34 protein-coding genes, 1 tRNA gene and 1 pseudogene are annotated in these 40,626 nt (G+C 34.0%); 18 read left to right on the top strand and 18 right to left on the bottom strand.

Going from position 1 to position 40,626, the window contains the following annotated elements:
* Nucleotides 1-5 precede the first annotated feature (5 nt).
* Together BM088_RS17510 and BM088_RS17505 are read right to left on the bottom strand one after the other, a co-directional pair.
* Nucleotides 6-81: transfer RNA gene (locus tag BM088_RS17510), tRNA-Phe, on the bottom strand.
* A 447-nt stretch (nucleotides 82-528) separates the two neighbouring features.
* Entirely contained in the window at nucleotides 529-1,074 is a 546-nt protein-coding gene (locus tag BM088_RS17505) for a YkvA family protein (RefSeq protein ID WP_091987427.1), read from the bottom strand.
* Nucleotides 1,075-1,331: 257 nt separating this feature from the next.
* On the opposite strand from BM088_RS17505, the gene BM088_RS17500 reads away from it, so the two are divergent.
* The gene (locus BM088_RS17500; RefSeq protein WP_091987424.1) at nucleotides 1,332-2,198 is read left to right on the top strand and encodes a DUF4097 family beta strand repeat-containing protein; all 867 of its coding nucleotides are present in this window, start codon (nucleotides 1,332-1,334) and stop codon (nucleotides 2,196-2,198) included.
* 28 nt (nucleotides 2,199-2,226) lie between these two features.
* Nucleotides 2,227-4,440, top strand: coding sequence for a tetratricopeptide repeat protein (locus BM088_RS17495; protein ID WP_091987420.1), 2,214 nt, complete (start codon nucleotides 2,227-2,229; stop codon nucleotides 4,438-4,440).
* Nucleotides 4,441-4,484: 44 nt separating this feature from the next.
* On the opposite strand, the gene BM088_RS17490 is transcribed toward BM088_RS17495, so the two are convergent.
* The gene (locus BM088_RS17490) at nucleotides 4,485-4,760 is read right to left on the bottom strand and encodes an oxidative damage protection protein (RefSeq protein WP_091987417.1); all 276 of its coding nucleotides are present in this window, start codon (nucleotides 4,758-4,760) and stop codon (nucleotides 4,485-4,487) included.
* Between the two features lie 51 nt (nucleotides 4,761-4,811).
* Nucleotides 4,812-5,858 carry an A/G-specific adenine glycosylase gene (mutY, locus tag BM088_RS17485; RefSeq protein ID WP_091987413.1) on the bottom strand — a complete coding sequence of 349 codons (1,047 nt, stop codon included), beginning with the start codon at nucleotides 5,856-5,858 and terminating at the stop codon, nucleotides 4,812-4,814.
* Between the two features lie 139 nt (nucleotides 5,859-5,997).
* Between mutY and trmB the strand changes: the two genes are divergently transcribed.
* The 5 genes from trmB (at nucleotide 5,998) to arcA (ending at nucleotide 10,910) form a co-directional block, all read left to right on the top strand.
* Entirely contained in the window at nucleotides 5,998-6,723 is a 726-nt protein-coding gene (trmB, locus tag BM088_RS17480) for a tRNA (guanosine(46)-N7)-methyltransferase TrmB (RefSeq protein WP_091987410.1), read from the top strand.
* A gap of 5 nt (nucleotides 6,724-6,728) precedes the next feature.
* Complete coding sequence (locus tag BM088_RS17475) at nucleotides 6,729-7,778, top strand: methyltransferase (RefSeq protein WP_091987407.1); 1,050 nt, start codon at nucleotides 6,729-6,731, stop codon at nucleotides 7,776-7,778.
* A gap of 97 nt (nucleotides 7,779-7,875) precedes the next feature.
* Complete coding sequence (locus BM088_RS17470) at nucleotides 7,876-9,495, top strand: HAMP domain-containing sensor histidine kinase (protein ID WP_091987403.1); 1,620 nt, start codon at nucleotides 7,876-7,878, stop codon at nucleotides 9,493-9,495.
* 1 nt (nucleotide 9,496) lies between these two features.
* Complete coding sequence (locus tag BM088_RS17465; protein ID WP_177208091.1) at nucleotides 9,497-10,045, top strand: YfiR family protein; 549 nt, start codon at nucleotides 9,497-9,499, stop codon at nucleotides 10,043-10,045.
* 148 nt (nucleotides 10,046-10,193) lie between these two features.
* A complete protein-coding gene (arcA, locus tag BM088_RS17460; protein ID WP_091987396.1) occupies nucleotides 10,194-10,910 on the top strand; it encodes a two-component system response regulator ArcA in 717 nt (238 codons plus the stop codon).
* Between the two features lie 75 nt (nucleotides 10,911-10,985).
* Here the strand turns inward: arcA and arcB are convergent, their stop codons facing one another.
* Both arcB and BM088_RS17450 read right to left on the bottom strand, forming a co-directional pair.
* Nucleotides 10,986-13,316: an aerobic respiration two-component sensor histidine kinase ArcB gene (arcB, locus tag BM088_RS17455; protein ID WP_091987392.1), complete on the bottom strand. Its 2,331-nt coding sequence runs from the start codon at nucleotides 13,314-13,316 to the stop codon at nucleotides 10,986-10,988.
* A gap of 76 nt (nucleotides 13,317-13,392) precedes the next feature.
* On the bottom strand, nucleotides 13,393-15,198 hold the full coding sequence (locus BM088_RS17450) for a type 1 glutamine amidotransferase family protein (RefSeq protein ID WP_091987388.1): 1,806 nt from the start codon (nucleotides 15,196-15,198) through the stop codon (nucleotides 13,393-13,395).
* 252 nt (nucleotides 15,199-15,450) lie between these two features.
* Here BM088_RS17450 and BM088_RS17445 point away from each other — a divergent pair, with 252 nt between their 5' ends.
* The 4 genes from BM088_RS17445 to BM088_RS17430 are packed head-to-tail and all read left to right on the top strand — an operon-like array spanning nucleotide 15,451 to nucleotide 18,599.
* Nucleotides 15,451-16,041 carry a DUF2726 domain-containing protein gene (locus BM088_RS17445; protein WP_091987383.1) on the top strand — a complete coding sequence of 197 codons (591 nt, stop codon included), beginning with the start codon at nucleotides 15,451-15,453 and terminating at the stop codon, nucleotides 16,039-16,041.
* A 55-nt stretch (nucleotides 16,042-16,096) separates the two neighbouring features.
* Nucleotides 16,097-16,804: a 5'-methylthioadenosine/S-adenosylhomocysteine nucleosidase gene (mtnN, locus tag BM088_RS17440; protein WP_091987379.1), complete on the top strand. Its 708-nt coding sequence runs from the start codon at nucleotides 16,097-16,099 to the stop codon at nucleotides 16,802-16,804.
* Nucleotides 16,805-17,791 (top strand): cobalamin biosynthesis protein CobD/CbiB, encoded by a 987-nt coding sequence (locus tag BM088_RS17435; RefSeq protein ID WP_091987373.1) that lies wholly within the window; start codon nucleotides 16,805-16,807, stop codon nucleotides 17,789-17,791. It begins immediately after the preceding gene.
* Nucleotides 17,775-18,599 carry a cobalamin-binding protein gene (locus tag BM088_RS17430; protein ID WP_091987369.1) on the top strand — a complete coding sequence of 275 codons (825 nt, stop codon included), beginning with the start codon at nucleotides 17,775-17,777 and terminating at the stop codon, nucleotides 18,597-18,599. The genes BM088_RS17435 and BM088_RS17430 overlap by 17 nt, the downstream gene beginning before the upstream one ends.
* 57 nt (nucleotides 18,600-18,656) lie before the next feature.
* Here BM088_RS17430 and tyrS read toward each other — a convergent pair whose 3' ends face one another.
* Entirely contained in the window at nucleotides 18,657-19,859 is a 1,203-nt protein-coding gene (tyrS, locus tag BM088_RS17425; protein ID WP_091987365.1) for a tyrosine--tRNA ligase, read from the bottom strand.
* A gap of 184 nt (nucleotides 19,860-20,043) precedes the next feature.
* Here tyrS and BM088_RS17420 point away from each other — a divergent pair, with 184 nt between their 5' ends.
* Both BM088_RS17420 and BM088_RS17415 read left to right on the top strand, forming a co-directional pair.
* The gene (locus BM088_RS17420) at nucleotides 20,044-21,375 is read left to right on the top strand and encodes an OapA family protein (protein WP_091987360.1); all 1,332 of its coding nucleotides are present in this window, start codon (nucleotides 20,044-20,046) and stop codon (nucleotides 21,373-21,375) included.
* 111 nt (nucleotides 21,376-21,486) lie between these two features.
* Nucleotides 21,487-23,610 (top strand): DUF6351 family protein, encoded by a 2,124-nt coding sequence (locus tag BM088_RS17415; RefSeq protein WP_091987357.1) that lies wholly within the window; start codon nucleotides 21,487-21,489, stop codon nucleotides 23,608-23,610.
* Here the strand turns inward: BM088_RS17415 and BM088_RS27300 are convergent.
* The 10 genes and pseudogenes from BM088_RS27300 to prmB all read right to left on the bottom strand — a co-directional run bounded on the left by BM088_RS27300 (nucleotide 23,602) and on the right by prmB (nucleotide 33,049).
* On the bottom strand, nucleotides 23,602-23,778 hold the full coding sequence (locus BM088_RS27300) for a hypothetical protein (RefSeq protein WP_177208090.1): 177 nt from the start codon (nucleotides 23,776-23,778) through the stop codon (nucleotides 23,602-23,604). The two genes, BM088_RS17415 and BM088_RS27300, sit on opposite strands and share 9 nt — an antisense overlap.
* A gap of 175 nt (nucleotides 23,779-23,953) precedes the next feature.
* Nucleotides 23,954-25,084 carry a sodium ion-translocating decarboxylase subunit beta gene (locus BM088_RS17410; RefSeq protein WP_091987354.1) on the bottom strand — a complete coding sequence of 377 codons (1,131 nt, stop codon included), beginning with the start codon at nucleotides 25,082-25,084 and terminating at the stop codon, nucleotides 23,954-23,956.
* A gap of 9 nt (nucleotides 25,085-25,093) precedes the next feature.
* Nucleotides 25,094-26,869, bottom strand: a complete 1,776-nt coding sequence (gene oadA, locus BM088_RS17405) for a sodium-extruding oxaloacetate decarboxylase subunit alpha (protein ID WP_091987350.1) — start codon at nucleotides 26,867-26,869, stop codon at nucleotides 25,094-25,096.
* Between the two features lie 12 nt (nucleotides 26,870-26,881).
* Complete coding sequence (locus BM088_RS17400) at nucleotides 26,882-27,145, bottom strand: oxaloacetate decarboxylase subunit gamma (protein ID WP_091987347.1); 264 nt, start codon at nucleotides 27,143-27,145, stop codon at nucleotides 26,882-26,884.
* A gap of 626 nt (nucleotides 27,146-27,771) precedes the next feature.
* Complete coding sequence (locus BM088_RS17395; RefSeq protein WP_091987343.1) at nucleotides 27,772-28,590, bottom strand: substrate-binding periplasmic protein; 819 nt, start codon at nucleotides 28,588-28,590, stop codon at nucleotides 27,772-27,774.
* Nucleotides 28,591-28,868: 278 nt separating this feature from the next.
* On the bottom strand, nucleotides 28,869-29,144 hold the full coding sequence (locus tag BM088_RS27740) for a YfcL family protein (protein WP_245763852.1): 276 nt from the start codon (nucleotides 29,142-29,144) through the stop codon (nucleotides 28,869-28,871).
* A gap of 18 nt (nucleotides 29,145-29,162) precedes the next feature.
* Nucleotides 29,163-30,287 (bottom strand): annotated as a pseudogene (locus tag BM088_RS17390) (ATP-NAD kinase family protein); the annotation flags it as partial.
* A gap of 8 nt (nucleotides 30,288-30,295) precedes the next feature.
* Complete coding sequence (locus BM088_RS17385; RefSeq protein WP_091987339.1) at nucleotides 30,296-30,820, bottom strand: elongation factor P hydroxylase; 525 nt, start codon at nucleotides 30,818-30,820, stop codon at nucleotides 30,296-30,298.
* 114 nt (nucleotides 30,821-30,934) lie between these two features.
* On the bottom strand, nucleotides 30,935-32,038 hold the full coding sequence (aroC, locus tag BM088_RS17380) for a chorismate synthase (RefSeq protein WP_091987336.1): 1,104 nt from the start codon (nucleotides 32,036-32,038) through the stop codon (nucleotides 30,935-30,937).
* 81 nt (nucleotides 32,039-32,119) lie between these two features.
* A complete protein-coding gene (gene prmB / locus BM088_RS17375; RefSeq protein ID WP_091987331.1) occupies nucleotides 32,120-33,049 on the bottom strand; it encodes a 50S ribosomal protein L3 N(5)-glutamine methyltransferase in 930 nt (309 codons plus the stop codon).
* 185 nt (nucleotides 33,050-33,234) lie between these two features.
* On the opposite strand from prmB, the gene smrB reads away from it, so the two are divergent.
* On the top strand, nucleotides 33,235-33,777 hold the full coding sequence (gene smrB / locus BM088_RS17370; RefSeq protein WP_091987468.1) for an endonuclease SmrB: 543 nt from the start codon (nucleotides 33,235-33,237) through the stop codon (nucleotides 33,775-33,777).
* Between the two features lie 156 nt (nucleotides 33,778-33,933).
* Here smrB and sixA read toward each other — a convergent pair whose 3' ends face one another.
* The gene (gene sixA / locus BM088_RS17365) at nucleotides 33,934-34,407 is read right to left on the bottom strand and encodes a phosphohistidine phosphatase SixA (RefSeq protein ID WP_091987326.1); all 474 of its coding nucleotides are present in this window, start codon (nucleotides 34,405-34,407) and stop codon (nucleotides 33,934-33,936) included.
* Nucleotides 34,408-34,674: 267 nt separating this feature from the next.
* On the opposite strand from sixA, the gene BM088_RS17360 reads away from it, so the two are divergent.
* From BM088_RS17360 to BM088_RS27295, 4 genes are all read left to right on the top strand, one after another.
* Entirely contained in the window at nucleotides 34,675-37,356 is a 2,682-nt protein-coding gene (locus BM088_RS17360; RefSeq protein ID WP_091987465.1) for an insulinase family protein, read from the top strand.
* 97 nt (nucleotides 37,357-37,453) lie between these two features.
* Complete coding sequence (locus BM088_RS17355) at nucleotides 37,454-39,691, top strand: EAL domain-containing protein (RefSeq protein WP_091987322.1); 2,238 nt, start codon at nucleotides 37,454-37,456, stop codon at nucleotides 39,689-39,691.
* 120 nt (nucleotides 39,692-39,811) lie between these two features.
* A complete protein-coding gene (locus BM088_RS17350) occupies nucleotides 39,812-40,075 on the top strand; it encodes a DUF2999 family protein (RefSeq protein WP_091987317.1) in 264 nt (87 codons plus the stop codon).
* Nucleotides 40,076-40,306: 231 nt separating this feature from the next.
* Nucleotides 40,307-40,465, top strand: coding sequence for a hypothetical protein (locus tag BM088_RS27295; RefSeq protein WP_177208088.1), 159 nt, complete (start codon nucleotides 40,307-40,309; stop codon nucleotides 40,463-40,465).
* Nucleotides 40,466-40,626: the final 161 nt, after the last annotated feature.

Raw genomic sequence — 40,626 nt, 5'->3', positions numbered from 1 at the left:
ATAAATGGTGCCTCGACGCGGAATCGAACCACGGACACGAGGATTTTCAATCCTCTGCTCTACCGACTGAGCTATCGAGGCAGTACCTAACAAACTAAACAGCTCGTCTTGGTGTGCGGCGTATTAAACTGGTTTTGCCTGTTCAAGTCAACTTTTTTTTCACTCTATTTTTTGTTTGCACAGTTTTCAAACAAGTTAATGATTTAAAGCTTAATAAGCAATCAAACCAGCGCTAACAAAACCCTATTTCAGAAACTAAAGCCAAATATTTAAAGATATTATTATTTTAAGTAAAGTTAAAAAGTATCACTTAAAAAGGCTTTAAATCAGAAGGTGGAAACTTTTTATACAAGCAAGCTAAATAATTTTATCAAAAACTAAAAAGTATTCATCTTACCTACTATTTTTTAGCGTTTTTAAATGCAAAAGAAATATATATTAAATTTTAACGATATTTTGATACGAGAAAGGAATTGAAAATATTTAAAGATAAGCATGGCTCACCTTTAAATATTTATAAGGTTCTAATTAAAAAACCCTAAATGAAAAGCCTCTTCCACCTCGGCTTTTACGACGGGATCGCATTCGACTGTGTAGCTCTTTACGTTTTGACTCTAACCATTCATCACGGGTAATTGTTTCAGGGTCTTTTCGAACTTCTTCACGTGAGCGATATTCACAAAACTCAATAAACGCTTCCATATCATCTTTAAGTTCGGCAACAACAAGCTCAATCATGATAGCATCATCTAAAAAGCCTAATACGGGAATATGATCTGGTATCAAATCTTCGGGTTCACTAAAATAAGCTAAAGCACTGATCACATCTTGACGCTCTTCATCCGGTATTTTCCACTCAGTATCTTCAATCATTTCAACTAAAGTTTCTAATTGTTTCAATCTGTGAGAAACAAATTCGGGCACACCTGTTTTAATTTCATTTGATAAGGCACGTACTTTATCCAAAATATCTTTTTCATCTAAATTACCGACTCCTGACTGTGCTTTGCGCATCACGTCACGAAAATAATCTAAATCACTGTCTTGAAGGTTAAAAGTAATGTCTAACGACATAAATATTACTCCTTAAAATCCATCTTTGATTATTATTTATAGAAAATAGTCAGCAATGCAGCAAACTAATTTCTAAATTAGTTTCATTTTATTAAATATTGTTTAACAAAAGTAATCAATGTTTAATTGAATACAAAGGTAATTTTTACTTAAGTGATTCATAACAAACTGCTGAAACATCTGTTAACCGTTTTGCTCTTTTATTAGACGGTTTTTTTTGTATACTTAGAAACATGTTTTATGTGTGGAATTTATTTTTGAAACAACTATTTTTACTTTTATCTTTAGCCTTCATGTCTACAATTCATGCGGGAGAATTAATCAATAAAACCATTGAGGTTCAGTCACCTAAAAATATATTAATTGACAACTTAAGAGGTGATATTGAAATTTTTGGCTGGGACAAAAATAAAATTGTAATTAAAGGTGAATTAGATGACTCTGCAAAATCTCTTGTTGTTAAAAATAAAGGCCATAAAGTTTATATTAAAGTAAAAATGAAAGGCGACTCTCATTCTGGAGATGGCTCAGATTTAAAAGTTTATATTCCCGCTTCAACTTCTTTATGGTTCAAAGGGGTTGATACTTCCTTTAGTTTTAATGATTTAAATGCAGGTATAGAAGGTCGTACTATTAATGGTGATTTAGTAATAAAAAATGTTAAAACCAAAATAAAAGCCTCAACGGTTAGTGGGGATGTAAATATTATTAATTCAAATGGTTACGCGCATATAGAATCAGTTACTGGCACGATAGTTCTTTCAGGGAAATACCAAGAAGCTTATATAAAGTCTATGTCTGGCGAAATCAAATCCACTATTGACCAAATACAAAACTTAACAACTGAAAATGTATCTGGTCATACAGCTATTCAAGGGATACTGCAAAACAAAGCCCAAATAAAATTATCCAGTGTGAGTGGTGCAATAAAATATAAATCTAAGGGCAAACTAAATGCGGCTTGTGAATTGAAAAGTCAATTTGGAGGCCAGATAAAAAATAAAATTACACAAGATCAGCCCAAACGTTCTATGTTAAAACAAGAACTAAACTTTATGTCTGGCGATGGTTCAGGCAATTTAATTATTAGTACAGTAACAGGCTCAGTCTCAATCGAAGATTAATATTCTCAAATCGAAATATGGAGCATAAGTGAAAAGTCTCACTGAACAACTAAAGCAAAGACAAGTATTTAAAGTTGCAACTATTTATGCTGTATCTGCTTGGCCTTTGATCCAAATAGCAGATTTAAGCGTACCTGCTTTAGGCCTACCTGACTCGTTTATGACTTTATTGCTTATTATCTTTATTTCGGGTTTTCCAGTCAGTTTAGTTTTTGCCTGGCTTTTTAACTTTACCGAAAGTGGTATTGTATGGGCTTCAAAAGATTTACATCAAAAAAGCTCCCCACAAACAAATTTGCAAACAACGCTTGCGATTGTAGGTTCGCTCTTGATTGTTTTTATTGCCACAGCTGGTAGTCAACTTTATTTCGAAAAAGATTTAGACGATATTGAATTTAGCACTGAACCTACAAATAGCACTACAACCACTCAAGAAATAAAAAAAGAGTCTATAGCTATTTTACCTTTTATCGCTTTTAGTAATGATCCTGAAGATGAGTTTTTTGCCGATGGTATGGTTGAGGAGTTATTAAATTTATTAGCAAAAATCCCTAAATTGCAAGTGACTGCTCGAACCTCATCTTTTGCTTATAAAGGAGTATCAAATAAAACAATCACAGAGATAGGTAAAGAACTCGGTGTTGATACGATTTTAGAAGGCAGCATTCGAAAGAGCGATACAACAAATCAAATTAGAGTAACTGCGCAGCTTATTAAAGTAAGTACTGGTGAACACCTTTGGTCTGAAACTTATAATCGGGAATATAAAAACATTTTTCAAATCCAAGATGATATCGCCACTTCAGTCGTAAAGAAAATGACAGCAACTTTATTAGGGCAAAGCAGCCAGCATCAATTTATTGCAGAAACAACGAATGTCAATGCAATGATTGAGAATGGTAAAGGTCAAAATGAATTAAGCCATAGAACATCAGCATCTATCACTAAAGCACTTAAACATTTTCAACATGCAATTAATTTGGATAATCAATATGCTAGAGCGTATGTTGGTATTGCTGATGCGAATATATTGCTGACTCTCTATGGTAATTTAGATAAAAAAACGGCCAGTAAAAATGCCACCCAGGCAATAAATAAAGCATTAGAAATTGATGAAAATTTAGCTGCTGCTTATGCGTCTAAAGGTTTATTACTTTCCGCAATGGATAAACAAAAAGCTGAAGCCTCATTTAAAAAAGCATTACAACTCAATTCAAACTATGCAATGACATACATGTGGTATGGATCTTTATTAAAGGAAAAAGGTCAATTAAGAGCCGCTCATGAACATTTTGAAAAAGCGTTAGAGTTAGACCCTAAATCATCTGTTGCGGCTTTCAATGTAGCTTGGGGGTTCTATGAAGCAGGTTCAGAAGATAAAGCAATGGCATTATTTTCACAGATTATCGCTAATGACCCATACTATCCCGGCGCATACAATCTTGTTGGTAAAATTTTATTCGAAAGAGGCCGTTTAGATGAATCAATAGAAATGTATGATCGTGCTCTAGCAATCGACAAAAATAATAAATCCGCACTGAAGGGCTTGATAATATCTACAATTGACTTAGGTAATATTCAAGCTGCTAACCTTTGGTTAGAATACGCAAAATCAAACCAAGAAATACTTTCTAATAATGAAATTGATTTTTTAACCTCTCGATTATATGCCAGTCAAGGAAAGTTGAGCGATGCAATAACCCTTTTGAGTAAAATTAAATTTGAACATACAGAAATGGGATTTAATGATTATATTCAAGGTGAAATATCATTTTTTGAAAAGGACTATTCAACTGCAATAATGGCATTCGAAAGACTGTATCAACAAAAAAATAGAACCCCATTTTATTATATGGTTAAGGGTCAAGGTGTTGCCCACTTAGCTTATGCATATAAGGCTAATGGAAATGATCAAAAAGCTGAAAAGATAATTTTAGAGTTTGAATCCTTTTTACAAGAAGGTATGAGTAAAAAAACAAATAATCCATCCTACTTTTATAACATGACCTTATTAAAGTCATTGCAAGGTAAAAAAGGTGAGGCATTTTATTATTTACAAGGTGCGATTGATGTTGGTTGGGTTTCTGTTTGGCGTGCTCAAGCAGAGCCTATTCTGACCTTATTACAAAAAGACACCCAGTTTTCACAGATGATGGGCGGAGTAAAAGCTAGATTAGCAACTATGCGCGCAAAAATGGAAGTTAAAGATGAGTTTTCATTCGCTGAATTTCATGATCTCTAAAAATTTACACCACTCCTGATATTTAGGAGTGGTTCATATACAAATTATTTTTTTTCTTGTGGTTTATAACCTTCAATTTCAACGTCTTTATTTTCAAATAAAAAACCTGTCATTTGCTCTTCTAAAAACAGACGGTGTTCGTTGTCCATCATATTTAAGTGCTTTTCATTAATTAACATCGTTTGTTTATGTTGCCACTGCTGCCATGCTTCTTTTGAAATATTATTAAAAATTTTTTCACCCAGCTCACCTGGATACAATTGATAACCTAGACCTTCTGCATCTTTTTGTAGTTTTTGACAAAATACGGTACGTGCCATTTTATAAATTCTCTTTAATGTTCAAAATATGAGATTATTTTAATGTGTAGCTCAAAATAATTCTATTAGTTTTTTGGTGGGGGCAGCTAAACCGACTTCTGATTTTTGTTTTAAGTCATACCAAATAATTTGATTATCATACATCACATCAGGATGAGCATTTAATTCAACTACAACAGGGTTAATTGTTAACTTAAAATGGGTAAAAATATGAACAAATGAACTCAAGTACTCAAGGTTACTTTTAATCCCTTGTTGAGCAAGATATGTATTGAGTTTTTTATCATCATCAAATTGTAAAAAGGCGTGTAACCCTCCCCAAATTCCCTGACTAGGTCTTTTTTCTAGTAACAATTGCTGCCCTACTTTAATAATAAGCATATGACAACTACGTTTTGGCACTTCTTTTTTGGGTCTTGGGTGTGGATACTGCTTTACTAGACCATTTTCATAAGCTTTACAACGCGTATTCAAAGGGCATGGTTCACAATCAAATTTAGCCCTTGAACACAAGCTAGAGCCTAAATCCATCATAGCCTGATTAAATTCAGTCACTTTATTTTTAGGTGTCAGTTGTTCACTATGTTTCCAAAGTCTCTGCTCTACGGCTTTATTGCCGTACCAACCTTCTAGCATAAAAAAACGAGCCAATACGCGTTTTACATTACCATCTAAAATGGCATGATGTTGCTGCAATGAAAGAGATAAAATAGCGCCTGCAGTTGAGCGACCAATACCTGGCAATGCAATCACGTCATTAATATCGGTGGGAAATACACCTTTATACTGCGTATGTATAATTTTGGCTGATTTTTGTAAATTACGTGCTCTAGCGTAATAACCAAGACCAGTCCATAAATGCAAGACTTCATCTTCACTTGCATTTGCTAAAGAAGCAACATCAGGAAACCTTTCCATAAACCGTTCAAAGTAAGGAATGACAGTGATCACTTGAGTTTGTTGTAACATGATCTCTGATACCCACACTTTATAGGGTGTTTTATCTATTTGCCAGGGTAATGTTTTCCTACCATATAGGCTATACCAGTCAACGACCTTAGATGAAAACCATTTACTTTGTGATACTGTTAATTCCAACTTAATTAAACCCCATTCAAAATTATTCTCGCCAGTCTATTACTCAATATAAAAAGGTCAAGAGATTACTTGTGCCAGAGGAGTCTTATAGGGATAATACGCCACCGTATTTAGGCAGATGACATGGTTGGTAGTAAAAATGAGTGAAAAAGATCAAACTCGATTAGAGCAAGCAAAAGAAAGTGGCAAATATATTCGAACGATTCGTAGCTTTGTAAAGCGCGAAGGTCGCCTTACAAATGGTCAAGCGAATGCCATTGAACAAAGCTGGCCAACCATGGGTTTAGTGCATGAAAACGGTCTGCTTGATTTTAAACTCACATTTAATAATGATAATGATGTTGTTCTAGAAATTGGTTTTGGAATGGGAAAATCATTGGTTGAAATGGCAACTCAAGCTCCCGACCAAAATTTTATCGGCATTGAAGTACACCGACCAGGGGTTGGAGCATGTTTATTAGATGCAGCTCAAGCCGAAGTAACAAACTTAAGAGTATATGAACATGATGCGGTAGAAGTTTTAGCTGACTGTATTGCTGACAACTCATTATCGAGAGTGCAATTATTCTTCCCTGACCCTTGGCATAAAAAACGCCATCATAAACGTCGTATCGTTCAAGCAGAGTTTGTTGAAAATTTACGTACAAAATTAAAAATTGGCGGCGTATTTCATATGGCAACCGATTGGGAAAACTATGCAGAGCACATGCTTGAAGTTATGAATTCTGCAACAGCATTCAAAAATCAGTCTTCAAATAATGATTATATGCCTCGCCCAGACTTCAGACCGTTGACTAAATTTGAGAAAAGAGGACATCGCCTTGGTCATGGTGTTTGGGATTTAATGTTTGAGAGAGTGGAGTAAATAAAATGGGTCAGCTTACCAATCCTAGTAAATTGTTATTGCGCAATGAGCACTGCCTTGAAGCTGACTCAATTTTAATTATAAATTTTAGCCAAGATGGTTTTTTGCAGCAATTAGATACGTTAAATATCCATCAAAACATTACAGCTTTCACTAACAATTTTGCAACCAAAAGTTCAGAAGAAAAAATATCGAAAGGCGATATTATATTAGATGTTGAATTGCCTAAACATGATAAAGAACATAAACCTTTTGATTTAATTGTTTATTATTATCCAAAAGCAAAAGCTGAAGCACTCATGATGCTCGACAACATTCGTGCAATTTCATCGCAAACAACACGCTTATTAATAGTGGGTGAAAATAAAGGCGGCGTAAAGTCATCTGAAAAACAACTTAAATCACTATGTAAAACTTCAAATAAAATAGACTCTGCCAGACACTGTCTTTTATATCAATTTAACGGGTTAGAAGTAAAATCAGGTTTTGAGATTGAACACTACTTAAAAACTTTTGAATTAGACATCAAAGGAAGCAAAGTAAAAGTTGTTAGCCTTCCTGGTGTATTCAATCACGGAGAGTTAGATTTAGGCACTAAATTATTATTAGAAACAATGACTGTACCAAGGTCAGGACATATTCTAGACTTTGGTTGTGGTGCGGGTATTATCAGTGCGTATCTTGGTATTCAAAATCCAAAGCTTAATTTTACCTGTTTAGATGTAAGCTCACTTGCAACTAAAGCGACACAGCTTACTCTTGCAGCTAATAATGTGTCGGGAAAATGTGTATTAAGCGATGGCTTAAGCAAAATAAATACTCTGTTTGATCATATTGTCAGTAATCCTCCTTTTCATACCGGTCTTGCTACTGATTATGATATTAGTGAGCAGTTTATAATTAAATCGAAACAACATATATCAGCCAAAGGTAGTCTCACTATCGTTGCAAATAGCTTTTTAAAATACCAACCATTTTTAGAACAAAGTTACCAAGAATATATAACCGTTTCAAAAACAAATAAATTCACCGTTTACCAGTGCATTAAAAAATAAGAAAGCTGACTAATTTCGTTTTTTTATTGCCTATTTTTAAGTTAGATCTTAACATCAAAGAAGATATTTTTTTTAAATAGACCTAACTTAACTAAATATGCCACGATACGGCCAAATAATTAGTATAAAAAAAGCCCTAATCAGAACAGTAATGCTCATTACTGTTCTGAGTCTTACTCTATCAGTTTCAGTTTCAACCTATCTTGATATCAGAAAACAACGCATAATTACTTTAAATAAATTAACAACTTTTGCCGATATTATTGCATTTAATGCTCAAATCAGTTTGCTATTTGATGATGATGAAACTGAACAAACACGGCTAAAAGCATTTAAAGCTGTAAAAGAAATCAAAAACATCCATATTTATAAACTCGATGATTTTAGTAATGAAACCATTTTTTTCACAAGTTTCAATGCCCCTAACACCCCCCCTGTACCTACTAAAAAAAATAAACTAAAAGCCCCCTTTGAACCTGAATACAGTGGCAATTATGTCGATGTTATTAGACCAATAATGTTTGAGGAAATTATCCAGGGCTACGTATATATTCGTGGTGATTTATCAACCTTAAATGCGTATATCAAAGATAAACTTATAATAGATTTCTTAGTTGCATTTATTGTATTGTTTGTCGTTTTTCTATTGAGTATTAAAATTCAACGCCGCTTGGCTAAACCCATTGAAGGCTTAAGTGCTTTGGTACAAGATGTTTCTAAAAATAAAAATTACGATATCAGGGCACCCCATGTAAATGTATTTGAACTAAACCAACTAAGTCATAGCTTAAATGTATTATTTTCAAGGACTCAGGCCCAGTTAGAGCGACAAAAAAAAGATGAACAAGAAATAAGATTATTAAATCAGAATTTAGAAGAGAAAGTAAATCACCGAACTATAGCGTTAAAAGAAGCAAATCAAGAGCTACTAAATACACTTGAACGTATGCACCAATATCAAAATCAAATTGTTGAAAATGAAAAAATGGCCTCCTTAGGGCAAATGGTTGCTGGTGTTGCCCATGAAGTAAATACACCAATAGGCTTAGGGATCACCGGTTCCACCTTGCTTAAAGATAAACTTTTTGAAATTAAAGGTGCTTTTGATAAAAAAACATTAACATCAAAACAGCTGTCTAAATTTATAAATGATGGCATTGAAAATTTAGAGCTTGTTTATCGTAGCCTAAATAGAGCCGCTGAATTAATATCAAGTTTCAAACAAGTTGCAGTAAGCCAAGACACAGAATCTTCATTAATGATTAATTTAAATAAATTAGTCAATGAAGTTTTACTTTCAATGAAAGCGGAAATAGGACTTACCTCACACAAAATTCAAATTGATTGCCCTGAAACATTAAACATTCAATCAAAAGCAGGACCATTGCATCAAATTTTTCAAAATTTAATTGAAAACTCCCTGATCCATGCTTTCGATAAAAATACTTCTGGAAATATTCAGATTAAAATTACAATGATAGGAAAAATATTCAGAATTGATTACAGCGATGATGGAAAAGGTGTGCCCGCAAATATAAAAAATAGAATTTTTGATCCATTTGTTACTACTCGCCGTGGCGAAGGTGGCAGTGGGTTAGGCATGCATTTAGTTTATAATTTAGTAACACAAGCGCTAAAAGGACGAATAGAACTTGAAGAAAACAAAAATGCAGGTGTTCATTTTATAATAACCATTCCACTTGATGGGGATTTATAAAATGAATAAATCTCTCATTTATCTTAATAGGCTATATATATTAATTTTTGTTATTAGTATTTTTACTTTTTCATCTTTTGTTAACGCAAAAACATTAACTGAAGTGCGATCAGCATTTATTTTTCAAATGTCTAAATTTATTGAATTTCCTCCCCCCTCACTCAATACTATTAACTTTTGTTTTTTTGATAATGAACAAGGGCCAGGAAAACTACTACACAGTAAAAAAGGTTTATATTCTCAAAAATTACCAGTAAAAGTTATTATTTTAAATAAAGTTGAAACAACAAGTGAACTAAATCAACAATGCAACATCATATATTTAGATGAAAAGATACAAAGTCAAGTAAACCAAGAATGGATCAACAAAATAAAACCAAGTATTGTTGTTATTGGTGAAACAATAGAATTCTTAAATCTTGGTGGACTTGCTGCTTTAATACAAAAAGGTAATAAAATTAGACTTTATATAAATAAAGATAAATTATCTCAAAGTCAGGTGAAAATAGAATCCAGATTACTTGCCTTAGCCAAATTTCATCCTCAGTAGCGGATTAATGCTTTTTCGATATTTGTAATATCTTCTCGTGGGTTTTACTTGTTAACAAATCGATAAGCACCTATAATCGCTAGATATTCGCACGATTAACATTTTTACTATTAATTGTAAATAAAACATTTCCAAAAGGTTACAAATGATGCAAACGCCTGTCATTCTAATCGTAGAAGACGAAGATGTCACAAGACTGAATCTCGTTAGTTTATTCCAAGCTGAAGGATACAAAGTTGTCGAAGCCATTAATGGTGAAGATATGCACGACAAACTTTCAGCAAATGATGACGTTAACTTAGTTGTAATGGACATTAATTTACCCGGTAAGAACGGCTTAATATTAGCTCGTGAATTAAGACAGCAAAAAAATGTTGGTTTAATTTTTTTAACGGGTCGTGATAATGATGTTGACCGTATTTTAGGTTTAGAAATTGGTGCTGATGATTACATCACAAAACCTTTTAATCCACGTGAATTAACGATTCGTGCTCGCAACTTATTAACTCGTACATCTACTTCAGAAGATGAAAATGAATTAAGCACTGATGGTATAGTTACATTTAATGGTTGGGAACTAGATGAAAACAGTCGTTGTTTAACTTCTCCGGCTGGTGACTCTAAACGCTTACCTAAAGGTGAATATCGTGCTTTACGCTTGATGTTAGACTCACCAGGACGCATTTTCAGTCGTGAACAGCTAATTAAGCAAATGACTGGTAGAGAATTACGTGCTAATGATAGAACTGTTGATGTTACTATTCGACGTATTCGTAAACATTTTGAAAGTGATGAAACAACACAAGAGTTGATCAGCACAATTCATGGTGAAGGCTATCGCTTTATTGGCAAATTAGATAAGTAAATTAAGTTAAGCACTTTCAAACTTAATCCAAAACCCGTTACTATATTTTATAAATAACGGGTTTTTTAATACACTTTAAAAAGCGTGCAACAAGTACTCTTCTAAGTTTTCAAGGCCCTTTGAAATACTTTCTGGTAATTCATCAAGCCAAATTTGTAATTGCTCTAGGGGCTCACTATGAGTTTTATCTTCCATCTGTTTAGCTGATAACTGAACTGACTTTAAACCAACAGAGCCCGCAGCCCCTTTTAATTTATGTGCAACCGACTGATACTCATCCAAATCATTTTCATCAAGCGCTTTTTGCATTTCAGTAATATATAAAGGGCCTAATTTTTCTAATAATTTACTACTTTTAATAAATGGTTCAACCCCCATAGAGCCAACAAAGTCATTAATTGTTTCTAATTCGAGTAATTTGATATATGTTTTGTCTTCTTTTCCTGCTCGTAAAGACATTATTTTAGGTTGAACTTGAGACTCTTCAGATACAGCTGAGTGTGGAAATAGTTCTGCGAGCATACGATCTAATCGACCGGTATTTATTGGTTTAGCTAACGCTCCTTGAATCTTAATATCTGCTAAATCAGCTTCAGCGCGTCTAACATTAGCTGTTAAGGCCACGATAGGGAGTTTATCAAAAAAGCTATCTTCTCTGATAATACGTGCAACTTCATCACCATTAATATCAGGTAATTGCATATCAAGTAAAACTAAGTCTAAATCATCTTCAGTTTCAACAAAAGAAAGCGCATCTTCTCCTGTTTCAGCCCAAATGACCTCATGTCCTCTTTGTTCTAATAAATTAGTCGCTATTTCAGCATTAAGAGGAACATCTTCAACTAATAATATATTTAATCCTCGACCATCATAAATCCTTTGTTCTGGTGCTTTTGTTAATGTAAGCGGGATCTCCATTGTAAAGCAACTTCCTCGGCCTTGTTCACTTTCAACACTAAGTTTACCGCCCATAGCTTGAACAAGCGCCTTAGTCACGGCAAGACCAATACCTGAACCTAAAGCATTACTGCCATTAATATCTGGGACTTTATAGTACATATCAAATATTCGATTAATCTCATTAGAAGCGATGCCAATACCACTATCAGCAACCTCAATCACAAGCCAAGGTTTACTATTATGGTACTCTCTAAAACAACTAAAGCTGACACCGCCTAAATCAGTAAATTTAACTGCATTATTAATTAAATTCCACAAAACTTGACGTAAACGAGTAGGATCTAATTCAACAAATACATCTAACTCTCCTTGCTGTTCAACTTTAAATTCAAGTTCTTTTTGTTGCGCAATAACCCCGCCAAAATTAATAACATCATTTAAAAAGTCGGATAAATTAATGCTTTCACAAGCAATATCCAACTGCTCACGATCAATTTTGTCCAGATCAATTATATCGTTAAATATATTACCTAAGGTTTCGGCACTTGAAAAAACAGTATTACACCAACTTTTTTGCTCTGTACTTAAATCTGTATCTAATAGCATGCGGGTTAGGCCCACAATACCATTTAAAGGTGTTCTTAACTCATGGCTCAAGGTTGCTATAAATTTACCTTTATCTTTATAGGCTGTTTCTAAGGCTTGCTCAGCTTCCTTACGGCTTGTAATATCACGACCAAAGCCTAATAAACCTATATACTCTTTTTTATCATTAAAAAATGGTACTTTTCGCATTTCAAACCAACGACTCTCATCATTAACCACATATTCCACATCTAAAGTTACCGCAATATGTTTTTGCTGTACTTCTTTATCAGTATTTAAAACTGAAGGTAAATGTTTTCCGGTGTAAATTTCACTTGCGTGTTTGCCTATTAAATTTTCAGCTGCGATACCAATGACTTGCTCAAACATGCGATTACATCCGGCAAAACAACCATTTTTATCTCTGTAATAAAATAAATCTGGAGATGAATCAACAATAGATCTTAATAAAACACCTTGTTTAGCAAGCTCTTGCTGAGTCTTTTTACGCTCTGCTATTTCACGCCTTAACTCATCTATTGCACGGCGTTTAGCCTGAAAGGCCATTTTTCTTTCATCTATTTCGCTATTTAAACGTTGAATATTATCTTTTAAAGTTTGATTAAGCAGTTTTTCTTGCTGAGTTGCACTTTCTAAAAAATCATGGGATGCATTTAGATGTAAAATGAGGTTTATGGTGACGTAAACTAAAACAGGGGAGAATACAGCAGTTAAAATTATGTTTTCTAATAAATCAAGCCAAGCAATTGACCCAAAAGCAACATAATAATAAGTACAAGACAATATTAAAGCAAAAACTAAAAATAAAGAATATAGAATAGCGCTTGCTTTACTGTTACCCCAGCGAGTAACAAAAGAAGATAAAATACGAACCCAAGGGGTAAATGATGATTCAATCATAAAAATAAAAGGAGCCCTGAATTAAATAACCCCTCTATTGTAATAAACTCATCACCATTTGTACTTATAAATTAGACTAATTAAGTATTTTTATTTGGCTTGATATACTTGCAAAAGAACAAGTACTTAAGTTTTTATTATCTAAAGTAATTAAGCCTTTACGAGATGTACTTGAAGCATCTTTTTTAAGTAATAAGGTATACTCCAACCCTTGGATATCACCAGAGCCTTTGGCCTCTAATGCTCCAGTATTACATAACATCTTATTCAATTTATAGAAGTTATACCTAGCAAAAGGTTGTGATGATGTTACTGTAGGGCTTTGAGTGTTTGTATTATTTGTATATTTCCAGCTTGCAAAGTCAACTGTAATTGCTTTATTTCGCAAAGTCATTTTATCTTGATGCGTTAAATAATAACTTGTAAATTCATCTGTTATTAGTTCCTGTTTGAGACTATCAGTCAAAGCTATTTTTGAGGTATCAAAAACCCAAAAACCACCTTTACCTAAAACAGTAAATTCAACAATGTCACCATTTTCAGTTTTATCACTCGTGATAGCAATACTCGTTAATTTATCTAACCCAAAAGCAAAACGGTTATCTGTTTCTAATGCAGTTTTTATTAACCTTGGTTGGCGTGCCAATGAGCTAATTTGAGTATCAAACACACCCCAAGGAAAAACATTTAAAATTGATTTGTTTAAATATCCTAAGTTACGTTCAGCCTCAAGTGAAATACAATCGAGACCTAGGCTACACGCTTCATTACCTGAACTCATTACAGTAGAAGGCGTTAACATTACCTGAAGTCCATCACCAGAAAATATCGTTGACCTATTACTTAAGGCGTGAATACTATCACCTTCAAGCCCTAAAATTATCTGCTTATTCTGTAACATTTCTTCAAGTTTTAGAAGTACATCCGACTTTTCTCCTGTCGGTGTATAAAAGCTATGAAATGAAAGTAATGCACTACCATCCGCAATGAAAAGTGCGTCAGATTTTTTTAAATTATCAACTATTTCATTTTTCTTTTTACAACTAGCTAACTGCTGCTTAAAAAGATCCGGATAAAGAATTTTTCTTCGATAGCTGGCTAATTTTTTGATTTGAAATTCTTCAAGACTATCACATGCTGTCAAATCGTATTGTTTTGCGGCTAGTGCAGTTTGCATGGCTGCATCAACAGGCAACCAAGTCGCTTCAAAACCTAAATCTTCAAATAATGCTTTTAAATAATCAACTCTTTTATAAGGGTCCCTATCGTTTCCGGTGATAAATGCAATGCGAGGTTTTCTTTTTTTCCCGGCAATTTTCACTGCCGCTTTATAAAATGCATTGTAAGCTAATAAAGAAGATTGATTTTCAGTGGCTTTAATATCAACAGCTGTAATAAGACGTTTACCAGAGCTTAGAGATTGTTTTTGTTCTAATAAATCAAATAAGTTTCGCTTTTCAAATTCAAACAAATTTGACCAAATATCTCTTCCTTTTAGCGGTTCATTTAAATAGGTGAGGTTCTCACGCCTAAGCAATCTCACGAATAACCTTTCGTTTAATTTTTTTCCATCTAGCTTAGGTTTAAGAACTTTTAATAAAGCGATTGTTTGTAACTTAAGTTCAGGTTGTTCTGTCCAGGGAAACTCACTTAGCCTTGTAAGGGCATCATCAGTTATACTATAAATGGCTGGTTGCTTTGAATTATCGGAAAAACCTGACTCTTTTTTTTCTTTGCTACAATCTTGCATATTGTCACTGGCACAAAAAGATAAACCTTGACCAAATAAAAATAAATCAGGTGTTGCTGCAATACTAGAGGCCATATCAACTAAGGAAAATAAACCAACAAAAATACCGATTTTAATTTTACGCAAACTCATACTAATACCGTTTTATTATTCTTTTAAAGAAACCAATGTTTTTCTATAAGTTTTAACTTAGAGAAATTAACCTTTGGGCAGCATTCTAGCAATAACACACAGCAATTGCATTTATTGTTTCATCCTAGGAAAGAGATATTACTTACAGCACTCTTTTATAACAAGAAAAACAATTGGCATACATCATGCTTCTTAGTAATTAATTCGCTATTTAAGTTTATGAGCGTCAAATTATTGATGTAGGAGTTAGTTATGGAGTTTGTATTATTATCTATTTTGGTATTAGTTGTTATTGCATCTATGGTCGCAAGTAAGCTAACTGACAGCGGAAACCCCTACCCTTTCACAAAAAAAAATAATATTTATACTCAGGTAGAAAAAGGATTTCTAACATTATTAGAGCGAGCCATAGGTAACGATTATAAAGTTGTAAGCCGTGTGATGCTAATAGATATCATTGATTTTAAATCTGGCATAACCAGTAAATCGAAACGTATTGCACTTACTAAAGCAAAAAACAAACAATTAGATTATGTGTTACTTGATAAAGAAACCATGAATATAGTGGCTGCAATAGATTTAGTGAATAATAATAATAAACAAGGTCATAAAGCTCAAAAAGACTGGTTTGTTAATGGTGCATTAGAATCTGCTGGTATACCTCATATCAGAATGAAAGTTAAAGCAGGCTATAAACCTTTAGAAGTTCGCCAAGCAATTATGTTCAAACTAGGTAAAACTATGCCTAAAAAACCTTTAATAAAAGCACGTACATCTAGCAAACCAGCCGTTTTATCCCCTTCTCAAATAAAAACTCCTTCGACAGGACTTGTTCAAGCTTAGCATTTTTGTATTTAAGCAGTATAATAGCTAAAAATTCAACATTAGAGCTAAGCATATGAAAATTGGTATTATTGGTGCGATGGAACCTGAAATCGCAATTTTAAAAGGTGCAATGCAGCAAAGTAAAATAACACAAAAAGCTGGTTTCACTTTTTATGAAGGCATACTTGCAGGGCAAAACATTATATTAGTACAATCAGGAATTGGAAAAGTTGCTTCTTGTATTGCAACAACCTTATTAATTGAATTGTTTTCACCAGATTGTGTTGTTAATACAGGTTCAGCAGGTGGTTTTGAACCCAGCTTAAACATAGGCGACCTTGTTATTTCATCTGAAGTACGTCATCACGATGTTGATGTTACTGCTTTTGGTTATGAAATGGGCCAAGTTCCAAATATGCCCGCTGGTTTTAGCGCTCACCCGGCACTTATCGATGCAGCAACTGAAGTTATTTCTCAAATGCAAGATATCAAAACAATGACTGGGTTAATTTGTACTGGTGATTCATTTATGTGCGATCCTATCCGCATTGAAAAAACACGCAGTCAATTTCCAAATATGTTAGCAGTTGAAATGGAAGGTGCGTCTATAGCTCAAACTTGTCATCAACTTGAAATACCTTTTGTTGTCATACGTTCTTTATCGGATATAGCGGGTAAAGAGTCTCCTGAGTCTTTTGATAGTTACTTAGTTAAAGCTTCTGAAAATTCATCAAAAATGGTTATTGCATTGTTAGAAAAACTTCAAACGGTTTCTCTATAAGTGATTGAGGTATTTGAACAAATATTCCTGACAAATTCAGTAATTTCACATGAGTTTTCAGGAATATTTATTTTTATATTAGCACTTTGTGCAGAACGTTGGTTAACATTACCCCACTCATATCACCCTAGTACCTTATTATTTGTTATTTTTACCAATCTACAAAAACGCATCTATAAAAAAAATGATTCCGATAGTTACCAGCTATTATCTGGGTGGTTGGCCATTATTTTTCCTTTATCTGTTATTTTAATACTCTGTTATGGTTTATTAGAATTTGCTTCTTATCCCGAACTCTTATCAGGACTAATTCTTTATTTATGTCTTGAAAGCCAAAAGTTAGAGCAATCTATAAAACGACTTCCTTTATTACTTAGACAAAAACAAAAATCAGCAGCTAGAGATTTACTACGGGTATGGTTGAGACGAGAAACAAAAAATTTATCTGAGCCTGGCTTAATAAAAGCAGCAATTGAAACATTAACCCTTCGCAGTAGCAGACTTTATTTTTCAGTATTATTTTTTTACTTACTTGGCGGCCCAATAGCCGCTTTAAGCTATCGAATTTTAACCATAATGCATTCAAGTTGGAGCAAATTGTATTTACCAAATACAAAATTTCTTCAACCAATCAAAAGCCTCACTTATGCATTAGAGTGGCTACCTTCACGACTTGTTGCAATTTGCATTGCCCTAAGTAAAGAAACAAAAATGAGTTTTCATTTTATTAATCATTATGGTAATCATTTTTATCAGAAAAACACAGGTTGGTTATTAAGCTGTATGAGTGCTGCCTTAAAGGTACAACTTGGAGGTCCTGCTTTTTATTCAGGACGGCGCTTTGCCAAAATTAGAATAGGGCAATACCCACAGCCATCCATATATAGCATTAAATTTGCGTTATCTCTTATAAACCGAGTCAAAGTTTTATGGTTTTGTTTTATTATTTTATCCAAAGTGAGTATTTACATTGCGTTTAATCTTTAAGTTCATTTTTTTTGCTATATTACTTAAAAGCTTTAGCAGCCATGCTGTTGAACAAAATAAATATCAAAAAATTGCTACTTTAGCCCCTCATCTAACTGAATGGGCCTATAGTTTAGATTTAGGTGAGAAAATTGTTGCCGTAAGCGCTTATAGTGATTTCCCTGAACATGCAAAAGAACACCCTATCGTCTCTGATGTAAATGGTATTAATTTAGAAAAATTAATTGCGCTACAACCTGATCTCGTAATGCTCTGGAAAAATAGCCAAATACTAGGACAAGTAGATAAATTAGAAGCGCTAGGTATAGATATATTTATATCAGATCCTAAAACATTAGAAGATATAGGTAGCGAAATATTACGATTAGGGAAAGTTACGAATAAACAAATATTAGCAAACAAAATTGTTGATCAATATTTATCAGATTTAACTAATTTAAGAAAGAAATTCATCAAGATGCCAAAGAGAAAAGCTTTTTTTCAAATTTGGCACTCCCCATTGATCACAGCCAATGGCGATACTTGGATCCAAAACCTAATGGATGTATGTCAATTTGAAAATCCTTTTTTTCAACATGAAGTCCCTTATCCTACAGTAAATAAAGAGCAAGTTTTATTACACAACCCCGATATCATTATTATCTCAGAAAAATCAGAAAATAGCGCTCAGCTTTCAGGTTGGCAATCTCTTTCGATGATCAATGCAGTTAAAAATAATAAAGTTTTTAATATTGACCCCGATCACTTGCATAGATTTACAAGAAGAGTTCTATTTGGTATCGAAGCGCTATGTGAGATAAGTCAATAGGCATAAAAAAGCCCTGTTAATTCAATAGCAAGGCTTTTTCAATCTAACTTGAATTATCTAGATTAGACTAATTTTTGCAAATTTTCGTTTACCAACTTGATAGATTTCTTGTGTGCCTTTAGAAACCATAAGTTTAGTATCGGTTATCTTATCTTTACCGTTTAATTTTACCGCTCCTTGCTTAATCATACGCATAGCTTCCGAAGTACTTGAAACTAAACCAGCATCTTTTAATAAATTTGCAATACCAATTTCATCGTCATTAATTGTAATGCTTAATTCTGGGATTTCATCTGGTAATGCTTTCTTTTGAAAGCGTTGAATAAAATCTTGATGTGCGGCTTGTGCCGCATCTTCACTATGAAAACGCGCTATCATTTCTTTAGCAAAGTCAATTTTGATATCTCTAGGGTTGGTTCCTGCTGCGATTTTAGCTTTAAGAGCTTCAATTTCAACTAATGATAAACTACTTAGTAACTCATAATAACGCCACATTAAGTCATCAGATATTGACATGATTTTACCAAACATGTCAGTTGGTTTATCCGTAATACCAATATAGTTACCTAAAGATTTTGACATTTTTTGAACGCCGTCAAGACCTTCAAGCAGAGGCATCATCAATACTGTTTGTGGCTTTTGCCCCTCATCTTTTTGAAGCTCTCGCCCCATAAGCAAATTAAAACGTTGGTCTGTACCACCTAATTCAACATCAGCTTCTAATGCAACAGAATCCCATCCTTGTACTAAAGGGTATAAAAATTCATGTATCGCAATCGACTGATTATTTGCATAACGCTTCTTAAAATCATCACGTTCTAACATGCGTGCAACAGTCTGACGAGCTGCAAGTTTAATCATACCCGCAGCACCTAACTTTTCCATCCAAGTAGAATTAAAAGCAACGGTTGTTTTAGCAGGGTCCAAAATTTTAAAAATTTGCTCTTTATATGTTTCAGCATTTGCTAATACATCTTCACGGGTTAACGGCTTACGTGTTACATTTTTACCCGTTGGGTCACCTATTAACCCGGTAAAATCACCAATCAAGAAAATAACTTCATGACCTAAGTCTTGAAACGTTTTCATTTTATTGATTAAAACGGTATGCCCTAAATGTAAATCTGGTGCAGTTGGATCAAAACCTGCTTTTATTTTTAATTTTTTACCTGATTTTAATTTTTCAAGTAAATCATCTTCAATTAATATTTCTTCAGCACCACGTTTTATCTCAGCAAACGCAGCTTGCAAATCAGTCATCAAATACTCCAAGTATAATGTTAGCTCTATGGCCTATAACGCTATGACTCGATTCTAGCTTATTATAAGTTCAGATTATACGCCTTACATACCATTATATTCACAAAATTCTGGTATCTGAGCAAAAATCATTATATGCTGAAATATTGTTATAAAATATCATTTAGGCTGATTTAAGAAAATGATGGTCAAAGCGGTGCAAAAGCTCCCTAAAAAACACAAAATGTTCATATTAGGTTTCTCTTCTTTAATGCTAGGTTTAACCTTGATCCCAGCAGAAAAAGCAACTGCTTCAAAAGATACTAATGCTGATATATTAAGAGTCGGACAAAGATATGACCTTGATATGAAGCTTGAAAAATCAGTTAATAAAACATCAATAATAACAACTGACTTACAACCTAAGCTAACAGAAATAACACCCCTTATTAATTTTAATCATTTTAAAGTTAAAAAAGGTGACAATTTAGCTAAAATTTTTAAGCGTGCAGGCTTCTCAGCTAAAACCCTACATAAACTTATCAATAGCGATAAAAATACCAAACAATTAATTGAAATACACCCAGGTGACACTTTAAGTTTTGCAAAAAATAAAAAAGGTGAACTGAGTCATTTAAAATATATTTTAAATAAAACAGATACTTTATTTGTTTCCTTAACTGATGATGGACAATATCAGTCTGATATTCAATCAAAAACAATTGAAACTCGTACTAAATCTTCAACAGGACAAATCACTTCAAATTTCTGGAATGCAGGCATAGAGGCGGGATTAAACGATAAACAAATAATGAATTTTGCCGATATTTTTGGTTGGGATATTGATTTTGCAAACGATATTCGTAAAAACGATCTATTTACTGTTATTTATGAAACGCTTCATATTGAGGGTGAGTATATTGGTACAGGTAAAATTCTCGCTGCTGAGTTTATCAATCAAGGGGAGCAATTTAACGCAATTTTACATACTGATGGTAATTTTTATACTGCACAAGGACGTAGTATGAAAAAAGCTTTTTTGCGTGCACCTGTCAACTTTAAATATATTAGTTCTAGCTTTAACCCTCGCAGAAAGCATCCTGTAACAGGCAGAGTTAAAGCACATAGAGGTATAGACTATGCAGCAAGAACTGGTACTCCAGTTGTATCATCAGGCAATGGTAAAGTCATAAAAGCGGGTTTCAGTAGATTCAATGGGAATTATGTCTTTATCCAACATGGCTCAAAATACGTTACTAAATATCTCCACTTACATAAACGTAAGGTAAAAAGAGGGCAAAAAGTAAAACAAGGGCAACTTGTTGGTACTGTAGGTGCAACTGGACAAGTAACGGGCGCTCACTTACATTACGAGTTTTTAGTTAATGGTGTTCATCGTAACCCTAGAACCGTTAAATTACCTAAATCGCAGTCTTTGCCTAAATCAGAGCTGGCTAAATTTAAACCTATTGCAAATGACTATCTTGCAAAGCTTAACCGAAATAAAGAACTTCAACTTTCTATGGTTAATCCATAAAATAGTTCAGAATCATTTTAGGATATTATTTTAATATTCTAAATTTATATTTATATTTCACAGCGAAAATAAAACCACCTCCTATAATTAAAATTATGACAGGAGGTGGTAATGAAATTACTTAGTAGATCCTTATTATTTATATTCATAGTGAGCTGTTTAGTCACTTGTAGTTTTAATCCTTATGAAAATCAACAAGTACTCACTATCGCACCTGACGTTATAGCGCCTCTCTTAAAAGTCAAAAAACATATCAGAAATACCCCCAGACCTGAAGACCCAATAAGCTATCCAATAAAACTAGGTGAAGTTGGCCCAGTACAACCATTATTTTCTGGAAATTTACATTACCCCTTTTCTTGCCATGTACAATCTTCCGGATTAGGGCAACCCTTAATTGATAATCAAGAGCTATTAGGAACACCTGTTTTTGCACTTGATGAAAACGGAAAAAAAACACATAAAGTAATAGGCTTTAGTAAAGACTGTTTAATTGTGTCACAACTAAGATATTTCAAAGTAGATATCAAAGATAATATAAGTGAAGTCTTTATTCCGTTTGATTTAAAAAGTACAGATCTTCTTCTTAGGATAGAGCAAGGTACAATCAATCGGTATATATACGCAATTGTAATGCCTGTAGAGCGAAATGAATTAAAAAATAGATTACTCCATTCTAAATGGAATAAGAGGCTTATTTATCAATTTGCAGGAGGTGTTGGAATAGGTTTTCGACAAGGTAAGCTTAATCCAATGAAACTAATAAGCCGACGCACACCACAATTAAGAAAAGGTTATGCAGTCATCACAAGTACAGCAAATAAAACAAGCTTTAGCTATAATATGTTACAAGCTGAAGATACCGCTCTTAGAGTTAAAAGACAGTTTATTTCTTTGTACGGAAAACCCCTATACACCTTAGGTGTTGGCGGTTCTGGTGGCGGTCTAGCACAATATATTTTGGCTCAAAACTCTTCTGAATTATTAGATGGTGCTCTACCCCTTTACTCCTATCCAGATATGATCAGCCAAACCTTATATGCATTAGACTGTGACTTATTAAATAGTTATTACACCTTTAAAAGCTCACTAGAGAGCTGGGATAGTCCAGAAAAAAAGCAAGCGATTGAAGGCTTTAATAATTCAAATATAGAGCATAAGTCTTGGTTTTATTATCCCTTTAATCAACTTGCTCGCGCTAAAAAAGTTTATATTCCTAAAAATTATAGCGAGTGCATACATGGTTATTTCGGTTTAAGCTCTTTAATTAACAACCCAGATCAGGGCTTCATAAAAAAAATATTTTCACCCGAAGTAAAACAAAAAGCCCATTGGAGTTATTGGCAAGACTTAACCAATATTTTAGGCATAGATAACAATGGATTCGCAAATTCAGTATGGGACAACCAAGGCGTTCAATATGGATTAACTGCATTACAACAAGGTACAATTTCACCTAAAGAGTTTATCCATTTAAATTACCATATTGGAGGTTGGAAGCCGCAACAGGAGATGCGACAAGAACAACTTTTGTTTTTACCTTTCACTAAAATACCCATTTGGATGACTCAGTGGAGCACTCATAATATTTACCCTGCAGATAAAGGCCCTGCAAAACGGACAAAAGCTTCAACCAAAGCCATAGAGAATGCTTATCGTTATGGACAAATATTTATAGGCTTTAATGATGTTCCAACAATAGATATTCATCATTATTTAGAGCCAGAATTAGATATGCACCATATATCCACTTCTTTTGCCACGCGATTGCGCATATTATCACAAGCTAAAAATCTAAATAATCATAAAATATGGATTGCTCATCCAGATCATACACCTCTTGAACAAGCTTTTTTAGCAATGGATGAGTGGTTATTAAAAGGAAATTCAAAACAACTTAAAATGAAAACCAGTGATCGTTGTTTTGATAAAAATGGCAAAGTTATTGCTCAAGGAGACCAGGTCTGGAATGGTAGTTGGAATAAAAAACAGCTTGGAACATGTGCTCAAACTTATCCAATATACACAAATAGTCGTATCCAAGCAGGAGGACCTTGGCAGGGGAGTATTTTTAAATGCCAAATGATGTCAGTAAAAAAAGCAATGAGTTCAGGTTTATATGGCAATATCGATATGACAGTATATCAGAATGAGTTAGAGCAAATCTTTCCTGATGGTGTGTGCGACTATAACTTTACTGATACCGCAAAACCTCTAGATTTAACTTTAAATTAAGGTATATATTAACTGCGTTACTAATAGAATCATCAATAAAGGCCATATAAATTTTTGATAACGACTTAATTGCTCAGGTGAGAATCTTGGACCAAATTTCTCAATAAGTGGCACCAATACAATAAGTGCAACAAATAAGCTTAATAATAATATTAAAACGGGAGGCATTTTGTTTCCTTTTTTAAAGGGTTTTATCCTACCACTTTTAAGAATAAAAAAAACGCGCAACATCTAAAAAGAATATTGCGCGATAAAGGTCGGGAGGTTGAGCCCTAAAAAATTCATATCCAAATCACTTCAACTTTTGATTTAAGTATCTTTAACTGACTTGGATAAAGTTAAATTAACCTACAATTGCAAGTAGAATACCAGCGGCAACAGCACTGCCTAAAACACCAGCCACATTTGGTCCCATAGCATGCATTAACAAAAAGTTATGCGGATTAGTCTCAAGACCTACTTTGTTCACAACTCGAGCAGCCATAGGCACAGCAGAGACACCTGCAGCCCCAACTAAAGGATTAATTGGTGTTTTAGAAAAGTGATTCATTGCTTTAGCCATCATCACACCAGATGCTGTACCGATAGAAAATGCAATAGCACCTAAAGCTAAAATACCTAATGTTTCAATTGTTAAAAACTTATCCGCAGCCAACTTTGAGCCAACACCTAAACCTAAAAATATCGTAGTAATATTGATTAGTTCATTTTGAGCAGTCGAGCTTAAGCGTTCAACAACACCACTTTCACGCATCAAATTACCTAAGCAAAACATACCAACAAGCGGAGCTGCTGCTGGTAGCAATATAATAATTAACGCTAATACCAATAGTGGAAAAGCAACTTTTTCAGACTTTGAAACATGACGAAGTTGCGGCATTGCAATGCTTCGCTCTTCTTTAGTCGTTAAAGCTCGCATGATAGGAGGCTGTATCAATGGGACTAATGCCATATATGAATATGCTGCTACCGCAATAGCTCCAAGTAAATCAGGTGCTAATTTTGAAGCAAGAAAAATAGCCGTAGGCCCATCAGCACCACCTATAATTGCTATTGCGGCTGCATCTTTTAGCGTAAATTCAAACCCTGGAATAAAATTAAGTAAAATAGCACCAAATAAGGTAACAAAAATACCAAATTGGGCAGCTGCGCCTAATAATAACATTTTAGGATTTGCAATCAGCGCACTGAAATCAGTTAACGCACCGACTCCCATAAAAATAATTAATGGGAATACGCCTGAATCTATGCCTATTTTATATACATAGTACAGTAAACCTCCTGCGTCTGATAAACCCGCTAATGGAATATTTGTTAATATTGCACCAAAACCTATAGGTAATAGCAAAAGAGGCTCAAATTGCTTCATTATCGCAAGGTAAAGTAATACACCCCCTACCGCCATCATGATCAATTGTTCAAACTCAAAATTAGCAATCCCAGTGGATTGCCATAAACTTAACATACCTTCCATATCAAACTCCTAAGCGATTGATAGCAAGGCATCACCAACTGAAACAGCATCGCCTTCCGAAATATAAACTTCACTAACAGTACCTGCTTTAACGGCACGGATCTCTGTTTCCATTTTCATCGCTTCAAGAATAATAACCACTTCACCTTCAACGACTTGTTGGCCGGCTTTAACTTGAACTTTAAAAATATTACCCGCTAACGGTGCAGTTAAGTCTTCAGCATCATTTGAAACTGGAGTAGATTTAAGGTTCTGAGGTTGTGCTGGTTGGACATCTTTGAGTTCACCATTTGGCGCTACAACAACGTTATATACTTTACCATCGACCTGAACACTATAGTGCTCTGTTTTACCTGAAGCTGGCGCTGGTGCTTGCTCTAACACAGCAGGCGCAGCTTCTAATGATGGGGCTGGCTCAAAAGCATTCGGGTTTCCTTTATTTTTGAGAAATTTCAACCCAATTTGTGGAAATAGAGCATAAGTTAAAACATCATCAATTTGATTATTGGCAAGTGTAATATTATGTTCTTTTGCTTCTGATAATAGTGTTGTTTCTAATTCTGAAAGCTCAGGTTTTAATAAATCTGCAGGTCGACATGTGATCGCTTGCGCTCCGGCTAATACTTTTTGTTGTAACTCATTATTTACCTGAGCTGGCGTTGCGCCATATTCACCTTTTAATACTGCAGCAGTTTCTTTACTAATTGATTTATAACGCTCTTTAGTCAATACATTTAATACTGCCTGTGTACCAACAATTTGTGATGTAGGTGTTACTAAAGGAATAAAGCCTAAGTCTTCGCGTACTTTAGGAATTTCTAATAGTACTTCATCAAACTTATCAGCGGCGCCTTGTTCTTTTAACTGACTTTCCATATTCGTTAACATGCCGCCAGGCACTTGCGCTAATAATATACGGCCATCAACCCCTTTTAAACTACCTTCAAATTGTGCATATTTCTTTCTCACATCTCTAAAGTACGAGGCTATCTCTTCTAATAAAACTAAATCAAGTCCTGTGTCTCTGCCTGTACCTTCAACAATCGCAACCATCGTTTCTGTCGCACTATGTCCATATGTTCCGCTCATAGAAGAAATAGCAGTATCAAGCATATCTATGCCCGCATCGATTGCTTTTTGATAAGTTGCGGTGCTTAAACCTGTTGTCGCATGACATTGCATTGCAATAGGCACTGAAACCGCATTTTTTAAACCAGTAATAAGTTCCTGCGCTTCATAAGGTCTAAGTAGACCCGCCATGTCTTTAATACAAATCGAATGACACCCTAAATCTTCAAGTTGTTTAGCCTGGGTTAACCACATCTCTAAATTATGAACAGGACTTTGAGTATAAGAAATCGTGCCTTGAGCATGAGCGCCAACTTTAACTGCTGTTTTTATTGCTGTTTCAAGATTTCTGACATCATTCATTGCATCAAAAATTCGAAATACATCTACCCCGTTTTCATGGGCACGCTCAACAAACTTTTCAACAACATCATCTGCGTAATGACGATATCCTAATAAATTTTGACCCCTTAATAACATTTGCTGTTTTGTATTCGGCATTGCTTTTTTTAAAGCACGAATACGCTCCCAAGGATCTTCACCTAAATAACGAATACATGCATCAAAGGTAGCTCCACCCCAAGATTCCATTGACCAATAGCCTACTTTATCAAGTTTTTCAGCAATTGGGAGCATATCTTCTAAACGAAGTCGAGTTGCCAAAATTGATTGATGCGCATCTCTTAATACTAACTCAGTAAGTTTTAATTTAGACATAGATAAACCCTTTTATGTTTTCTTATGATCGTATTTTTGTCTGTGCTGATGAATAGCGCCTGCAATAGCAGCAATATGTGCATCAGGTACAGCTGACGATTTAATGGTGACTGTATTTTTAGCTTTATTATTTGTGACTGACTCACCAGTACTACTTGCTAAAAAAGACGACATCAACTTGACGACTGAAATTAGCAAAAGCAAAAAAATAAAAACGACTACCATGCCCGTAAGCATTAAATTTGCAGCCTGTAATAATAAAGATGTTATATCCATCTTTTTTCCTCATTCCCAACAACTAGGTCTGTTTAAATCCGCTTAATGAATGCCAATCACTACAGCTTTTTAATTAAAAGTTAAAGTAAACACTCAAACTTATTGAGTTTATGTGCACATCATTTAGCAAATATAATAATTCCCCCACCAGCATTGTCAATTGGTAAAACCAATTAATTTTTTAATAACAGTAAAAAACAAAAAATTCACATTAGCTTTTTGCATAAATATTAAACCTTATAAATCATAACTTTAAATTATAACGACCATTAACAAAAACAATGTAACGTTAACGTTAACGTCAACTTAACTGATCATTTTTAGCTAAATCACTGACTATATTGATTAAAAAAATATTTAAAAACACAATTGGTAAAACCAAGGTAGATTTTTATCTATCAATACTTTGATACTTATATCAAGAGTTATAAATAAGAACGTGCTTCAAAAGAACATAAATTTACTTTATATACCGATTAGTTCTTCAAAAGATTTAATATGCGAAATTTTCATGTTTGATGATAATAGACTAGATAAGCGTTTTATGATTAAAATCTATTCAAATTTGGGCCGTAATTTCCCTTAGCTGATTTTTATAAATCATCATATATTTAGAATAGATTTAATCATTCAAGAATAATATTTTGATTTTCCCACTGATTAATTATAGCTTGGTATTCGCCATTGTTTTTTATTAACTTAAGTGCAGCATCAAACTGTTCTGCGATCCCTGAGCCTAGTAAGTACTTTGAAAAAACCAAATAACTTGGTGTACTTTCAATGTCAGGAGATAACCTTTTGATAGGATCTAGCTTTTTTATATCCTTTATTTTTTTAAAAACGTAAGGAAGGCCATATTTGTCTCCTATCACTATATCAATATAATTTTGATTTAACATTCTAAGTAAATGTTCAGAATCAACGTTAGAAACTAGCTTTTTAAACTTTCCTTTTTCTCTTAATTCATCAAATTTAAAACCATAACTAAAGTCTTGCCTTACACCAATAACATAAGGTGTTATCTCCACTAAATTGCCAGTATAAGGAATATTAACCATACTTTTTGTAAATAAAGATGCTGTTTCATTCATGAGTATTTCTTTGCAATATTCAGCATATCTAGTACGCTCTTTTTTCCATAGGACTTCAAATAAGCCATCTATTTTATTTTCTTTTAAATATAACAGAGCCCGAGACCAAGGTAACTCTATCAGCTCTATTGGTTGATCTATTTTTTTAAAGACAGCCTTAACAATACGAACACTAATACCATCAATGCGATCTCCTTTTTTATATTCATAAGGAGGAAAATCAAACATTGCAATCACCAGCTTTTGTTCACTGGCTATCACTTCCAACTGCATAAATAATGCGTATACTAAAAATAAGTATACACCTACAAAATTGATTCTTTTGCAATTTAGATATGGCGAAAAGTAACTCATTAAGTCTTCCTTAATATTTAATCATTAAGGTAAGTTGTACCAAGCATCATAAATTATCCATCAGATATATTGATAATGTTGATTAGTATAATCACTATTTTATATATAGCTGACAGTTATAAATAATGAAAGTTGCTTTGATTGTAATATCCGCATAAATATTACAAGAGTGAGGTTTTATAGAGTTAATAATAAGTGATATGAGTCATTCAACAAGCGATCTAAACTAATTTACAATTTCAGTTTAGATCACTAATAAAGCCAGGATGGAGGTATATTTATAAAACTTTTTTTAGTTTTTCCCAAACAGTAACAACATGCATTTTATCTTCATCTGATAACTCACCATTTCGATATGCTTTAACGAGTGATTTTTCAATATTAGCATTTAACTCATCGATACTTAGCTCTAGTGCTTCAACTTCAGCATAACCTACAGCTAAATCAAAGTGGCCCTGAATATAGCTCCCAGCAAAAAGTTCATCATCAGAAGCTGTTTCAACTAAATGTTCAAAAAATTGCTGTGCTTGATCTATATACTCTTGAATTGTCATTTTTGTTCCTATCGATTCTTGATGGCCAACACCATACATCACATGATCATTATATCCAGTGATCACTCTTATATATCCACTAAGCTCATCATCTAACTTGCTATCACCCGTATCGCAGATCAGAGGACGATTATTAAGTGCCTGTAATTTAGTTTTGGTGGCAACTAAAATAATATTATCTCTTCCAACTAACCTGATCAATTCAGGGCTTAATTGTTGATTACCACGGCCAAAAATATGACCTTGCCCACCAATTAAAGTAATCACTAACTTTGTTTTTAAACCTTTATTATTATGCTCTGTTATCAATTTAAAAAGCTGAGTAGCCGTAACATCTGATGCAATGAGTTCATGATCCTCAATGACATCAACACCTAGTAAAGTATTCTTTAATCCCACTTCTTCCATTATGGCAGCAACTGTAGAACCAGAACCTATTATATATCTTTCATCATCTTCCATTTGAGATGCGACAAAGGCCGCGATATCAACCAGTACTAATTCATCTGTTTCTTTACCACCATTTTTAACACTTTGAATATATCGAAGTTCTGACGGTACTTGCATTTCACCATAGCGTTTCGCTTTTACACTTCCTTCACGAAACGCAACTTCATCTATATCCATCACATCAGCATCTTGCACTGTAACTAACTCACCTTTTATCAATAACTCAACAACACGGCCAGCCGCTTTTGGTGTAATAGCATAAACCCCAGAGTGAATTTTACAGCCAGCAGGTATACCTAAAACAACAATAGAGTCCTCTATTGCATGGCAAATATTACGTGCAGTACCATCACCACCAGCAAATAGAATTAAATCAACGTCTTGTTGTTTTAAAATTTGAGCCGCATTCTCAGTATCTTTTGCCGTCGACTCAGGTCCACACGCATAAACAATATGAGTTTTAAATCCTAATTCTCTTGAAACTTGTTCACCCATAAGCCCATTTACAGTATAAATTTCTATTTTTGATTGATAGGGTTTTAGTACTTCAAGTGCGGCGCGAGTACGCATATTTGATTTAGCAATTGCACCTAATTCAATCGCTTTTTGACTCATGCCATCACTGCCTTTTAATGCAACGCTACCGCCGAGCCCCGCAACAGGATTTATTATTAAACCTAATTTAAATTTCATTACATTTACTACCAATCAAATTTTTCTATTATTAAAGGCCAAGGAGTTTTATAAAAGTCACACAATGCTTTAAGTAAGGCCTGTGTTCTATCACTAAAACCTGTGTTCAAATACGCCAATACCTGTTCATGTACCTTTGTTTGAAAAGTGACGCGACAAGGTTGCTCACCATTGAGGTTATCCGCAGAAACATTAAATTTAAACCCTGCTGCAATACATAACGCCCATTCTATAGCTTGTGGTTTTATTTCTACTTTTTCAAATTCGCTTTGTTGATCTGCATTTCTACCATCGGGGCAATACCAGTAGCCATAATCTTCTAATAACCGACGTTTTTCACCTGCAATTAACCAATGCGCAATTTCATGCATACCACTGGCATAATAACCATGAGCAAATATAATGCGGTGATAATTATTCTCTTCATCTGCAGGTAAATATACAGGTTCATCATCCCCTTTAATTAAACGCGTTTGATGACTGTGATAAAAAGTATTATCAAAGATGGAAATTAAATCGGATATCTGATGCATAAAAAATATATTTTATTAACCACTAAAAATGAAACTTAATTTTACGAAATTGTAAAAGCAAAAAACACCACAGATATCAAAGTAAGTGGTGTTTTCAATTAATTTAAACATTCTCTATTTATTGTTACTTCCAGGGATTGCGCCATGTACTAAATTTACATGAGGGTTTTGCCCTCTTTGACGCAACAAATGATCCATTAAAGTAATTGCCATCATAGCCTCAACAATGGGGATCGCTCTAATGCCAACACAAGGGTCATGTCGTCCTTTAGTGATCATATCTACCGATTCATTATTGATATTTAAGCTTTTTCCAGGGATCGTAATGCTTGAAGTGGGTTTTAAGGCTATCGAAGCAATGATATCTTGCCCAGTAGAAATCCCAGCTAATACACCTCCGGCATGATTTGAAGTAAAGCCTTCAGGTGTTAATTCATCTCTATGCTGCGAACCTTTTTGTTCAACAACCTCAAAACCATCACCAATTTCAACACCTTTAACCGCATTGATGCTCATTAAAGAGTGGGCAATTTCAGCATCTAAGCGATCAAAAACAGGTTCACCTAAGCCAACAGGCACATTTGATGCAATTACTTTTACTTTTGCACCAATTGAATCACCTTGTTTTTTAAGGTCGCGCATATAGTCATCTAATGCATCTAATTTTGATGCATCAGGAAAAAAGAATGGGTTTGTTTCAACACACTGCCAATCAAAAGATTCGGCTTTAATAGGACCTAACTGACTTAAGCATGCTTTAATTTCAATACCATGAATTTGTTTCAAATATTTCTTAGCGATACCACCTGCGGCGACACGAATTGCTGTTTCACGCGCTGATGCACGACCACCACCTCGATAATCACGAATACCGTATTTATGCCAATAAGTATAATCACCATGGCCTGGGCGAAATACCTCTTTTATTTTACCGTAGTCTTGAGAACGTTGATCGCCATTCTTAATAAGCAAACCTATGCTAGTGCCCGTTGTTTTACCTTCAAATACACCAGATAAAATTTGTACTTTATCTTCTTCTCTACGTTGAGTTGTATAACGGCTTTGCCCTGGTTTCCTGCGATCTAAGTCTATTTGTAAATCATCTTCTGTTATCTCCAGCCCTGCTGGACAACCATCTACAACACCGCCTAAGGCAACACCATGGCTTTCACCAAAAGTACTTACTTTAAATAGCTGACCTATACTATTTCCTGCCATTGATTTTCCTCATTCCCATAAAAATTATCAATAATCGAATTGCGTAGCTAATTAAAACTACACTCTTTTTAAAATGATTTGTTAGATATGCTTAACTAAATCTTCTTTACTTAATACAAATACACCTATACCGCCATTTTCAAATTCTAACCAAGTAAATGGTAAGTTCGGATAGATAGCTTCCATGTGTACCATAGAATTGCCTACTTCTACAAATAACAATCCGTGATCGGTCAAATGATCAGCTGCTTGAGCTAAAATAGTGCGAGTTACGTCTAAACCATCATCGCCCGATGCTAAACCTAGCTCAGGTTCATGATGAAATTCATCAGGTAAATCAGCCATATCTTCCGCATCAACATAAGGAGGGTTAGCGATAATCAGGTCATATTTTTGTCCTGGCACACCACTGAATACATCAGATTGAATTGGAAAAACACGATCTGATACTAAATGCTCATGGATATTAAAGTCAGCCACTTCTAAGGCTTCATAAGAAATATCAACAGCATCTACTTGCGAATTCGTAAATTCTTTAGCAAGTGCAATTGCAATACATGCAGAGCCGGTGCACATATCTAAAATACGTGAAACAGGTTTATCATCTTCAAGCCAAGTGGAAAAACGATTATGGATAAGCTCAGCAAAAGGAGAGCGTGGTATTAATACACGTTCATCGACATAGAAAGGTAATTTTGCGAACCAAGCTTGGTTTGTTAAATAAGGTACAGGCGTTCTTTGATTAATTCTTGCTTCAAGTAATTGTGCTAATTTTTGTTTTTCACTGGTTACTAATTTTGAAGAGATAACATCTCTTGGCATATCCATAGGTAAAAATAATGCAGGTAAAATTAAACTTACCGCTTCATCCCAAGCATTATCAGTACCGTGACCAAAAAATAATCCAGCTTCAGAAAACTGACTTGCACTAAAACGTAACCAATCATTTATCGTTTCAAGTTCATTAATTGCTTCGTTAAGTATTTCTTGTGTTATTTGTGCATCATTCATCATATTTCTACTAACCAATCATAATTGCTCCTATTGTATCCGATAGTTAAGAATATTGTCTTGATATTATTTTTGAGATTTAAGCTATTTTTTATTAAACTTGCCCCATGAAAAAAGAATTGAAACAAATTAAAAAAGTTATCGTTAAAAAGATGCAAGAAAAAGCAACCTTAGAAAAAGAAGCGATGCAATCAAATGATAATACATTAACTCCCGATGACTCTGATTTATTTAGAGATATGTTTAGTGGCACCAATAAATTACAACAAGATAAAGTTGTTTTTAAGCGAAATGCCTTACAAAAAAAACATAAACTTGAAGAAGAAGAAAAAAAGAAACGTTTAGCCGAGTTTTATTTTTCAGATGAATACGTCCCTAACTTAGAGAATAATGGCACTATTAGTTATGTTCAAGAAGGTCAAGATAGCTATTTAGCAAAACAGCTCAGACGCGGTGATTTTTATCCGGAATTGGTACTCGATCTACATGGCCTCAATAAAGAACAGGCAAAAAAAGAACTTATCGCATTGATCAGTGAATGTAAAAGGCAACATTATCGTTGTGCTTGTATTGTCCATGGCATAGGCGAATTTGTATTAAAACAAAAGATCCCACATTATTTAGTACAGCACCCAGATATTTTGGCTATGCATCAGGCACCTTTAGAATTCGGCGGTAAAGGCGCTTTGTTAGTTGTGATTAACCAACCGGCAAATCCAAAATTTTGATAAACTTAAAAGCATGCTTGCTCATTTCAAAAATGAGCAATACTAAATACACCCATAGATTCATTCACAATAAATGATACACCTTACACACCCTTTAGAGTTTAGTGCTAAAGGTACCTTGTTTGTTGTGATTAACCATTCAGTAAACCCAAAGTGTTAAATTTTTTGTGGTGACTTTAAAAAAACAAGTTCACCACAAAGGTTTAATTCATCATATTCAATACACGCTATGGAGCCGGTATTAAAAATAGGCATTTTGCCTTGGCAAAACTCCCCAACCAAATAGCTCACTAGAGGCATATGCGCCACAACTAACCAAGTTTTATATTCTGAGTTGAGCGATATTAAAGCTTGCAAAAAATCACAGGTTTGAGCAGGTGACGCTTCAGGTAAAAAATCTGTTGAAATTTGTTCAAATTGAATATTAGTTTGATTGTGTCTCATTAAGTCTAATGTTTGCTGAGCGCGTATATATGGACTTACCAATACAGCGTCAATTGAAACTCTATTCGCTAACCAACTACTGATTTTAGTTACTTCTGCAATGCCGTCGTTTGTGAGGTTTCGACTGGCATCATTTGCACACATTGCTGTTGCTTGACCATGACGCATTATGTAAATTTTTTTCATTTGTATGTATTCACTATTAACTACTAAAAACTTTAAAATAAAAAGAATAGCCAGAAGCCGTTAGTTTCAGCTATATTATTTAAGGTCTGTCACACTTTTATATATGAAAGAAAAACATAGCCGTTATATCTAAAAATAATTTAACGCATAACTTAGTGCTTTTAATGTTCAAACTTATCGAAACACAGTTTGAAGCTGTCAGCAAAAAGCTCCTAAATACCCAAGGGTATGTCAATTCTAATTTGGAGCCATCTTTTGAGCCAAACCATAAAAATTAGCAATAATGATAGCAGAACTTACCAAAGTCTAACACTAAACAATGGTTTAAAAGTACTACTTGTTCAAGATATCGAAACAGAAAAATCAGCTGCAGCATTAACTGTCAATGCAGGGCATTTTGACGACCCCCAAGATCGGCAAGGTTTAGCCCATTTTTTAGAACATATGCTTTTTTTAGGCACAGATCTTTACCCAGAACCTGGCGCTTTTTCTAAATTTACCAGTCAGCACGGTGGCAGTAGCAATGCTTGGACTGGAACCGAACACTCGAGTTATTTTTTTGATATCGATAATCATCATTTTGAATCAGCATTAAAACAATTTAGCCGTTTTTTTATTAACCCCTTATTGCATTCAGAAGCAACGACAAAAGAAAGAAACGCAATAGACGCTGAATTTAAACTCAAACTCAAAGATGACAGTCGACGTATATATCAGGCGCATAAAGAAACTTCCAACCCTAAACATCCTTTTGCAAAATTTTCTGTTGGTAATGCAGATACACTCGCAGATAGGGATACCTGTATTAGTAAAGAAATTAAAGCATTTTTTAATGAGCATTACATCGCATTAAGAATGACTTTGGTTATTTGCAGCTCTGAGACAATTGCGCAACAAAAAACCTGGGTTGAAAGTCTATTTAATGACATTAACAATGCTCCAAATATTAAACCCGAAATTTCAGAGCCCTTATACAAAGCTGAACATCTAAAAAAAATCATCTATATTGCACCACATAAACATATGCAAAAAATCATCATTAGTTTTGCTATGCCCAATATTGATGCTTTTTATCAACATAAAACGGTTAGTTTTATGGCACATATATTAGGTTATGAAGGTAAAGGCTCTTTATATTCAATTTTAAAAGATAAAGGTTGGCTCAATAGCTTAACAGCTGGCGGAGGAATAAACGGCAGTAACTTTAAAGATTTTAACATTAGCATATCCTTAACTGATGAAGGCATAGCGCATTATGAGGATATTGTAGAAACCATATTTACTTTTCTACCATTGCTAAAACACGATTTAAACCAGTTTATTCCCTTATATAATGATAAAAAATCGTTACTTAAAATGGCTTTTGATAATCAGGAAAAATCGAAAGTTATCGACTTTGTAAATGGTTTAAGCATTAATATGCAACACTACCCTGTTGAAGATTATGTACAAGGTGATTACATTATGCATGGTTTTAATGAATCACAATGGCTAGAAATACTAAACTGGTTAAATCCAAGCAACATGCGATTAGTGTTTATTCATCCTGATGTTCAAACTGAAAAACAAGCCGCCTGGTATCATACACCTTACAAATGCGACTCTCTTTCAAAGTCGTGGCTAAGTAAACTTGCAGAAATCAAAACACCATTATCTGAAATGGCATTACCTCTACCGAATCCGTATTTGACAAAAAAACCGCATTTATTAGTCGTTGAAACATCAAACAATATCCCTCAAAGATTAATCTCTAAATCAGGTATCGATTTTTGGTTTCAGCAAGAGCAAGAGTTTAGGATCATTAAAGGTCATTTTTATCTGGCATTAGATTCTTATTTTACAGTTAAAAGCATCACTAATATGGCATTAACACGATTATTCAGTGATTTATTCATGGATAATGTCGCACAAGAGTTTTATCCCGCAGAATTAGCAGGTCTAAGTTATCAATTGTCAATTCATCAAGGGGGTTTAACATTACATACATCAGGCATTTCTACTAACCAATTAGACCTTGTAAAAGGTTTAATGCATCAGTTATTTAATAGTAAATTTAAACAACAACGTTTTGAAGAATACAAAAAACAACTATGCAGACATTGGAATTCAGGTAATCATAATAAACCCGTAAGCCAGCTTTTTAGCCTATTAAGTGCAAAATTATTACCTTGGAACCCGACTCCTGAAGACTTATCAAAAGCTTTAGAGCAAGTCTCTTTTCAACAATTTGAAGCATTCACCCAACAACTTTTTCAACAAATCCATATTCAAGCTTTATTACATGGTAATTGGCATAAAAGTGACGCTATAAAGTTTTATAATGAAATAGATAAACATATTAGCGCATTTACTATGATTGAAGACTTAATTCGCCCGATGAATATTATGCATGAACCTATGCTACAAGTTGAAAGCCTAGGACACTCAGATCACGCCATGGTGGTTTATTACCAAGCTTTATCAGACTCAGTCGATGAAAAAATTAAAGTGATGTGCTTGAACCATTTGATTTCACAAGATTACTTTCAACATTTAAGAACAGATAAACAACTCGGTTATTTAGTAGGTACAGGTTACGCCCCGCTTAACGGCAGAGCCGGCATCGCATTTTACATCCAATCACCTGAAGTTGATGCACAATCATTACTACATCATAGCCATCAATTTACGCAAGAATATGCGCAAACTATCAAACAAATGCCTGAAAATACATGGCACAAAGCCAAACAAGGGTTATTAACACAAGTTCAAGAAAAAGATAAAAACTTAAGGTTACGGTCTTTACGTTATTGGTTATGTTTAGAAAATCAAGATACACATTTTTCAATGCAAAAGCGCTTAATTGAAGCACTCAATGCACTCACACAACAACAGATGTTTGAATATGCAAAAGAGACATTTTCAGATACAAGAGCAAGAGTAGAATATACAAGTGATATAAACCCATAAGTGTAAAGTAATAGAACTCTTTGACACTGCTCTTTCATTGCTTTAGTCTGGCTCGCTATAAGTAAAAAGTCAGTGTAATGCTTCTCAATTATAAATTATGTTAACAAAAACAAATAAAATTTTAAAATTAAGCTTGCAGCTTATATTCTTATTTTCTTCTTATTCAGTCGTCGGCCACGAAGCAAATTATGCTGAGTCTGCGGCTGCAATCCCAATACTCTTTATGGCAGTATTATTGCCAATTGCATTATTAGGTATTTATAAATTAAAAAAATCAAAAAAAGAATTAAAACGCTCTGAAGAGCGACTAAAAAGCAGTTTAGTTGGCAGTGGTGATACCTTATGGGATTGGAATATTGCAACCGGTGAAATGATCAGAATGAACGATGGTCAATTTATTGAGCAGGATGCAAACGTCACGACACCTCCAAACAGAAAGCATATCCATCCTAAAGACTTACCCAAAGTTGATTTATTATTAAAACAGCATTTCTCTGGTCATACCGCATTTTTTGAGGCAAGTTATAGAACAAAAGATAATTTAAACCAATGGCGCTGGGTTTTAGATCGTGGAAAAGTCATTGAGCATACGCCTAATTTAAAACCAAAAAGAATGACTGGCACAATTAAAGATATTAGCCGAATAAAATCGACTGAAGAACATCTAAATTTATTTGCCAAATGTATTGAAAACTTATCAGATCCTATTGCTATATATGACAAGTCTTTTAATTTTGTTGAAATCAACCCGAGCTTTTTAAAAACCTTCGGTGGTACAAAATCAAAATATATTGGCAAACGTTTTTCATTACATGGTTATAAAGATACTTATATTGAGAAGCTTAAAAAATTACTTGCAGATAAAGGCCACTGGCAACAAGAACTTAAATTACCAAACCAGAAAAACACCTTAATACCAATCGATATGTCTATTGATATTGTAAAAAACAAATCTGGGCAAGTAACTAATTTTATTGTGCTTTACTCTGATATTAGTGAACGAAAACAAGCAGAATTCGAACTTCAAAAATTATCAAATCGTGACAGACTAACAGGTTTACCTAATAGAAATGCTTTTTTTAATAATCTTAAAAAATTAGTCGATCAACGAACTCACCTTGCACTGTTAGTATTTGACTTAGATAACTTTAAAAAAATTAATGATTCTCTGGGACATCAACTTGGAGATATGTTGTTATGTCGCTTGGCAAATAGATTAAGCAAAATTACGCGTCAGCAAGATAGCATTTATCGCTTAGGGGGCGATGAATTTGGTTTAGTCATGACCAATACCAACGATATTCACACAATAACACGCACAGCAAAAGAGTTTTTAGCCGAAATAGTTAAACCCCTCCATATGGCAGGTCATGAGTTAGTGATCACCTCCAGTACAGGTATTGTTTTATTTCCTGAAGATGGCAATAGCCCTGAAGTATTATTAAAAAATGCTGATACGGCGATGTATCATGCAAAAGAGCAAGGTAATCGTTACTTGTTTTTCAATGATACGATGAACAAGCAAGCAGTAAAACGTTTACAAATTGAAAACTTAATGCGGTATGGTCTTAAAGAAGATCAATTTTGTGTTTTTTATCAACCCAAAATGAACCTTAAAACAGGCGAACTCATGGGAATGGAAGCTTTAGTACGCTTTATCACCCCCAAAAAAGGTTTAATAAGCCCAGTTCAGTTTATTCCAATTGCTGAAGAGACAGGCCAAATCATAGAAATAGGTGAAGTTGTACTTGATAAAGCCTGTAGGGATGTTAAAAAATGGCTAGATAAAGGTTTATTTGATGGCCGTGTAGCTGTAAATTTATCGGCTAAACAATTTTCACTACCAGATTTAACTCATAGAATTGATAAAATTTTACAAAAACACAATTTACCCTCTTATTTTTTAGAATTGGAAATCACCGAGGGCACTGTAATGGATGACCCTAAAGATGCCATTAACATAATGAAAGCGCTTAGTGCCCGGGGGATACACTTAGCCATGGATGATTTTGGCACAGGTTATTCATCACTTGCACTATTAAAAGAATTTCCACTTAACACTCTTAAAATAGACAAAGCTTTCATTGATGATATAGGCTCAAAACGAGGTCGAAATATGGTTGACTCAATTGTAACCATAGCCCATAACCTAGATTTAGATGTTGTTGCTGAAGGTGTTGAATATTCAGAACAAATTGATATTTTAAATGAGTTAAATTGTGAAATATTACAAGGTTACCATTATTCTAAACCTCTTTCTGCAGAACAGTTTGAAACCTTCTTGGAAAAGCAAAAAGGTGTCGGTAAATCTAAACTCAGCTTAGTAAACCTTTAACCCTGGAAAAATATAAATCAATTCATTAGGATAAATACTGCTAAAATTTATATTAATCCTAATGATCTTTTACAGTAAAATTTACACTAAAAAGTTCCGTCGACTGCATAAGGCACAAAAATGAACCCTATTATCCAAATATTAAAAGAATTAAATATAACGCAAGAAAAAACAAAAGAATTGTTTCAAGCACTAACCGAAAACCCAATGATGGCTATGAGTATGATCCAAACAATGGGGATCCCTCCTGAAAAATTACAACAAATTATGGGTTTAGTAATGACTAATCCAAATGTCATAAAAGAAGCTGTAGAAGAACTCGGTTTTGATTTTTCTAAAGTTGAACAAGCCAAAGAAAAATTAAAAGAAGGTTTAAATAAATAAACTTCAATTTATTTAATAGCCTGGCTAAATATTAATTACCAGGCTTTTTATACCAAGTCTCCAGCAAAAAATAGATTTATTCACTTATCACGATATTCCTCCAAACATCACTAAAATTCACCATTAAACACAAAGCTTAAAACAAAGTATTTAAACTCCATTATTATTCATTCCAAGCAAAAAACATTGCAAACTCATAAATAGCTAAACCGAATATTTAAGGATATATACATGAATACTTTAACTTCATCAGAGCTTTACAGCACAAGCGTATTAGGCGTTTTTGTAATAGGAGGTTTAGCATTAAACGGAATGGCTTCTGCAGTAGCCTTTGGTACATTAATCGCAGCAGCTGCTATCGCAACAACTTATATGTTATCTAATAAATAAAGCAAAGATTTAAATTTAGGGCTCAACCCAACTTGCCAACAAAAACCACAGCCAACCCTCTGTGGTTTTTTTATATAAAACATCCTGTATGAATTAATAACCTGTAGATTGGCCTTTAGGCTAATACATTTTATTAGACATAAACTTTACAAGACTGAAAC

Origin of the sequence: Pseudoalteromonas denitrificans DSM 6059 (genome assembly GCF_900112265.1) — a bacterium.
Lineage (GTDB): Bacteria > Pseudomonadota > Gammaproteobacteria > Enterobacterales > Alteromonadaceae > Pseudoalteromonas > Pseudoalteromonas denitrificans.
Note: the sequence above shows the minus strand (reverse complement) of the source record. Positions and strands in the feature narration are given on the sequence as shown.

Coding starts and splice junctions, on each gene's coding strand:
- BM088_RS17470 (WP_091987403.1), top strand. CDS start 7,876: ATGCCACGATACGGCCAAATAATTAGTATAAAAAAAGCCCTAATCAGA.
- smrB (WP_091987468.1), top strand. CDS start 33,235: ATGCAATCAAATGATAATACATTAACTCCCGATGACTCTGATTTATTT.
- BM088_RS17355 (WP_091987322.1), top strand. CDS start 37,454: ATGTTAACAAAAACAAATAAAATTTTAAAATTAAGCTTGCAGCTTATA.
- trmB (WP_091987410.1), top strand. CDS start 5,998: ATGAGTGAAAAAGATCAAACTCGATTAGAGCAAGCAAAAGAAAGTGGC.
- BM088_RS27740 (WP_245763852.1), bottom strand. CDS start 29,144: ATGACAATTCAAGAGTATATAGATCAAGCACAGCAATTTTTTGAACAT.
- arcA (WP_091987396.1), top strand. CDS start 10,194: ATGCAAACGCCTGTCATTCTAATCGTAGAAGACGAAGATGTCACAAGA.
- BM088_RS17395 (WP_091987343.1), bottom strand. CDS start 28,590: ATGAGTTACTTTTCGCCATATCTAAATTGCAAAAGAATCAATTTTGTA.
- mtnN (WP_091987379.1), top strand. CDS start 16,097: ATGAAAATTGGTATTATTGGTGCGATGGAACCTGAAATCGCAATTTTA.
- BM088_RS27300 (WP_177208090.1), bottom strand. CDS start 23,778: ATGCCTCCCGTTTTAATATTATTATTAAGCTTATTTGTTGCACTTATT.
- BM088_RS17415 (WP_091987357.1), top strand. CDS start 21,487: ATGAAATTACTTAGTAGATCCTTATTATTTATATTCATAGTGAGCTGT.
- BM088_RS17490 (WP_091987417.1), bottom strand. CDS start 4,760: ATGGCACGTACCGTATTTTGTCAAAAACTACAAAAAGATGCAGAAGGT.
- BM088_RS17400 (WP_091987347.1), bottom strand. CDS start 27,145: ATGGATATAACATCTTTATTATTACAGGCTGCAAATTTAATGCTTACG.
- BM088_RS17410 (WP_091987354.1), bottom strand. CDS start 25,084: ATGGAAGGTATGTTAAGTTTATGGCAATCCACTGGGATTGCTAATTTT.
- arcB (WP_091987392.1), bottom strand. CDS start 13,316: ATGATTGAATCATCATTTACCCCTTGGGTTCGTATTTTATCTTCTTTT.
- sixA (WP_091987326.1), bottom strand. CDS start 34,407: ATGAAAAAAATTTACATAATGCGTCATGGTCAAGCAACAGCAATGTGT.
- oadA (WP_091987350.1), bottom strand. CDS start 26,869: ATGTCTAAATTAAAACTTACTGAGTTAGTATTAAGAGATGCGCATCAA.
- BM088_RS17465 (WP_177208091.1), top strand. CDS start 9,497: ATGAATAAATCTCTCATTTATCTTAATAGGCTATATATATTAATTTTT.
- tyrS (WP_091987365.1), bottom strand. CDS start 19,859: ATGACTGATTTGCAAGCTGCGTTTGCTGAGATAAAACGTGGTGCTGAA.
- BM088_RS27295 (WP_177208088.1), top strand. CDS start 40,307: ATGAATACTTTAACTTCATCAGAGCTTTACAGCACAAGCGTATTAGGC.
- BM088_RS17350 (WP_091987317.1), top strand. CDS start 39,812: ATGAACCCTATTATCCAAATATTAAAAGAATTAAATATAACGCAAGAA.
- BM088_RS17420 (WP_091987360.1), top strand. CDS start 20,044: ATGGTCAAAGCGGTGCAAAAGCTCCCTAAAAAACACAAAATGTTCATA.
- BM088_RS17385 (WP_091987339.1), bottom strand. CDS start 30,820: ATGCATCAGATATCCGATTTAATTTCCATCTTTGATAATACTTTTTAT.
- prmB (WP_091987331.1), bottom strand. CDS start 33,049: ATGAATGATGCACAAATAACACAAGAAATACTTAACGAAGCAATTAAT.
- BM088_RS17450 (WP_091987388.1), bottom strand. CDS start 15,198: ATGAGTTTGCGTAAAATTAAAATCGGTATTTTTGTTGGTTTATTTTCC.
- BM088_RS17505 (WP_091987427.1), bottom strand. CDS start 1,074: ATGTCGTTAGACATTACTTTTAACCTTCAAGACAGTGATTTAGATTAT.
- BM088_RS17475 (WP_091987407.1), top strand. CDS start 6,729: ATGGGTCAGCTTACCAATCCTAGTAAATTGTTATTGCGCAATGAGCAC.
- BM088_RS17445 (WP_091987383.1), top strand. CDS start 15,451: ATGGAGTTTGTATTATTATCTATTTTGGTATTAGTTGTTATTGCATCT.
- aroC (WP_091987336.1), bottom strand. CDS start 32,038: ATGGCAGGAAATAGTATAGGTCAGCTATTTAAAGTAAGTACTTTTGGT.